This is a genomic window from Actinomadura sp. 1N219, assembly GCF_044326405.1.
Taxonomy (GTDB): domain Bacteria; phylum Actinomycetota; class Actinomycetes; order Streptosporangiales; family Streptosporangiaceae; genus Spirillospora.
On the sequence record NZ_JBIRAY010000021.1, the window covers coordinates 1 to 56,869 of the forward strand.

The 56,869-nt window shown below is 72.7% G+C and carries 52 protein-coding genes (1 of these 52 cut by a window edge); 17 read left to right on the forward strand and 35 right to left on the reverse strand.

Going from position 1 to position 56,869, the window contains the following annotated elements; all coding sequences use genetic code 11:
- Positions 1-518: 518 nt before the first annotated feature.
- The 10 genes from tyrS to argC all read right to left on the reverse strand — a co-directional run bounded on the left by tyrS (position 519) and on the right by argC (position 11,272).
- The gene (gene tyrS, locus ACH35V_RS38550) at positions 519-1,796 is read right to left on the reverse strand and encodes a tyrosine--tRNA ligase (protein WP_395979831.1); all 1,278 of its coding nucleotides are present in this window, start codon (positions 1,794-1,796) and stop codon (positions 519-521) included.
- 237 nt (positions 1,797-2,033) lie between these two features.
- Complete coding sequence (locus ACH35V_RS38555) at positions 2,034-2,669, reverse strand: DNA-3-methyladenine glycosylase (RefSeq protein ID WP_395979832.1); 636 nt, start codon at positions 2,667-2,669, stop codon at positions 2,034-2,036.
- A gap of 52 nt (positions 2,670-2,721) precedes the next feature.
- Complete coding sequence (gene argH, locus ACH35V_RS38560) at positions 2,722-4,140, reverse strand: argininosuccinate lyase (RefSeq protein WP_395979833.1); 1,419 nt, start codon at positions 4,138-4,140, stop codon at positions 2,722-2,724.
- A gap of 119 nt (positions 4,141-4,259) precedes the next feature.
- Positions 4,260-5,456 (reverse strand): argininosuccinate synthase, encoded by a 1,197-nt coding sequence (locus tag ACH35V_RS38565; protein ID WP_395979834.1) that lies wholly within the window; start codon positions 5,454-5,456, stop codon positions 4,260-4,262.
- Between the two features lie 73 nt (positions 5,457-5,529).
- Positions 5,530-6,033, reverse strand: a complete 504-nt coding sequence (locus ACH35V_RS38570; protein WP_395979835.1) for an arginine repressor — start codon at positions 6,031-6,033, stop codon at positions 5,530-5,532.
- An 11-nt stretch (positions 6,034-6,044) separates the two neighbouring features.
- The gene (gene argF, locus ACH35V_RS38575; protein ID WP_395979836.1) at positions 6,045-6,962 is read right to left on the reverse strand and encodes an ornithine carbamoyltransferase; all 918 of its coding nucleotides are present in this window, start codon (positions 6,960-6,962) and stop codon (positions 6,045-6,047) included.
- 2 nt (positions 6,963-6,964) lie between these two features.
- The gene (locus ACH35V_RS38580; protein ID WP_395979837.1) at positions 6,965-8,158 is read right to left on the reverse strand and encodes an acetylornithine transaminase; all 1,194 of its coding nucleotides are present in this window, start codon (positions 8,156-8,158) and stop codon (positions 6,965-6,967) included.
- A complete protein-coding gene (argB, locus tag ACH35V_RS38585; protein WP_395979930.1) occupies positions 8,155-9,066 on the reverse strand; it encodes an acetylglutamate kinase in 912 nt (303 codons plus the stop codon). The genes ACH35V_RS38580 and argB overlap by 4 nt, the downstream gene beginning before the upstream one ends.
- 23 nt (positions 9,067-9,089) lie before the next feature.
- Positions 9,090-10,247: a bifunctional glutamate N-acetyltransferase/amino-acid acetyltransferase ArgJ gene (gene argJ / locus ACH35V_RS38590; RefSeq protein WP_395979838.1), complete on the reverse strand. Its 1,158-nt coding sequence runs from the start codon at positions 10,245-10,247 to the stop codon at positions 9,090-9,092.
- Entirely contained in the window at positions 10,244-11,272 is a 1,029-nt protein-coding gene (gene argC, locus ACH35V_RS38595; protein ID WP_395979839.1) for an N-acetyl-gamma-glutamyl-phosphate reductase, read from the reverse strand. Before argC ends, argJ begins: the two co-directional genes overlap by 4 nt.
- 170 nt (positions 11,273-11,442) lie before the next feature.
- On the opposite strand from argC, the gene ACH35V_RS38600 reads away from it, so the two are divergent.
- From ACH35V_RS38600 to ACH35V_RS38610, 3 genes are read left to right on the forward strand one after another with little or no spacing between them, the layout of a single operon-like run.
- The gene (locus tag ACH35V_RS38600; protein WP_395979840.1) at positions 11,443-11,955 is read left to right on the forward strand and encodes a MarR family winged helix-turn-helix transcriptional regulator; all 513 of its coding nucleotides are present in this window, start codon (positions 11,443-11,445) and stop codon (positions 11,953-11,955) included.
- A complete protein-coding gene (locus ACH35V_RS38605) occupies positions 11,952-12,920 on the forward strand; it encodes an ATP-binding cassette domain-containing protein (RefSeq protein WP_395979841.1) in 969 nt (322 codons plus the stop codon). The genes ACH35V_RS38600 and ACH35V_RS38605 overlap by 4 nt, the downstream gene beginning before the upstream one ends.
- Positions 12,917-13,792, forward strand: coding sequence for an ABC transporter permease (locus ACH35V_RS38610; protein ID WP_395979842.1), 876 nt, complete (start codon positions 12,917-12,919; stop codon positions 13,790-13,792). Before ACH35V_RS38605 ends, ACH35V_RS38610 begins: the two co-directional genes overlap by 4 nt.
- 9 nt (positions 13,793-13,801) lie before the next feature.
- Here ACH35V_RS38610 and ACH35V_RS38615 read toward each other — a convergent pair whose 3' ends face one another.
- Positions 13,802-15,418, reverse strand: coding sequence for an ABC-F family ATP-binding cassette domain-containing protein (locus tag ACH35V_RS38615; protein ID WP_395979843.1), 1,617 nt, complete (start codon positions 15,416-15,418; stop codon positions 13,802-13,804).
- Positions 15,419-15,679: 261 nt separating this feature from the next.
- Between ACH35V_RS38615 and ACH35V_RS38620 the strand changes: the two genes are divergently transcribed.
- From ACH35V_RS38620 to ACH35V_RS38635, 4 genes are all read left to right on the forward strand, one after another.
- Complete coding sequence (locus ACH35V_RS38620; RefSeq protein ID WP_395979844.1) at positions 15,680-18,412, forward strand: ATP-binding protein; 2,733 nt, start codon at positions 15,680-15,682, stop codon at positions 18,410-18,412.
- Positions 18,413-18,483: 71 nt separating this feature from the next.
- A complete protein-coding gene (locus ACH35V_RS38625; protein WP_395979845.1) occupies positions 18,484-19,437 on the forward strand; it encodes an ABC transporter ATP-binding protein in 954 nt (317 codons plus the stop codon).
- Entirely contained in the window at positions 19,434-20,219 is a 786-nt protein-coding gene (locus ACH35V_RS38630) for an ABC transporter permease (protein WP_395979846.1), read from the forward strand. Before ACH35V_RS38625 ends, ACH35V_RS38630 begins: the two co-directional genes overlap by 4 nt.
- Entirely contained in the window at positions 20,216-21,010 is a 795-nt protein-coding gene (locus ACH35V_RS38635; RefSeq protein ID WP_395979847.1) for an ABC transporter permease, read from the forward strand. Before ACH35V_RS38630 ends, ACH35V_RS38635 begins: the two co-directional genes overlap by 4 nt.
- Before the next feature lie 55 nt (positions 21,011-21,065).
- Here ACH35V_RS38635 and pheT read toward each other — a convergent pair whose 3' ends face one another.
- The 8 genes from pheT to infC all read right to left on the reverse strand — a co-directional run bounded on the left by pheT (position 21,066) and on the right by infC (position 29,178).
- Positions 21,066-23,543: a phenylalanine--tRNA ligase subunit beta gene (pheT, locus tag ACH35V_RS38640; protein ID WP_395979848.1), complete on the reverse strand. Its 2,478-nt coding sequence runs from the start codon at positions 23,541-23,543 to the stop codon at positions 21,066-21,068.
- Positions 23,543-24,652 carry a phenylalanine--tRNA ligase subunit alpha gene (gene pheS / locus ACH35V_RS38645; RefSeq protein WP_395979849.1) on the reverse strand — a complete coding sequence of 370 codons (1,110 nt, stop codon included), beginning with the start codon at positions 24,650-24,652 and terminating at the stop codon, positions 23,543-23,545. Before pheS ends, pheT begins: the two co-directional genes overlap by 1 nt.
- Before the next feature lie 139 nt (positions 24,653-24,791).
- Positions 24,792-25,883 carry an ATP-binding protein gene (locus ACH35V_RS38650; protein ID WP_395979850.1) on the reverse strand — a complete coding sequence of 364 codons (1,092 nt, stop codon included), beginning with the start codon at positions 25,881-25,883 and terminating at the stop codon, positions 24,792-24,794.
- Positions 25,884-26,086: 203 nt separating this feature from the next.
- Positions 26,087-26,581 carry an STAS domain-containing protein gene (locus ACH35V_RS38655; RefSeq protein ID WP_395979851.1) on the reverse strand — a complete coding sequence of 165 codons (495 nt, stop codon included), beginning with the start codon at positions 26,579-26,581 and terminating at the stop codon, positions 26,087-26,089.
- A 319-nt stretch (positions 26,582-26,900) separates the two neighbouring features.
- Positions 26,901-27,716 (reverse strand): TrmH family RNA methyltransferase, encoded by an 816-nt coding sequence (locus ACH35V_RS38660; protein ID WP_395979852.1) that lies wholly within the window; start codon positions 27,714-27,716, stop codon positions 26,901-26,903.
- 34 nt (positions 27,717-27,750) lie between these two features.
- Entirely contained in the window at positions 27,751-28,131 is a 381-nt protein-coding gene (rplT, locus tag ACH35V_RS38665) for a 50S ribosomal protein L20 (RefSeq protein WP_131967131.1), read from the reverse strand.
- A gap of 70 nt (positions 28,132-28,201) precedes the next feature.
- A complete protein-coding gene (rpmI, locus tag ACH35V_RS38670) occupies positions 28,202-28,396 on the reverse strand; it encodes a 50S ribosomal protein L35 (RefSeq protein ID WP_395979853.1) in 195 nt (64 codons plus the stop codon).
- A gap of 230 nt (positions 28,397-28,626) precedes the next feature.
- Positions 28,627-29,178: a translation initiation factor IF-3 gene (infC, locus tag ACH35V_RS38675; protein ID WP_205717825.1), complete on the reverse strand. Its 552-nt coding sequence runs from the start codon at positions 29,176-29,178 to the stop codon at positions 28,627-28,629.
- 534 nt (positions 29,179-29,712) lie between these two features.
- Here infC and ACH35V_RS38680 point away from each other — a divergent pair.
- Together ACH35V_RS38680 and ACH35V_RS38685 are read left to right on the forward strand one after the other, a co-directional pair.
- Positions 29,713-30,222 carry an NUDIX domain-containing protein gene (locus tag ACH35V_RS38680; protein ID WP_395979854.1) on the forward strand — a complete coding sequence of 170 codons (510 nt, stop codon included), beginning with the start codon at positions 29,713-29,715 and terminating at the stop codon, positions 30,220-30,222.
- A gap of 10 nt (positions 30,223-30,232) precedes the next feature.
- A complete protein-coding gene (locus tag ACH35V_RS38685; protein WP_395979855.1) occupies positions 30,233-31,231 on the forward strand; it encodes a carbohydrate kinase family protein in 999 nt (332 codons plus the stop codon).
- Here the strand turns inward: ACH35V_RS38685 and ACH35V_RS38690 are convergent.
- A complete protein-coding gene (locus ACH35V_RS38690; RefSeq protein WP_395979856.1) occupies positions 31,165-31,869 on the reverse strand; it encodes an HIT family protein in 705 nt (234 codons plus the stop codon). The genes ACH35V_RS38685 and ACH35V_RS38690 overlap by 67 nt on opposite strands.
- A 170-nt stretch (positions 31,870-32,039) precedes the next feature.
- On the opposite strand from ACH35V_RS38690, the gene ACH35V_RS38695 reads away from it, so the two are divergent.
- Positions 32,040-33,449 carry a prenyltransferase/squalene oxidase repeat-containing protein gene (locus ACH35V_RS38695; RefSeq protein ID WP_395979857.1) on the forward strand — a complete coding sequence of 470 codons (1,410 nt, stop codon included), beginning with the start codon at positions 32,040-32,042 and terminating at the stop codon, positions 33,447-33,449.
- A gap of 29 nt (positions 33,450-33,478) precedes the next feature.
- On the opposite strand, the gene ACH35V_RS38700 is transcribed toward ACH35V_RS38695, so the two are convergent.
- From ACH35V_RS38700 to ACH35V_RS38730, 7 genes are all read right to left on the reverse strand, one after another.
- The gene (locus tag ACH35V_RS38700) at positions 33,479-34,309 is read right to left on the reverse strand and encodes a shikimate dehydrogenase (RefSeq protein ID WP_395979858.1); all 831 of its coding nucleotides are present in this window, start codon (positions 34,307-34,309) and stop codon (positions 33,479-33,481) included.
- Positions 34,306-35,466 carry an endolytic transglycosylase MltG gene (gene mltG, locus ACH35V_RS38705; RefSeq protein WP_395979859.1) on the reverse strand — a complete coding sequence of 387 codons (1,161 nt, stop codon included), beginning with the start codon at positions 35,464-35,466 and terminating at the stop codon, positions 34,306-34,308. Before mltG ends, ACH35V_RS38700 begins: the two co-directional genes overlap by 4 nt.
- Positions 35,463-35,921, reverse strand: coding sequence for a Holliday junction resolvase RuvX (ruvX, locus tag ACH35V_RS38710; protein ID WP_395979860.1), 459 nt, complete (start codon positions 35,919-35,921; stop codon positions 35,463-35,465). Before ruvX ends, mltG begins: the two co-directional genes overlap by 4 nt.
- Before the next feature lie 56 nt (positions 35,922-35,977).
- Positions 35,978-38,647 (reverse strand): alanine--tRNA ligase, encoded by a 2,670-nt coding sequence (alaS, locus tag ACH35V_RS38715; RefSeq protein ID WP_395979861.1) that lies wholly within the window; start codon positions 38,645-38,647, stop codon positions 35,978-35,980.
- Positions 38,648-38,649: 2 nt separating this feature from the next.
- Entirely contained in the window at positions 38,650-39,000 is a 351-nt protein-coding gene (locus ACH35V_RS38720; protein ID WP_395979862.1) for a hypothetical protein, read from the reverse strand.
- Entirely contained in the window at positions 38,997-39,494 is a 498-nt protein-coding gene (locus tag ACH35V_RS38725) for a DUF948 domain-containing protein (RefSeq protein ID WP_395979863.1), read from the reverse strand. Before ACH35V_RS38725 ends, ACH35V_RS38720 begins: the two co-directional genes overlap by 4 nt.
- 105 nt (positions 39,495-39,599) lie before the next feature.
- A complete protein-coding gene (locus tag ACH35V_RS38730; protein WP_395979931.1) occupies positions 39,600-40,874 on the reverse strand; it encodes a replication-associated recombination protein A in 1,275 nt (424 codons plus the stop codon).
- Between the two features lie 289 nt (positions 40,875-41,163).
- On the opposite strand from ACH35V_RS38730, the gene ACH35V_RS38735 reads away from it, so the two are divergent.
- The 4 genes from ACH35V_RS38735 (at position 41,164) to ACH35V_RS38750 (ending at position 43,592) form a co-directional block, all read left to right on the forward strand.
- Positions 41,164-41,613, forward strand: coding sequence for a hypothetical protein (locus tag ACH35V_RS38735; RefSeq protein WP_395979864.1), 450 nt, complete (start codon positions 41,164-41,166; stop codon positions 41,611-41,613).
- Positions 41,614-41,719: 106 nt separating this feature from the next.
- Positions 41,720-42,328, forward strand: coding sequence for a DUF3105 domain-containing protein (locus ACH35V_RS38740; RefSeq protein WP_395979865.1), 609 nt, complete (start codon positions 41,720-41,722; stop codon positions 42,326-42,328).
- Positions 42,325-42,948 carry a DUF305 domain-containing protein gene (locus ACH35V_RS38745; protein ID WP_395979866.1) on the forward strand — a complete coding sequence of 208 codons (624 nt, stop codon included), beginning with the start codon at positions 42,325-42,327 and terminating at the stop codon, positions 42,946-42,948. Before ACH35V_RS38740 ends, ACH35V_RS38745 begins: the two co-directional genes overlap by 4 nt.
- Positions 42,949-43,025: 77 nt before the next feature.
- Positions 43,026-43,592 (forward strand): TIGR03086 family metal-binding protein, encoded by a 567-nt coding sequence (locus tag ACH35V_RS38750; protein WP_395979867.1) that lies wholly within the window; start codon positions 43,026-43,028, stop codon positions 43,590-43,592.
- 181 nt (positions 43,593-43,773) lie between these two features.
- Here the strand turns inward: ACH35V_RS38750 and ACH35V_RS38755 are convergent, their stop codons facing one another.
- Together ACH35V_RS38755 and ACH35V_RS38760 are read right to left on the reverse strand one after the other, a co-directional pair.
- Entirely contained in the window at positions 43,774-45,009 is a 1,236-nt protein-coding gene (locus ACH35V_RS38755; protein ID WP_395979868.1) for a DUF349 domain-containing protein, read from the reverse strand.
- A gap of 73 nt (positions 45,010-45,082) precedes the next feature.
- Positions 45,083-45,823, reverse strand: a complete 741-nt coding sequence (locus tag ACH35V_RS38760; RefSeq protein WP_395979869.1) for a peptidylprolyl isomerase — start codon at positions 45,821-45,823, stop codon at positions 45,083-45,085.
- 231 nt (positions 45,824-46,054) lie between these two features.
- On the opposite strand from ACH35V_RS38760, the gene ACH35V_RS38765 reads away from it, so the two are divergent.
- Genes ACH35V_RS38765 through aspS form a run of 3 tightly spaced genes read left to right on the forward strand, consistent with a single transcriptional unit; the run spans position 46,055 to position 49,800 of the window.
- Positions 46,055-46,750: an MBL fold metallo-hydrolase gene (locus ACH35V_RS38765; RefSeq protein ID WP_395979870.1), complete on the forward strand. Its 696-nt coding sequence runs from the start codon at positions 46,055-46,057 to the stop codon at positions 46,748-46,750.
- A 12-nt stretch (positions 46,751-46,762) separates the two neighbouring features.
- Positions 46,763-48,043, forward strand: a complete 1,281-nt coding sequence (gene hisS, locus ACH35V_RS38770; RefSeq protein ID WP_395979871.1) for a histidine--tRNA ligase — start codon at positions 46,763-46,765, stop codon at positions 48,041-48,043.
- Positions 48,040-49,800 carry an aspartate--tRNA ligase gene (aspS, locus tag ACH35V_RS38775; RefSeq protein ID WP_395979872.1) on the forward strand — a complete coding sequence of 587 codons (1,761 nt, stop codon included), beginning with the start codon at positions 48,040-48,042 and terminating at the stop codon, positions 49,798-49,800. Before hisS ends, aspS begins: the two co-directional genes overlap by 4 nt.
- Before the next feature lie 39 nt (positions 49,801-49,839).
- Here the strand turns inward: aspS and ACH35V_RS38780 are convergent, their stop codons facing one another.
- The 6 genes from ACH35V_RS38780 to ruvB all read right to left on the reverse strand — a co-directional run.
- Positions 49,840-52,014: a RelA/SpoT family protein gene (locus ACH35V_RS38780; RefSeq protein WP_395979932.1), complete on the reverse strand. Its 2,175-nt coding sequence runs from the start codon at positions 52,012-52,014 to the stop codon at positions 49,840-49,842.
- Positions 52,015-52,412: 398 nt separating this feature from the next.
- Positions 52,413-52,937: an adenine phosphoribosyltransferase gene (locus ACH35V_RS38785; RefSeq protein ID WP_395979873.1), complete on the reverse strand. Its 525-nt coding sequence runs from the start codon at positions 52,935-52,937 to the stop codon at positions 52,413-52,415.
- Between the two features lie 55 nt (positions 52,938-52,992).
- A complete protein-coding gene (gene secF / locus ACH35V_RS38790) occupies positions 52,993-54,183 on the reverse strand; it encodes a protein translocase subunit SecF (RefSeq protein ID WP_395979874.1) in 1,191 nt (396 codons plus the stop codon).
- A gap of 3 nt (positions 54,184-54,186) precedes the next feature.
- Positions 54,187-56,025, reverse strand: coding sequence for a protein translocase subunit SecD (gene secD / locus ACH35V_RS38795; protein WP_395979875.1), 1,839 nt, complete (start codon positions 56,023-56,025; stop codon positions 54,187-54,189).
- 43 nt (positions 56,026-56,068) lie between these two features.
- Complete coding sequence (gene yajC, locus ACH35V_RS38800) at positions 56,069-56,563, reverse strand: preprotein translocase subunit YajC (RefSeq protein ID WP_395979876.1); 495 nt, start codon at positions 56,561-56,563, stop codon at positions 56,069-56,071.
- Positions 56,564-56,757: 194 nt separating this feature from the next.
- Positions 56,758-56,869, reverse strand: the 3' end of a protein-coding gene (gene ruvB, locus ACH35V_RS38805; protein ID WP_395979877.1) for a Holliday junction branch migration DNA helicase RuvB. Its footprint extends 965 nt past the window's final position; the window shows 112 of its 1,077 coding nt (coding positions 966-1,077); its start codon lies beyond the right edge, outside the window; it ends in the stop codon at positions 56,758-56,760.

Here is a 56,869-nt window from a genome sequence, read left to right on the forward strand (position 1 = left end):
ATCCCCGACCACCCCAAAGAGGGACAGTCGCGGGGACGGGCCGGCCAACAATCGACCGGACCGTATAAAGGCACTGGCTTTTAACACGCTGTTGAGTTCTCAAGAAACGGACACCCACCGCGCCAGAACCGCTTCCGCGTTTCCAGCTCCGGGGCAACCCTTCAATACTACCCGATCCGCCCTGTTTGTCAAAGTCTGGGTGGTTCGGCCTCGTACGTCCGTTTCCGGGCAGAACAGAGTTCAACCCGGTTGGTTCGCTGAGGGTTTCCCCCGAGGCCGGGCCGCTTGCCGCGTCCCGCTCCCCCCGTGGGGCTCGTAGAACATTAGGTCCCGCCGCGAGGGCCGTCAAATCGACGTTGCGCGGCGAGAAACCCCAGTTCAGGTACGGTTTTCGAGACTTCCATCATGCCCGCCGACGGATCCTTGTAACCGCACTGTGACGTGTATCTACCGAAGTTTGCCCGCGACATGGTGATCGCCTGCCCGGAGAGGCTCCGGGCAGGCGGTCACGGACGGCTTCAGGACGCGGTCACCTCGACGCCGCCCACGTTGCGCTTGCCGCGTCGCAGGACGAGGAAGCGCCCATGGAGCAGGTCCGACGCGGACGGCGCGACGTCCTCCGACTCGACCTTGGCGTTGTTGAGGTAGGCGCCGCCCTGGGCGATCGCCCGCCGCGCCTCGGACTTGCTCCTGCACAGCCCGGAGGCGGCCAGCAGGTCGACGACGGTCGGCAGTTCGCCCGGGGCCACCTCGGTGCGGGGGACCTCGGCGAGCGCGGCCTTCAGTGTGCGTTCGTCCAGCTCCTCCAGGGCGCCCTGGCCGAACAGGGCGCGGGACGCGGCGATGACGCGGGCGGTCTCGTCCGCGCCGTGGACGAGTGTGGTCATCTCCTCCGCGAGCGCCCGCTGCGGGGCTCGGGCGGCGGGACGGTCGGCTCCCTGTTTGACCAGGTCGTCGATCTCCTCATGAGGGCGGAAGCTGAAGACCTTCAGGAAGTTCTCCACGTCCCGGTCGTCGGCGTTGACCCAGAACTGGTAGAACGCGTACGGCGAGGTCAGCTCGGGGTCGAGCCAGTACGTCTCGCCGCCGGCCGTCTTGCCGAACTTGGTCCCGTCCGCCTTGGTGAGCAGCGGTGTGGTCAGCGCGTGGGCACTGCCGCCCTCGACGCGGCGGATGAGGTCGACGCCGGCGGTGAGGTTGCCCCACTGGTCGCTGCCGCCCGTCTGAAGCCGGCACCCGTGGCGCCGGTACAGCTCCAGGAAGTCCATCGACTGGAGCAGGACGTAGCTGAACTCGGTGTAGCTCATGCCGGTGGTGTCGAGCCGGGCCTTGACGGTCTCGCGGGCCAGCATCCGGTTGACCGGGAAGTGCTTGCCGATGTCGCGGAGGAACTCGATGGCCGACATGGGGCCCGTCCAGTCGAGGTTGCTCACCATCGTCGCGCCGGTGGGGCCGTCGCCGAAGTCGAGGAACTTCGACACCTGGCCGCGGATGCGCTCGACCCAGCCCGCGACGGTCTCCTCGGAGTTCAGGACGCGTTCGGCGCTCTTGCCGCTCGGGTCGCCGATCAGGCCGGTGGCGCCGCCGACCAGGCCGATGGGCCGGTGCCCGGCGAGCTGGAAGCGGCGCAGCGTGAGGATCTGGATCAGGTTGCCGAGGTGCAGCGAGGGCGCCGTCGGGTCGAACCCGCAATAGAGCGTGACCGGTCCCGCGGCGAGCAGGGCCCGCAGTTCGTCCAGGTCGGTGGACTGCGCGATCAGGTCGCGCCACGCGAGATCGTCCAGGATGTCGGTCACGGTCTCCCTCGTTCCGGCTTGCTTCCGTGTGCCCACCAGGGTGCCCGGGCGGGCGGGTGTCACGCTAACGATATTCAGCGGGCGGCTACGTGGCGGCAGGCGGCGCGAACGCCTCGTGTCCCGAGTCGGACGTCGCGTGGGCGCCTTTCAGAGCGGCTCGCGGGCTTGATGACGGCGGCTCTCCGTGGCTTCTGGTGGCGGAGTCCACGTGGATGAGATTGTTATGGCGGGGCGGGGTCAGTCATCGGCGGGGACCTTCTTGCGCTGTCTCGGGACGTGTGCGCGGTACGGGGAGACGGTCGGGTCGCCGTCGATCCAGAACCGCCACGGCACCTCCTTGGCACCGTTGACGCCGGTGCGCGGCCCCTGGCGGATGAGCGCAGGGTCGGCGGGTTCGCCCGTGTGGACGGTGAGGGGCCCGCCGGGGGTGCAGACGTCCAGGCCGTTCTGCTCGCGGGCGATGCCCAGCGCCTGGCAGAGCCGGGCCGGGCCGCGGGCCAGGTCGCGGACGGACGAGCGCGGCCGGCGGGCGCGCGCCGTGTCCTCCCCCGCGACGACCTCGCCGGCGCGGAGCAGGACCGCCATGGACGTCCCGTCCGGGCCGCAGACGAGGTTCACGCAGAAGTGCATGCCGTAGGTGAAGTAGACGTAGGCGTGGCCGGGCGGCCCGAACATGACGGCGTTGCGCTGCGTCCGGCCTCGGTAGGCGTGGGAGGCGGGGTCGAGCGGGCCGGCGTACGCCTCGACCTCGGTGAGCCTGACCGCGACCTCGCCATCGGGTGTGCGGTGGCTGAGCACGTGCCCGAGCAGGGACGGCGCGACCTCGTCGACGGGACGGTCGAAGAAGTCCCGTGGCAGCAGCGCTCCAGTCATCGCATCACCCTATGGCGGCGGAACGCCCGATCGGTCCGGGGTCCGCGGGCGGTCAGGCGTCGGAGTCGGCGGCCCACGCGGCGTGCTCGTTGACGAGGGCGCGGAGCGCGCCGAGCTGCTCGCGGACGCGGTCGGGCGCGGTGCCCCCGTACGCCTTCCGGGACGCCAGCGCCCCCTGGACGTTCAGGACCTCGCGGACGTCCGGCGTCAGGTGCGGCGACACCTTGGCGAGCTCCTCGTCGGTGAGGTCGTCGAAGTCCTTGTCGTTGACCTGGCACCAGACGACGAGGTGCCCGACGACCTCGTGCGCGTCGCGGAACGCGGTGCCGCGCCGGACGAGGAGTTCGGCGAGGTCGGTGGCGAGGGCGAAGCCGTCCGGGGCGAGGGCCTCCAGGCGCTCGGTGTTGACCCGCATGGTCGCGATCAGCCCGGACATGGCGGGCAGGACGAGCAGCAGCGTCTCGACGGCGTCGAACGCGCCCTCCTTGTCCTCCTGGAGGTCGCGGTTGTAGGTGAGCGGGAGGCCCTTGAGGGTGGTGAGCAGGGCGACGAGGTGGCCGATGAGGCGGCCTGCCTTGCCGCGCGCCAGCTCGGCGACGTCGGGGTTCTTCTTCTGCGGCATGATCGACGACCCGGTGGCATAGGTGTCGTCCATCTCGATCCAGCGGAACTCCTGCGACGCCCAGAGGCAGATCTCCTCGCCGAGGCGGGACAGGTGGACGCCGACGAGCGCGGCGGCGAAGAGGAACTCGGCGACGAAGTCGCGGTCGGCGACGGCGTCCATGGAGTTGGCGGCGGCGGCGTCGAAGCCGAGCTCGGCGGCGGTGGCCTGCGGGTCGAGCGGCAGGGACGAGCCGGCGAGGGCGCCGGAGCCGAGCGGGGAGATCGCGGCGCGCTTGTCCCAGTCGCGGAGCCGGGCGACGTCGCGGGTGAGCGGCTGGACGTGCGCGAGGAGCTGGTGGGAGAACAGCACGGGCTGGGCGTGCTGCAGGTGGGTCATGCCGGGGGCGGCGACGCCGAGGTTGTGCTCGGCCTGCGCGATCAGCGCGGTCTCCAGCTCGACGAGGCGGGACACGATCTGGCGGGCGTGGTCGCGGAGGTAGAGCCGCAGGTCGGTGGCGACCTGGTCGTTGCGGCTGCGGCCCGCGCGGAGCTTGCCGCCGAGGGCGCCGAGCCGTTCGAGGAGGCCGCGTTCGAGGGCGGTGTGGACGTCCTCGTCGGCGACCGTGGGGCGAAACTCGCCGGTGCGGCAGGCCTCCTCCAGGTCGTCCAGGGCACCGATCATGCGGTCGAGCTCGTCGCCGGTGAGCAGCCCCGCCCGGTTGAGGACGCGGGCGTGCGCGCGCGAGCCCATCAGGTCGTAGGGGGCGAGCCGCCAGTCGAACTGGACGCTCACCGAGAGCCGCGCGAGCGCGTCCGACGGGCCGCCTTCGAACCGGCCGCCCCACAGGCGCGTCGGTGCCTTCGTCACGAAAATCCTCTTCTTCCGCCGCTGGACGAACGTTGCCGTCTCATCTCACCACGTCCGGGCATGGCTGCACGACGTGGGGACGCCGTGGTCGCGGCGCCCCCACGCGTCGCTCTTCCCGGTCAGATGCCCCGGTCGCGCTTGGCGGCGATCTTGCTGGGCAGGCTCCACAGCTCGACGAAGCCCTTGGCGAGGCTCTGGTCGAAGGTGTCGCCGGTGTCGTAGGTGGCGAGGTCGTAGCTGTAGAGGGACGCGTCGCTGCGCCGCCCGGTGACGACGGCGCGGCCGCCGTGCAGGGTCAGCCGGACGTCGCCGGACACGTGCTTCTGCGCGTCGGCGATGAACGCGTCCAGGGAGTCCTTCAGCGGCGAGAACCACAGGCCGTCGTAGACGAGCTCGCCCCACCGCTGGTCGACGGACCGCTTGAACCGGGCCAGGTCGCGCTCGACGGTGACGCTCTCCAGCTCCATGTGCGCTGTGATCAGCGCGATCGCGGCCGGGGCCTCGTAGACCTCGCGGCTCTTGATGCCGACGAGCCGGTCCTCGACCATGTCGATCCGCCCGACGCCCTGCGCGCCGGCGCGGCGGTTCAGCTCGGCGACGATCTGGTACGGGGTGAGCGGGCGGCCGTCCAGCGCGACGGGCACGCCGGACGCGAAGGTGATGACGACCTCGTCGGCCTCGCGCGGCTCGGCGGGGTCGGCGGTGTAGTCGTAGACGTCCTCGATGGGCCCGTTCCAGATGTCCTCCAGGAACCCGGTCTCGACGGCGCGTCCCCACAGGTTCTGGTCGATGGAGTACGGCGACTTGGCCGACACGTCGATCGGCAGGCCCTTCTCCTCGGCGAACGCGATCGCCTTGTCGCGCGTCCAGGCGAAGTCGCGGGCGGGCGCGATGACCTTCAGGTCGGGGTTGAGCGCCGACAGGCCCGCCTCGAACCGGACCTGGTCGTTGCCCTTGCCGGTGCAGCCGTGCGACACGGTCGTCCCGCCGAACGCCTCGGCGGCCGACACGAGGTGCTTGACGATCAGCGGCCGGGACAGCGCGGACAGCAGCGGGTAGCGGTCCATGTAGAGGGCGTTGGCCTGCATGGCGGGGACGCAGAAGTCCGCGGCGAACTCCTCCCTGGCGTCCACGACGACGGCCTCCGCCGCGCCGCAGGCCAGGGCCCGCTTGCGGATGGCGTCGAGGTCCTCGCCGCCCTGGCCGACGTCGACGGCCACCGCGATGACCTCCCCGCCGGTCTGCTCGGCGAGGTACGGGATGGCGACGGAGGTGTCCAGTCCCCCGGAGTATGCGAGGACGACGCGCTCGCTCATGATCTTTATCTCCTGTGCGAAGTGTGTGCGAGGTTTCGGGTCTTGCGGGCTGGGACGGGGCCGCGGGGCGGCCCTAGCTTCGTCGCTCGCGCCCGTCGGTCAGCCGCAGCAGCGCCTGCGCGACGTCGTCCCCGCCGGTCGGGTCGCGGGCGATGACGAGGATCGAGTCGTCGCCCGCGACGGTGCCGAGGATGGACGGCCATTCGGCGTGGTCGATCGCCGAGGCCAGGTACTGCGCGGCCCCGGGCGGGGTCCGCACCATGACCAGGTTGGCCGACGCCTCGGCGGACACCAGCAGCTCCGCGGCGAGCCGGGAGAGCCGTCCGGTGAAGGACTCGGCGGAGCCCGTGCGGGCCCGCCGGATCCGCTCGCCGCCCTCCCCGGGGACGGCGTAGATCAGGCTGCCGTCGTCGGCGCGCAGCCGCACCGCGCCGATCTCCACCAGGTCGCGCGACAGCGTGGCCTGGGTGACGTCGACGCCCTCGTCGCCGAGGAGCTTCGCGAGCTCGCCCTGCGAGTGGACGGGATGCCGGGTCAGCAGCTCGATCACCCGGGCGTGCCGGGCGGTCTTGGTCATGGGGGCCGTCGTCACCGCGAGCGCTCCAGCAGCCAGATCAGCAGCGCCTTCTGGGCGTGCAGGCGGTTCTCGGCCTCGTCCCAGACGCGGCTCCGCGGGCCGTCCAGGACCGATGCGGCGATCTCCCTGCCGCGGTAGGCGGGCAGGCAGTGCAGGACGATCGCGTCCGCGTCGGCGAGGTCCAGCAGTTCTTCGGTGACGGCGTACGGCTCGTAGCGGGAGGTGTCCTTGCCGTCCTGGCCCATGGAGACCCAGGTGTCGGTGGCGAGGACGTCGGCTCCGGCGGCGGCCTTCGCGGCGTCGTCGGTGACGGTCACGGACCCGCCGGTCGCGGCGGCGATCTCGGTCGCGCGATCGACGACGGCGGGGGCAGGGGGCTGGGACGCGGGGGCCGCGACGCGGACGTGCATCCCTGCGGTGGCGCAGCCGAGCAGGTAGGAGTGGGCCATGTTGTTGGCGCCGTCGCCGAAGTAGGCGAGGGTGAGGCCGGGCAGGTCGCCCTTCGCCTCCCGGACGGTCTGCAGGTCGGCGAGGACCTGGCACGGGTGGAACTCGTCGGTGAGGGCATTGACGACCGGGACGGTGGTTCCGGCGGCCATCTCGTCGATGCGCTCCTGGCCCGCCGTCCGCCACACGATGGCGCTGACCTGGCGTTCCAGGACGCGGGCGGTGTCGGCGATGGTCTCGCCGCGGCCGAGCTGGCTGGTGCCGGCGTCCATGACGAGGGGGTTGCCGCCGAGTTCGGCGATGCCGGCGGTGAACGACAGCCGGGTCCGGGTGGACGGCTTGTCGAACAGCACGGCGACCGACTGTGGGCCGTCGAGGGGCCGGAACCGGAAGCGGTCCTTCTTCACCTCGGCTGCGAGGTCGAGAACCTCGGCCTGCTCGGCGGGGGTCAGGTCGTCGTCGCGGAGGAAGTGCCTGGTCATGCTCAGTTCTCCGGTTCGGGGGCGGCGGAGTCGAGGATCGCGGGGAAGGCGGCGGTGAACGACCGGGCCTCCTCGGCGGTGAGGACGAGCGGCGGCGCGATCCGCAGCGCGTCCGGCGCGAGCGCGTTGATCAGGAACCCGGCGTCGCGGGCGGCGGCCTCGGCGGCGGGCGCGTGCGGCCCGGTGAGGACGGCCGCGCGCCACAGCCCGCGGCCCCGGACGCCGTCGAGCAGGGGGTGGTCGATGGCGCGGAGGCCGCCGGCGAGGATCTCCCCCACGGAGGCGGCGTTGGCGAGCAGGCCGTCCTTCTCGATCGTGCTGAGGACGGCGAGCGCGGCGGCGGCGCTGACGGGGTTGCCGCCGAAGGTGCTGCCGTGGTCGCCCTTCGCGAACAGGTCGCCGTGCGGGCCGAACGCGACGCACGCCCCGATCGGCAGGCCGCCGCCGAGTCCCTTGGCCAGGGTGATGATGTCGGGCTTGGCGTTCTCGTGCTGGAACGCGAACCAGGTGCCCGTCCGGCCGATCGCGGACTGGATCTCGTCGGCGACGAACAGCGCGCCCGTGGCGTCGCAGATGGCGCGGGCTGCGGCGAAGTACCCGTCCGGCGGGGGGACGACTCCGGCCTCGCCCTGCGTCGGCTCCAGGAAGACGGCGGCGCAGTTCTCGTCCACGGCGGGCTTGAGCGCGTCGGCGTCGCCGTAGGGGACGAACCGGACGTCGATGCCGAACGGCCCGAACGGCTCCCGGATCGCCGCCTTCCCGGTCAGCGACAGCGCGCCCATGCTCCGTCCGTGGAAGCCGTTCTCCGCGGCGACGAAGTAGGTGCGGCCGTTGGACTTGCCGTATTTGATGGCGAGTTTCAGCGCGCACTCGTTCGCTTCGGTGCCGCTGTTGCTGAGGAACACCTTCCCGTCCCCGCCGAGCAGGCCGAGGAGGCGTTCGGCGAGCAGGACCTCGGGCTCGTGCAGGAACAGGTTGGACGTGTGCGCCAGCGTCGCGACCTGCGAGGACACCGCCTCGACGAGGGCCGGGTGGGCGTGGCCGAGGGAGCTGACCGCGATCCCGGCGATCAGGTCGAGGTACTCCCGGCCGCCGGTGTCCCACACGCGGCAGCCCTCGCCGCGCGCCAGCGCGACCGGCGGGACGCCGTAGTTCGGCATGAACGCGGCCTCGAACCGTGCCCTCAAGTCGCTCATGCCGATACCTCCTGCGCCGGACCCGGGGGGCTGGGGAGCACCATCGTTCCGATCCCTTCGTCGGTGAAGATCTCCAGGAGGAGGGAGTGCAGGACGCGTCCGTCCAGCACGTGCGCCTGCGGGACGCCGCCGCGCACCGCCGTCAGGCAGGCCTCCATCTTCGGGACCATCCCGGCCGACAGGTCCGGCAGCAGGACGGCCAGCTCGTCGGTGGTGAGCCTGTCGATCACGTCGTCGCTGTCGGGCCAGTCGGCGTACAGGCCCTCGACGTCGGTGAGGACGACGAGCTTCGCGGCGTCCAGCGCGACGGCGAGCGCGGCGGCGGCCGTGTCGGCGTTGACGTTGTAGACCTCGCCGTCGTCGCCGCGCGCGATGCTGGAGATGACCGGGATGCGGCCGTCGTCCAGCAGCGCCCGCAGCGCCCCGACCTGCACCTCGACGATCTCGCCGACCTGGCCGATGTCGACGGCCTCGCCGTCCACGACCGCGTGCTTGCGCTCGGCGGTGAACAGGTGGGCGTCCTCGCCGGACATGCCGAGCGCGAACGGGCCGTGCCGGTTGATCAGCCCGACGACGTCGCGCTGCACCTGCCCGGTCAGCACCATCCGGACGACCTCCATGGCCTCCGGCGTGGTCACGCGCAGCCCGGCGGTGAACGTCGAGTCGATGCCGTTGCGGGCGAGCGCCGCGTTGATCTGCGGGCCGCCGCCGTGGACGATCACCGGCCGCAGCCCGGCGTAGCGCAGGAACACGACGTCCTCGGCGAAGGAGTGGCGCAGCTCCTCGTCCGTCATCGCGTGCCCGCCGTACTTGATCACGACGGTGGTGCCGTGGAACCGCTCCAGCCACGGCAGCGCCTTGATCAGCGTCTCGGCCTTGGCCATGACGCCCATCCGGTTCTTGCGCATGTCCGCGCCCGAGGTGATCGCGGTCATGTGGAGTAGGCCGAGTTCTCGTGGACGTAGTCGGCCGTGAGGTCGGTCGTCCAGACGGTCGCGCTGTGCGGGCCCGCCGACAGGTCGACGGTGATCGTCACGTCGCGGGGGCGCAGGTCGACCTTGTCGCGGTCGTCGCCGAACGAGCCGTTCCGGCACACCCACACGCCGTTGATCGCGACGTTCAGCTCGTCGGGCTCGAACACCGCGTCGGTGGTGCCGACCGCCGAGAGCACCCGTCCCCAGTTGGGGTCCTCGCCGTGGATGGCGCACTTGAGGAGGTTGTTGCGGGCGATGGAGCGTCCGACGGTGACCGCGTCGTAGCCGGACGCGGCGCCGACGACCTCGATCGCGATGGCCTTGGACGCGCCTTCGGCGTCCACGAGCAGTTGCCGGGTCAGGTCGGCGCAGACCTCGGTGAGCAGCGCGGTGAACTCGTCCTCGGCGGGGACGACGCCGGAGGCGCCGGACGCCAGCAGCAGCACGGTGTCGTTGGTGGACATGCAGCCGTCGGAGTCGAGCCGGTCGAGGGTGACGCCGGTGGCCGCGCGCAGCGCCCGGTCCAGGACGGCGGCGGGCAGGTCGGCGTCGGTGGTGATCACGCTGAGCATGGTCGCCAGGGACGGGGCGAGCATGCCCGCGCCCTTCGCCATCGCGCCGATCATGTAGCCGCCCGCGCCCTGCCGGAAGGAGATCTTCGCGACGGTGTCGGTGGTGCGGATCGCGTCGGCGGCGGCGAGCCCGCCGTCGCCGCGCGACAGCTCGGCGGCGGCCTTGTCGACGCCGGGGAGCAGCAGGTCCATCGCGAGCCGCTCGCCGATCAGGCCGGTGGAGCAGACCGCGACCTCGCCGGCCGAGTCCTCCAGGACGTCGGCGACCTTCTCGGCGGTGGCGTGCGTGTCCTGGAAGCCGGGCGCGCCGGTGCAGGCGTTGGCGCCGCCGGCGTTCAGCACGACGGCGCGGACGCGTCCGCCCTTGAGGACCTGCTCCGACCACAGGACGGGCGCCGCCTTCACGCGGTTGCGGGTGAAGACGCCGGCGGCCGCGCGGGACGGCCCGTCGTTGACGACGAGGGCCAGGTCGCGGTTGCCGCTGGCCTTCAGCCCCGCGACGACGCCGGCGGCGCGGAAGCCCCGGGGGGCGGTGACGCTCAAGGGGACACTCCGATCGTGGTCAGGCCGAGTTCTTCCGGGAGGCCGAGGGCGAGGTTGGCGCTCTGCACCGCACCGCCCGCGGTTCCCTTGGTGAGGTTGTCGATGGCGACGACGGCGACGACGCGTCCGGCGGACTCGTCCAGCGTGACCTGGACGAGCGCGGTGTTGGCGCCGAGCGTCATGGACGTGGCGGGCCACTGCCCGTCCGGGAGCAGGCCCAGGAACGGCTCGCCGGCGTAGGCGCCGGCGTAGGCGGCGCGCAGCGTGGCGGCGGTGACGCCGGGACGGGCCTTGGCCGTGCAGGTGGCGAGGATGCCGCGGCTCATCGGCGCGAGCGTCGGCGTGAACGAGACCGTGACCGGTTCGTCCGCGACGGCGCTGAGGTTCTGGACCATCTCCGGTGTATGCCTATGCGTCCCGCCGACGGCGTAGGCGGAGACGGAGCCCATGACCTCGCTGCCCAGCAGGTGCGGTTTGAGGGCCCGTCCCGCGCCGGAGGTACCGGACGCGGCGACCACGACGACGTCGGGTTCGGCGAGCCCGGCGGCGAACGCCGGGAACAGCGCGAGCGTGACGGCGGTCGGGTAGCAGCCGGGGACGGCGACGCGCTTCGCCGAGCGCAGCGCGTCCCGGTGTCCGGGCAGTTCGGGCAGGCCGTAGGGCCAGGCGCCGGCGTGGGGCGTCCCGTAGAACCGCTCCCAGTCGCCCGGGTCGGTGAGCCTGTGGTCGGCGCCGCAGTCGATGACCAGGACGTCCTCGCCGAGTTCCGCGGCGATCGGCCCGGACTGGCCGTGCGGCAGCGCCAGGAACACGACGTCGTGGCCGGACAGCGTCTCCGGGGTCGTCTCGGCGAGGACGCGTCCGGCCAGGGATCGCAGCTGGGGCTGGTGCGCGCCCAGCTCGGCGCCCGCGTTGGAGCCCGCGGTCAGCGCGCCGATCTCGAACTCCGGATGTCCCGCCAGGATGCGCAGCAGCTCGCCGCCCGCGTACCCGCTGGCGCCGGCGACCGCCGTCCGGATTCCCATGTCCACCCTGCCCTTCAGAATCGATAAGCAAGAGTATGCATGAAGCTGGATGTCTATTCAAAGCCGGGAGGGCCCCTTCCGGCCGGTTGAGACGAGCGCCACATGATAGAGGAGATATTTAGGCAGCTAAAGATTTGCCTTCTAACCATCAGGGCCCTAACATCACGGCCATGGAGAACCTCGGCTTCGCCGACCTGCGGGTCGAGCCCATGGAGGAATGGCCGATCGGCAGGCTCTTCGGCCTGGCGTCGCGGCTGGCGCAGCCGGTGGTCTCGCGGATCATCGAGCGGCACGGCATCAGCCCGGCCGGTTTCTTCGTGCTCCGCATGCTGATCGTCGAGGACGGCATGCGCCCGGGCGAGGTCGCCAAGCGGCTGATCGTCACCCCGGCGACCGTCACCTCGGTGGTCGACACGCTGGAGCGCAACGGGCACGTCCGGCGCGAGCGCTCGTTCCGCGACCGGCGCGGCGTGATGCTGCGCATCACCGACTCGGGCCGGCGGCTGGTCGCGGCGAAGTCACAGGCCATCGGACGCGACCTCTCGCATGTCTACGACGTCGTGGACGAGGGCGACGAGGCCGCCGTCCGGCGGTTCCTCCTCAACCTCATAAAACGGTTCGAGGATTTCCCGGCCGAAGAGGACGATTCACAAAGCGATGAAGCGAAGGGAGACGGCGCGTGACCGAACCCCCAGAAGCCGCCGTGAGAACGGTCGACCTCAAGAAGACCTATCCGGCGTCCGGGCAGCGTCCCGCGGTGCCCGCCGTCCAGGGCATCGACCTGGACGTCCCGCGCGGCGAGTTCTTCGGGCTGCTCGGCCCGAACGGCGCGGGCAAGTCGACGACCATCGGCATGCTCACCACCCTCGTCGTGCCGACCGGCGGCGGCGCCCGGGTCTGCGGCCTGGACGTGGTGAGGGACGCCGTCGAGATCAAGCGCCGCATCGGCGTGGTGTCGCAGAACAACACCCTCGACAGCGACCTCACCGTCGCCGAGAACCTGGAGTTCCGGGGCCGCTACTTCGGGCTCGGCGCCCGCGACGCCCGCCGCCGGACGGGCGAGCTGCTGGAGCTGTTCGGGCTGACCGAGCAGCGCGGCGGCAACCCGTTCGAGATCTCCGGCGGGCAGGCCAAGCGGGTCATGATCTGCCGGGCCCTCATGCACGGGCCCGAGGTGCTGTTCCTGGACGAGCCGACCGCCGGGCTCGACCCGCAGACCCGCACCAACCTGTGGGAGGTGCTGCGCGGACTCCAGGCGGCGGGGCAGACCATCCTGCTCACCACGCACTACATGGAGGAGGCCGAGGCGCTCTGCGACCGGGTCGCCGTCGTCGACCACGGCAAGATCCTCGCGAGCGGGACGGTGGACGAGCTGAAGTCCAACGCCGGCGCCGACACCGTCATCACCGTCACCTACGACGCCGCGGCGCCGGACGGCATCCACGCCCTCGCCGACCGGGACGGCATCAGCAAGGTCGAGGTCAACGACGGCCAGGTCCGCGTGTTCGCCGCCGACTCCGACGGCCTGCTCGGCGAACTGGTCACGATCGGCTCCCGCGCCGGGGTCGGCGTCACCGACGCCACCCAGCTCCGTCCCAGCCTGGAGACCGTCTTCCTCACCCTCACCGGAAGGGACTACCGCGAATGACCGCGTCCGCCGCCCCGGCGGCCCCCGGCCCCGCCGCGCCCGCCGTCCTCGCCCCGCCGCCGCCCGCGCGGGCGACGCTGCCCCGCACGTTCGCCGCGATGATGGCGCGCGAGGGGCGCGTCATGCGCAAGAACTTCGTGTCCACGTTCACGCGGGTGCTGGTGCAGCCGGTGATGTTCGTGTTCGTGTTCGCCTACGTCCTGCCGAAGCTCGGCGGCGGCGCGATGGCGGGCGGGCCCGGCGGGCCGACGTTCTCCACGATCCTCGTGCCGGGCCTGGTCGGCTCGTCCATCATCATGCAGGCGATGATGGCGGTGATCTTCCCGCTGATGATGGAGCTGAACTGGCAGAAGTCGATCACCGACCGGGCGCTGGCCCCGGTGCCGATCCCGCTGCTGGCCGCGCAGAAGATCATCGCCGCGGCGGTGCAGGGCCTGCTCGGCGGGCTGCTGGTGTTCCCGGCGGTGCTGCTCATCCACGCCGAGGGCCAGGCGCCGAAGGTGCACGTGGACAACTGGCCCGTCCTGATCCTGGTGATGGTGGCGGGGTCGCTGCTGTCGGCCGCGGGCGGGCTGCTGCTGGGCACGCTGATGAACCCGCAGAAGGTCCAGGTGCTGTTCGCGATGGTGCTGCTCCCGATGACCATGCTCGGCTGCGTGTACTACCCGTGGTCGGCGCTGGACGACATCCGCTGGCTGCAGATCGTCAGCCTGTTCAACCCGCTGGTGTACGTCAGCGAGGGCCTGCGCAGCACGCTGACGCCGGACGTCCCGCACATGCCGGCCTGGGCGTTCCTCCTGGCCGTCCTGGGCGGGACGATCCTGCTGACCTGGGCCGCGACGCGCACGTTCACCAAGCGCGTCCTGACCTGATCCGCCGGTCTACATCGGCTCGATCTCGGTCAGGCCCGCCGCGCGGTCCATGCGGAGCCAGCGGGTGACGCCGAGGGTCCGCAGGAACGGGACGTCGTGGCTCACCACGATCAGCGCCCCCTGGTAGGCGGCGAGGGCCTGGCCGAGCTGGGCGGCGCTCGCCATGTCGAGGTTGTTCGTCGGCTCGTCCAGCAGGAGCAGCTGCGGGGCGGGCTCGGCGAGCAGCAGCGACGCCAGGACGGCGCGGAACCGTTCGCCGCCTGAGAGGGTCCCGGCGGGCTGCTCGGCGCGCGCGCCGCGGAACAGGAACCGCGCCAGCCCGGCCCTGATCTCGGACGGCTTCGCCGACGGCGCCCGCACGCGGACGTTGTCGACGAGGCTGAGCTCCTCGTCGAGGACGTCGAGCCGCTGCGGCAGGTACCGGACGCCGTCCACGCCGATCCTGACGGCCATTCCTTCGGGGACGCGGTCGCCGGTGAGCGCCCGCAGGAACGTGGTCTTGCCCGAGCCGTTCGGGCCGGTCAGCGCGATCCGCTCCGGGCCCTGGAGGATCAGCTCGGCCAGGGTGCCGATCTCCGGCTCGGGCGCGGCGAGGCCCGTCACGGTCGCGACCGTCCGCCCGGCCGGGACGCGGGTGGCGGGCAGCTTGACGCGGATCTCGGCGTCCTCGCGGACCGCGCCCTCCGCCTCGCTGAGCCGGTCGCGGGCGCCGGCGAGGCGCTCCTCGTGCATGATGCGGTGCTTGCCCGCCGAGACCTGCGCCTGCCGCTTGCGCTCCCCCATCACGATCTTCGGTTCGCGCTTGCTCTCCTCCATCTTCGCGCCGTAGCGCTTGCGGCGGGCGAGCTTGACCTGCGCCTCCCGCAGGTCGCGTTGCTGGCGGCGCAGGTCGGTCTCGGCCGCGCGGACCGTCCGCTCGGCGGCCTCCCGCTCGACCGCGAGCAGCTCCTCGTAGGCGGACAGGTTCCCGCCGAACGTCCGGACGCCGCCGGCGCGCAGGTCGGCGATCTCGTCGACCCGGTCGAGCAGCTCCCGGTCGTGGCTGACGACGACGAGCACGCCCGTCCAGGACGCGACCGCGTCGTACAGGCGGCGGCGCGCGTCCAGGTCGAGGTTGTTGGTCGGCTCGTCCAGCAGCAGCACGCCGGGGCGGGCGAGGAACCGGGCGGCGAGGCCGACCATCACGGCCTCCCCGCCGGACAGGGTCGGGACGGTCCGGTCCAGGCCCAGGTGGTCGAGCCCGAGCCGGTCGAGTTCGGCGCGGGCGCGCTCCTCGACGTCCCAGCCGTCGCCGACGGCGGTGAAGTTCTCCTCGGTGGCCTCGCCGCGCTCGATGGCGCGCAGCGCGTCGCGGGTCCCGGCGATGCCGAGCAGGTCGGCGACGGTGGCGGCGCCGTCCAGGGCGAGGTTCTGCGGCAGGTAGCCGATCTCCCCGTCGACGCTCACGGTGCCCGCGGCGGGCGGCAGCTCACCGGCGATGATCTTCAGCAGGGTGGACTTGCCGGAGCCGTTGACGCCGATCAGGCCCGTCCGGCCGGTGCCGAACGTGACGTCCAGGCCGTCGAGGACCTGGGTGCCGTCCGCCCAGGCGAAGGACAGGTCCGAGCACACGATGGCGAATGACATGAGGCGGCCTCCATGGTGATGAGCGGATGCGGGACGCATGGAGACACCGCGGGTCGCGCGACGCGCCGGCGGGCATGGAAAAGCCCGGCGAGACGGGAGTCCGTACTGAGGTCACGTGCGCGGGCCGATGGGCGGCCGGTGCGCGGTGTCGGACCTCAGATCCTCAATGGACTCCCCTGCCGGGCGGCGATGTGACGGCACCGAGGCTACCCGATCCCTTATCGCAACACAAGTAGCGATAGGAGGCGGCATGCTAGGCCGATGGACCCTGTCAGCCCGGTGTTCGCCGGGCGCGCCGCCGAGCTGGCCGAGTTACGCGCCGCGCACGCGCGGGCATGCGCGGGCGAGGCGGCCGCCGTCCTGGTCGGCGGCGAGGCGGGCGGCGGGAAGACGCGCCTGGTCACCGAGTTCGCGCGGGACGTCCGCACGCTGACCGGGGCCTGCCTCGACCTCGGCGCCGCGACCCTGCCGTACGCCCCGTTCACCGCGATCCTGCGGCGCCTCGGCCGGGACGCCGTCGTCTCGCTCATGCCCGCGGCGGCGCTGCCGGAGCTGGCGCGGCTGATGCCGGGCCTCACCGCGGCCGGGCCCCCGCCGGACGACGGCACCGGGCAGATGCGGCTGTTCGAGCACGTCCTGGCGCTGGCCGAACGGCTCGGCGCGCAGGACCCGGTGACCTTGGTGGTGGAGGACGCGCACTGGGCCGACCGCTCCACCCGGGACCTGCTGACGTTCCTGTTCCGGAACCCGCCGCGCACGGGCGTGCTGCTGGTGGTGACCTTCCGTCCCGAGGAGCCGGACACCCGCCCGCTGTTCGCCGATCTCGCCCGGCTCCCCCACGCGACCCGGCTGGACCTGCCGCCGCTCACCCGCGCCGAGGTCGCCGACCAGGTGCGCGGCATCCTCGGGGCCGCCGACCCGGCCGTGGCGCGGGACGTGCACGCGCGCGGCGGCGGCAACCCGCTGTTCGTCGAGGCGCTCGTCGGGAGCGCGGGCGCGGCGGTGCCCGGGTCCTTGCGGGAGTTGCTGCTCGCCCGCGTCCGGCGGCTTCCCGAGCCCGCCCGTGCGGCGCTGCGCGCGGCGAGCGCCGCCGGCGACCGGGTCGGGCACGGCCTGCTCGCGGCCGTCACCGGCCTGTCCGATCCCGGTCTGAGCGAGGCGCTGCGCCCGGCCGCCGACCACGGGCTCCTGGCCGCGGACGGCGACGGCTACGCGTTCCGGCACGCGCTCATCCGCGAGGCCGTCCACGAGGACCTGCTGCCCGGCGAACGCTCCGCCCTGCATCGCCGGTTCGCCGAGACCATCGAGCGGGAACCGGAACTCAGCGATGCGCCGGAGAGCGCGCTGGCCGTCCATTGGCAGGGGTGCGGCGACCATGCCCAGGCCCTGGCCGCCGCGTGGCGGGCCGCCTGGGAGCGCTACGCGGCCGCCGCTTACGCCGAGCAGTTGTCGCTGCTGGAACGCGTCCTCGACCTGTGGGACCGGGTGCCCGATGCCGAATCCCTCACCGGCCGCACGCGCCACGACGTGCTGGACGCCGCGACGGCGGCGGCGGGCGCGATCGGCGAACCCGGACGCGGGCTGCCGCTCGTCCAGCGGGCCCTGGACGAGACCGACCGCCGCCGCGAACCCGCTCAAGCCGCCAGGCGGCTGACCCTCCGGGCGCAGATGCGCGGCTTCCAGGGCGACGAGGACGAGCTGGACGATCTGCGGGAGGCCGAACGGCTCGCCGCCGGCCCGGTCCGCGTCGAGGTCCTCACCCGGCTGAGCTCCCGGCTGCTCGTCTACGGGGAGATGGACGAGGGGGAACGGCTCGGCCGGGAGGGGCTGGCGCTGGCCCGCGCGTCCCGCGACCGCCGGGCGGCCGCCCACCTGGAGATCACCGTCGCGGAGGCCGCCGCGCGCGACGGCGACGGCGACCCGGCGGCGCTGGAACGGCTCCGCCATCGCGGGCTCGGGCCGTGGGAACGCGCCCGGGTGCTGAACACGCTGGCGCACTGCCGCCTGAACACGGGCCGTCCGGCGGACGCGCTGGCCCTGACGGCCGAGGGGCTCGCCGTCGCGGAGGACGCCGGGCTGGTGCACAGCGCGGGGCTCGCGCCGGCCGTCAACCAGGTCGAGGCGCTGTACCGGCTCGGCCGCTGGGACGAGGCCGCCGGCGCACTCCAGGAGCGCCTGGACCGGCACCACGCGCCCGCGTTCCGCGTGCAGATGATGATCTGGCGGATCGCGCTGCTGGCCGCCCGGGGAACCGGGCCCGGGCCCGACCCGGAGGCGCTCGCCGTCCCGCTGGACGCCGGGTTCCCGCAGACGGCGCTGCCCCTCGCCCAGATGATCGTCGAGTGGAGGCTGGCGGAGGACGACCGTCCGGGCGCGAGTGACGCGGTGGACGCCGTCCTGCGCCATCCGCGCCTGACCGTGCAGCCCTGCCACCTGTGGCCGCTGCTGGAGACCGCGGCGCACGCGGGCGGCCCGCGCCTCCCCGAGATCGCGGCGCTGGCCGCGCGGCTGCCCGTCGCGACTCCCGTGGCCGAGGCGCACGCGGCGGCCGTGTCCGCGCTGACCGGAGGCCCGTTGGCATGGGACGCCGTGATCTCCGCTTGGGAGCGGATGGAGCAGCCGTATCCGCTCGCGCGGGCGCTGTTCCACGCCGCGTGCGCCGACCTATCGGCCGGAGATCGCGCCGCCGCCGCCCCGCGCCTCGACCGGGCCGCCGGGATCGCCGGGCGGCTCGGCGCCGCGCCGCTGGCCCGGCGGATCTCCGAGCGCGCACGCCGCGCGGGGCTGCCCGGCTCGTCCGGCGGGCTGCTCACCGCCCGCGAGTCGGAGGTGCTGCGGCTGCTCGCGCGCGGGCGCTCCAACCGGGAGATCGCCGACGAGCTGTTCATCTCGCCCAAGACCGCGAGCGTCCACGTCTCGCGCATCATCGCCAAGCTCGGCGTCACCTCGCGCGGCGAGGCCGTCGCCGCCGCCCGCGACCGCGGCCTGGCTTAGCGCGCCGTCGGCCCTCATCTAAGCCGCCGCCTTATGGCCGCGGGCCGCGCCTTAGCCGGACGGTGTTCAGCATGGAAGCCGCCGTCCACACCTCCGGCCTGCGCCGCGTCTACTCGCGCAGGCGCCGGGACGACGTCGTCGCGCTGGACGACCTGTCCCTGACCATCGGCCAGAACGAGATCCACGGGCTGCTCGGGCCGAACGGCGCGGGCAAGACCACCCTCGTCAAGATCCTCTCCACGGTGCTGCTGCCGTCCGGCGGTACGGCGCGGGTGCTCGGCCATGACGTCGTGACCGCGACGCGGGACGTCCGGTCGCTGGTCGGGCTCGTCCTCGGCGGCGACCGGGGCCTCTACGACCGGCTGACCGCGCGCCGCAACCTGCTGTTCTGGGGCGCCCTCTACAAGCTCGACACCCGGACGATCCGGGACCGGTCCGGCGCGCTGCTGGAACGCGTCGGCCTCGCCGACCGGGCGGACGAGCCCGTCGAGGGGTTCTCGCGCGGGATGCGGCAGCGGCTCCACCTGGCGCGCGGGCTGCTGCACGAGCCGCGCCTGCTGTTCCTCGACGAGCCGACGTCCGGGCTCGACCCGGTCGCGGCCGCGGCCTTCCGGCGGCTCGTCCTCGAACTGCGCGACGAGGGACGCACGTTCCTGCTCGCCACCCACGACATGGACGAGGCGACCGCGCTCTGCGACCGGGTCACGCTGATCGACCGCGGCCGGATGCTGCTCACCGGCGAGCCCGCGCAGGCCGGGCGGTTCCTCGGCGACCGCGAGTGCGTCGACTACACCGACCCGGACCCGGCGCTCGCCGCGGCCGTGGCCGTGCTGCCCGGCGTGACCGACGTCGAGCGGCGCGACGGCGCGCCCGGCCGGTGGCGCGTCCACACCGCCGACCGGGACGGCACCCGCCGCGTCCTCGCCTGGCTCCTGGACCGCGACGTGCTCACCGCCGCGCGCGGCCGCCCGACCCTCGAAGAGGTCTACCTGCGCGCGGTCGGCGACCGGGGGATGCGGGTATGAGCGGCGCGCGGGCGATGCCGCGCGTGCTGTGGCAGGCGGTGCTGCTGCAGGTCGCGCTGTCCCGGCGGCGCCCGGAGCACGCCCTCATCCTGCTGATCGCCCCCATGCAGACGACGACGCTGCTCGCGCTGGCGGTGACGGCGGACCGCCCGGACGTCGTCGCGAACGCCGTCCTCGCGCCGGGCCTGATCGGGCTGTGGGTGGCCGCGCTCGACTACGCCGGACGCGTCGTCACCGAGGACCGCTGGGCCGGGCGGTTCTCCCCGATGATCGCCTCGCCCGTCCCGCTGGGCCTGGTGGTGGCCGGACGCGTCGCGACGGTCGTGCTGGTGGGCGCGGCGGCGTTCGCCGAGTCGTGGCTGGTCGCGGCGCTCGGATTCGGGAGGGTGGTGACGGTCGCCGAACCGGTGCCGTTCGCGTTCGCGGTCGCGGCGACCTGCCTAGCGACGGTCGGGACGGCGACCCTCATCTCGGCGGTGTTCGTCATGTCGCGGGCCCGCGAGGTGCTCCAGAACTCGCTCGGCTACCCGTTCTACATCCTCGGCGGGATCGTCGTCCCGGTGGCCGCGCTGCCCGGATGGCTGGACCCGTTCAGCCGCGTGGTGTTCCTGTCGTGGAGCGCGGAGCTGCTGCGCGACGCCGTCCGCGGCGACGCCCGCGGCTGGGCGTGGTCGGTCGCGGCGATCCTCGGGCTGGGCGCGGCGGCGATGGCGGCCGGGCTGTGGCTGACGCGCCGCTACGTCGACCAGGCCCGCCGCAAAGGGACGGTGGAGTTCGCATGAGGCCGGTGCTGCGGATCGTCCGGGAATCGCTGATCCTGGGGTTCGCCGAGCTGGGCGCCGTCTACACGTGGCGGACGTGGACGTTCGGGTGGCTCGTCCGCCTGCTGTGCCAGGCGACGTTCTACGCCCTGCTGGGCGGCTACGTCGGCGACGAGCAGACCATGCGGTACGTGCTCGTCGGCAACATCGTGGTGCTGGCGTGCATGGAGTCCACCATCGTCGTGATCTCGCTGGCCGGGGAACGGGCGATGGGGACGCTGCCGCTGCTCGCCGTCGCGCCGTCCGGGCACCTGCCGGTTTACCTGGGCCGCGGGCTGCAGTGGACGGCGACCGGGCTGACCAGCTCGCTCGCGGCGTGGTTCGTCCTGCCGCCGCTGCTGGGCGTCCCGCTGCCGTGGCCGCGCGCCGCGTACGCGATCCCGGTCATCGTGCTCATCATCGTCAGCAGCTACGGGTACGGGTGCGCGCTGGCGGGCCTGGCGCTGCGGCTGCGCGGCGTCGAATGGCTCGTGCTGAACTTCGCGTACGGGATCGTCATGACGTTCGGGGGCGTGAACGTCCCTGTCGGCGTGTGGCCCGACCCGCTGCGGATCGCGGTGAACGCGCTGCCCGTCGTGCACGGCCTGGAGGCGGTCCGCGCCATCCTGGACGGCGCTCCCGTCGGCCACATCATGGGCCTGATCGGGCTGGAGGCGCTGGTCGGGGCGGGCTGGTACGCGGTCGCGGCGCTGTCGATGGAGCGGCTGGTCTCCGTCGGCCGCCGCGACGGAAGCCTCGACTACGCCGGATGAGACGCGAACGCGCGCCCCGGGACGAGAGCCCGGGACGCGCGTCCGGTGTCGCCTGTCAGCCGCCGCGCAGGACGGCGCCGGTCCGCTCGGACGCCGACGCGACGGCCTCGGCACGGGCCCGCGACGTCTCCTCCGCGGTGAGCGTCCGGTCGGGGGCGCGGAACCGCAGCGCGTACGCCAGCGACTTGCGCCCCTCCCCCACCTGCTCGCCGGTGTAGACGTCGAACAGCCGGATCGCCTCAAGCAGCTCCCCGGCGCCCTCGCGCAGCGCGTCCTCCACCTCGGCGGCGGGCACCGCGTCGTCGACGATCAGCGCGACGTCCTGCGTGGCGACCGGGTAGCTCGACACGTGCGGCGCGCGGACCGTCACCGGGTCGCCGAGACGGCGCAGCTCCAGCTCCATCGCGCACGACCGCGCCGGAACCCCGTACGCCTTCGTGACGCGCGGGTGCAGCTCGCCCGCGTGCCCGACGAGCGTGTCGCCCGCGTAGAGGGCGGCGCAGCGGCCCGGATGCCACGGCGCGTGCTGGTCGGCCTTCACCGTCAGCTCGACGCCGACCTCGCGGGCCACCGTGCGGGCGGCCTCGATCGCGTCCGCCCAGAGCGCCGGACGTCCCCCGCCCCACCAGCCGGACGGCTCCCGGTCGCCGGACAGCACCACCGCGACCCGGTGCGGCTGGTCGGGCAGCGCCGCCTGCAGCGCGGCCAGCTCGTCGGCCGTCGGGCCCCGGTCGACCGCCAGGCGCGGCGCCCGCTCCGGAGCGCCCGGACGCGGCCGGAACACCACGCCCATCTCGTACAGGGCGGTGTCGCCGAAGCCGCGTCCCACGTTCAGCGCCAGGACCTTCAGCAGGCCGGGCAGCAGCGTGGTCCGCAGCAGCGGCTCCTCCTCCGACATCGGGTTCGCCAGCCGCAGCGTCCGGCGCCGGACGTCGTCGGCGGGAAGGTGCAGGGCGTCCCAGTCCTTCTCGGCGACGAACGGGAACGCCAGCACCTCGACGTACCCGGAACCGGCGAGCGCGCGGCCGACCCGGCGGCGCAGCCGCTGCCGGACGGTCAGCCCCTTGCCCTTGACCGGGCGCGGCGCCCTGGCCGGGATGTCCTCGTACCCCTCCAGCCTGATGACCTCCTCGGCGAGGTCGTTCGGGTCGGTGAGGTCGGGACGCCACGACGGCGGCGTCACAGTCAGCTCGTCAGCACCCTCGACCGTGCAGCCGACCTGCTCCAGGCGCCGCACGACCACGTCCCGCCCGTAGGTCACGCCCGCGACCTTGTCAGGGTGCCCGGCGTCGATCGTGATCGTGACCGGCTCGACCGGCGCCTCGGCGTGCGTGACGCCGGGCATGACCTCCGCGCCGCCCAGCTCGGCGAGCATCCGCACCGCCCGGTACGAGGCGTACAGCGGCAGCTCGCGGTCGACGCCGCGCTCGAACCGGTAGGACGCCTCGCTGTGCAGCCGGTGGCGGCGGCTCATCCGCGCGGTGCCGATGTCGTCGAAGTGCGCGGCCTCGATGACCATGTCGGACGACCGCTCGTCGATCTCGGTGGCGAGACCGCCCATCGTGCCCGCCATCGAGATCGGGCCCGACTCGTCGGTGATGAGGATGTCCTCGGGGTCGAGGGCCCGCTTGACATGGTCGAGCGTCTCCAACTGCTCGCCCGGGGCGGCCCGGCGGACCACGATCGGGCCGGTGAGCTTGCCCCGGTCGAACGCGTGCAGCGGCTGCCCGAGCTCCAGCATCAGGTAGTTGGTGATGTCGACGGCCAGCGACACCGGGCGCATCCCGGCGCGGTGCAGGCGGACCCGCATCCACAGCGGGGTCTGCGCGTCCGGGTCGAAGCCGCGCACCTCGCGCAGCACGAACCGGTCGCACGCGGTCGCGTCCGCGATGCTCGCCGGGTACGCCTCGCCGTTCTTCGGAGGCAGATCCACGCGGGCTGGGTCCTTGAACGGGACGCCGTACGCGGTGGCGGCCTCGCGGGCGATGCCGCGGATCGACAGGGCGTAGCCGCGGTCGGGCGTGACGGCTATGTCGAGGACGTCGTCGCGCAGCCCGAGCAGCTCGACCGCGTCCGCGCCGACGGGCGCGTCCGGCGGCAGGACGAGGATGCCGCCCTGGTCGTCGCCGATGCCCAGCTCGGCGACCGAGCAGATCATGCCCTCCGACACCCGGCCGTAGGTCTTGCGGGCGCCGATCTCGAACCCGCCGGGCAGGACGCCGCCCGGCAGGATCACGACCACGCGGTCGCCGACCGCGAAGTTCGTCGCGCCGCAGACGATGTTCTGCGGCTCGCCGGTGCCGTTGGCCCTGCCGACGTCCACCTGGCAGTAGCGGATCGGCTTCTTGAACTCGGTCAGCTCCTCGATCGCGAGGACCTGGCCGACGACGAGCGGGCCGGTGATATCGGCGCCGGCGTGCTCGACGGTCTCGACCTCCAGGCCGGCCGCGATCAGCTCGGCGGCCAGCGCGCGGCCCGTGACGCCGGCGGGAAGCTCGGCGTACTCGCGCACCCAGGAAAGCGGGGCCCGCATCAGATCTCCATCCCGAACGGGAGGGTGAACCGGACGTCGCCCTCCACCATGTCGTACATGTCCTCCACGCCGTGCCGGAACATCAGCGCCCGCTCGACGCCCAGCCCGAACGCCCAGCCGCTGTAGCGGTCCGGGTCGACGCCACACGCGACCAGCACGCGCGGGTTGACCATGCCGCAGCCGCCGAGCTCGATCCAGCCCTCCGAGCCGCACGTCCGGCACGGGGCTCCGCCCGGCTCCGCGGACGCGCCGCGGCACACGAAGCACTGCATGTCGACCTCGCCGGACGGCTCGGTGAACGGGAAGTAGTACGGCCGGAACCGCGTCTTCAGCCCCTCGCCGAACATGCCGGACACGAACGCGTCGATGCCGCCGCGCAGGTCGGCCATCGTCAGGCCCTCGTCGACGGCGAGCCCCTCCAGCTGGTGGAAGACGGGGCTGTGCGTGGCGTCCAGCTCGTCGGTGCGGAACGTGCGCCCCGGCGCGACCACGTACACCGGCAGCTCGCGCGACAGCAGCGACCTGATCTGCATCGGCGAGGTGTGCGTGCGCATCACCAGGCCGGACTCCTCCGACTCGACGAAGAAGGTGTCCTGCATCGTCCGGGCGGGATGGTCGGGCAGGAAGTTGAGCGCGTCGAAGTTGAACCACTCCGCCTCGACCTCGGGGCCCTCGGAGACCTCGAAGCCGAGCGAGACGAAGACGTCCGCCATCCGCTCCTGCATGGTGGTCAGCGGGTGCCGGGCGCCGCGCGGGGCGCGGTCCCACGGCAGGGTGACGTCGACGGTCTCCTCGACGAGGACGCGCTGGTCGCGCTCGTCCTCCAGCTCGCCCTGGCGCTTCTTGACCGCCTGGGCGACGGCGCCGCGGGCGGCGCCGATGCGCTTGCCGGCGTCGGCGCGGGCCGCGGGCGGCAGCGCGCCGATCTCGCGGTTGGCGAGGGCCAGCGGCGAGCGGTCGCCGGCGTGCGCCAGGCGGACCTGCTTGAGGTCGTCGAGGTCGGCCGCCGCGGCGACGGCGGCGAGGGCCGCGTCGCGGGCCCGTTCGAGCTCTTCCGGCTGCAACGCGGACACCTCGACGGGATCGTAGGACTTGTTGGGTGCAGACATGGCTGTGTGATCGACTCCGGTCGGCGTGGGACGCCCGCAGTCTAGTGCGCGGGCGGTGAAGATCCGGAAAGCGTGCGCGAAACGCGCTGGCCCTGTCGGGAACCCCGGGCGGCCGTCCGTCCCGGCGGATGCGCCGGGCTCAGGTCGCGTAGTCGGGGGCCCCTGCGGGCACGGTAAATCGGAACTCGGCGCCGCCGCCGGGCGCCCGCCGCACGGTGATCACGCCGCCGTGCGCCTCGACAAGCCCCTTGACGATGTAGAGCCCGAGGCCGGTGCCGCGGCGGCGGTTGCCGCCGGGGCCGCGCCAGAACTGCCGGAAGACGCGCTGGACGGCCTCGGGCGGTATGCCCTCGCCCTCGTCGCGCACCGACACGGCGGCTCCCTCCTTGTGCGCGTCCGGCTCCACCACGATGGTGACAGTCCCCGCACCGTGGCGCACCGCGTTTTCGACCAGGTTACCGAGGATCTGATCCATCTTGTCGGGGTCGAGCCACATCTCGGGCAGGACGCCGCGGGACTCGAACCTGAACCGGTCCTCCGCCTCCCCGGCCGCGACCCGGCCCGCGATGACCTTGCGGACCTCCTCGGGGAGGTCGACGACCTGGCGGTGCATCTCCAGCCGCCCGGCCTCGATGCGGGACACGTCCAGCAGCTCGGTGATCAGCCGGGTGACGCGGTCGGCGTCGGCGTTGACGGTCTCCAGCATCACGCGCTTCTGGTCGTCGTTGAAGCGGTGCCACTTGGCCAGCAGCGTCGCGGTGAACCCCTTGACACTGGTCAGCGGGGACCGCAGCTCGTGGGCGACGGTGGAGACGAGGTCGGCGCGGTCGCGTTCGCGGCGGGCGCGCTGCAGGGCGTCGCGCAGGCACACCGTGAAGCGCTCCACCCGGCCGTCGCCGTCCCGCCGGTACGCGGCCGTCACCAGCACCTCGGCGCCGCCGGGCAGGAACAGCACGCGCTCGGGGTGGCGGGTGCGGGTGGACAGGCCGTCGTAGGGGGCCAGGCACTTCCACCAGTCGCGGCCCTCGGCGTCGTGCAGCGGCAGGACGTCGCGGAAGTCGCGGCCCATCGCGGACGCGGCGGCGACCCCGGTCATCCGCGCGGCGGCGGCGTTGAACACCAGCACGCGGGCGTCGCGGCCGGCGACGATCAGGCCGTCGGGCAGATCGTCCGGCGACACGCCGGGAACCGGCGCGTCCGCGGAACCCTCTGCGGGCGCGCGCGCGGCCACGCGAGGGGGTTCCTCTCCGCCCACAGCGGCCTCCAGAGCACCGAAGAGAACGCGGCCTGTCGAGAAGAGACTCTAGCCGCAGTCGGGCGCCTTGCGGGACCCGCAAAGCGCGCCGCGGCAAGGCATCTGTAGCCCCCGGGCAGGGTTCGGACGGCCCCGGAACGCCCTCTCACCAGGGACCCGGCCGGCGGGAGCGGCGGACCTCACCTGGACGTGGTGGACGAGTCGTGCTCGGCGAGCGCGGAGGCCGCGTCCGGGTGGACGGCGAACAGGCGGTCGAGCCCGGTGACGCGCAGCAGCCGCAGCTGGGCCGGACGGACCCCGGCGAGCGAGATCTCACCGCCCGACACCGCGATCCTGTTGCGCGCGCCGACCAGCGCGCCGAGCCCGGCCGCGTCGCAGAACGCGACGGCGGAGAAGTCGACGACCAGCCGGCGCGGGCCCTCGCCGCGCGCCTCGACGAGCCGCGCGCACAGCGTGTCGGCCGTGCGCAGGTCGATCTCGCCGGTGACGACGACGACGGCGGACTCGCCGCGCACCATCGCGACCTCGACCCCCAGCTCGCCCGCGGCGTCCGGGGCCGGGACGGCGGGGAGCCGCAGGACCGCGGGCGGCGGGGCCGGGGTCCGGGCCGTCCGGCACCGCACCTCCGGCCCGCGGCGGCCCGTCCTCCTGGCCGGCCTGATGTCCTCGCTCATCACTTCGCCCCCAACTCTGCACGGCATCGTCGCCGAGCCTGGTCAACGCACTGATCAACACCGTAAGCACCGGGACTACCTGGGCGGATCCGTCGCCCGGCCTGTTTCCGGCTCCTACCTGCGGACGAGTCCGGCGCGGCCGCCGGCCCCCCGGCCCGCCGTCCGCGCGCAGCCCATCTTCGCAGCTCACCCGCTGGAAGGCGGCCCTGTAGGCGACCGATTGCGGCCATCCGATCACGGATCGCACAGAACCGCCGGGACCGGCGGCACGTGCCGTCCGTCACGTCCCCTCGCCGGCGGCCGCGTACTGCGCTTTTCGTCACGTACCTCGCTGGGCGCGGGCCGAGGCATAGAGGCATACGGCCGCGGCCGTCGCCAGGTTCAGGCTCTCGGCGCGCCCGTGGATCGGCACCCGCACGACCTCGTCCACGTGTCGGAGGATCTCGTCGGGCAGTCCCCACGCCTCGTTCCCGAACACCCAGGCCGTCGGCCGGGCGAGGCTCCCGTCGTCGATCGCGTCGTCCAGGGTGCGGTCGCCGGCGCCGTCCGCGGCGAGAACGGCGAGCCCCGCGCCGCGCAGCTCGGGGATGAGCTCGTCGAACCGCGGGCCGACGACGACCGGCAGGTGGAACAGGCTGCCCGCGGAGGCGCGCACGCACTTGCCGTTGTAGGGGTCGACGGACGCGTCGGTGAACACGACGGTCTCCGACCCGGCGGCGTCGGCGGTGCGCAGCACCGTCCCGGCGTTGCCGGGGTCGCGGACGTGCGCGAGGACGGTCACCAGCCGCGGGCCCGCCTCCAGCGCCTTGGCCAGCGGCACGTCCACGAACCCGCAGACCGCCAGCAGCCCCTGCGGGGTGACGGTCTGCGCGAGCTCGGCCATGATCTCGCCGCTGACGCGCAGCACCGGCGCGCCGGCCCGCTCGGCGGCGAGGACCAGGTCGGGGTGGCGGGTCTCGGCCTCGGCCGTGGTGAACAGCTCGGCGAGGCCGCCGGGGATCTCCAGCGCCTCCCGCACCGCCTGCGGCCCCTCGGCGAGGAACCGGTTCTCGCGGCGGCGGAAGGCGCGTTTGGCGAGCCGGCGAGCGGCCTTCACCCTCGGTGATCGCAGGGAGGTCAGCTCGCGGCCCGCCATATCGCTCCGCCCGCCCGTGTCCGGGAGACCCGGATCAGGCGGCCTCCGTGCTTCCCTCGGCGGGGAGCGCGTCCTTGGCGACCTTGACCAGGGCGGCGAACGCGGGCGCGTCGTTGACGGCGAGCTCGGCGAGCATGCGCCGGTCGACCTCGACGTCCGCGGCCTTCAGGCCCTGGATGAACCGGTTGTAGGTGATGCCGTTGGCGCGGGCCGCGGCGTTGATCCGCTGGATCCACAGCCGGCGGAACTGGCCCTTGCGGTCCTTGCGGTCCCGGAACGCGTAGGTCATCGAGTGGAGCTGCTGCTCCTTGGCCTTGCGGTACAGGCGCGAACGCTGACCGCGGTAGCCGCTCGACCGCTCCAGGACGACCCGACGCTTCTTGGCGGCGTTGACCGCCCGCTTCACGCGTGCCACGTGCTGTGCTCCTTCGTGGGGGCCGGGGCCGTCCGGGCCTCGGCCGGTCGCTGATGTTCCTGGTCGAGTGCTACTTGCGCAGCAGCTTCTTGATGTTCTTGGCGTCGGCGTCGGCCACCACGGCCGGGCCGCTGAGCCGCCGGGTCCGCTTGGACGGCTTGTGCTCGAGCAGGTGGTTCTTGTTGGCGCGGCGACGCATCACCTTGCCGGTGCCGGTCACCTTGAAGCGCTTCTTGGCACCGCTGTGGGTCTTGGTCTTCGGCATGGTCGCCGTCGTCTCCCTCTGTCCCGGCCCCCGCGCGGACGGCACGGGAGCGCACCTGATCGGCGCATCGCACGGGTCCGTCCGCTCCGGGACCGTGGACGCGCCAGGTCAGGCTTCAATGTACGTGCGCCGCGACCCCGCTCTGCGCGAGGGCGCGGAGGTGGGACCGCCGCGAGGCCGCGGAGCCGGGTGTGGCTCCTCGCAGGCCGCGTTCCGGTCCCGGACGGCCGTCAGGCGGTACCCGCTTCGGTCTCCTGCCCGCGGGCCGTCTTCTTCTTGTGCGGACCGATCACCATGATCATGTTCCGGCCGTCTTGCTTGGGCCGCGACTCGACGAAGCCGAGCTCCTCGACGTCGTCGGCGAGCCGCTGCAGCAGCCGGTAACCGAGCTCGGGACGGGACTGCTCACGACCGCGGAACATGATCGTGACCTTCACCTTGTCCCCGGCCTTCAGGAACCGCACCACGTGACCCTTCTTGGTCTCGTAGTCGTGCGGGTCGATCTTCGGGCGGAGCTTGATCTCCTTGATGACCGTGTGCGCCTGGTTCTTCCGCGCTTCGCGTGCCTTCATCGCAGACTCGTACTTGAACTTGCCGTAGTCCATGAGCCGTGCGACGGGCGGACGCGCGGTGGGCGCCACCTCGACGAGGTCGAGGTCCGACTCGCGCGCGATTTCAAGGGCCTTGGCGATGGGCACGATGCCCACCTGTTCGCCGTTCGGGCCGACGAGACGGACCTCGGGCACGCGAATGCGGTCGTTGATACGCGGTTCGGCGCTGATGGGACCTCCTTGGGGCCGTTCTCACGTTCGTTGGACCGGTCGTACCCCGAGGCTCCCACGAGAAAAGCCCCGTACGACTCACGTACGGGGCCACCTTCGGTCTCCCCGGACGGCGGAGCCGTTCGAGGACGACGGCGCGACGGGCGAAGTGCGCCCGCTCGCCGGACCGAGACCCACCGGCCTTCCGGCCGGTCAGGTGGGAGGTGGCCTCCGCTTGTGCGCCCGGCGCACGCTTCCCATTCTGGTCACGCGCGCAGGGACGGTCGGCCACAAAGACTACCACCTGCGGGGGGCTTTCGCGCCATGCCGGGGGCCGCCCTCGTGGGGCCTGCGTGAAGTACGCCACCTTCGTCAACGGCGGTGGTCCCCGGCCCATTCCCGGGCCCGGTGGGCCAGACCTCTCGGCATGACGGCCGCGGCTTGTTACGGTGAAGCGAGGACGGACCGTCCTCCAGCCCCCGCCCGCCGCCGATCAGCGGACGAGCTCCGCTCGACGGCCCGGCGGGGCCGGCGCCAAGGGAGGTTGTTCCCGCGATGCCCTCGGTCGAGGCCGGCACGGCCGGCCCCCTCACCGCTTTGCCGCCGATCGGCCTGGCCTTCGCCCAGAAGGCGTTCATCGTCTCCGGCGGTCGGCTGCTGCTCGTCCGCAAGTCGGCGTCCGACCCGTTCCATCCCGGCCGCTGGGAGGTGCCCGGCGGGCGGCTGGAGGTGGAGGACGACCTCGACCTGGACGACCACATCCGCCGGGAGGTGTGGGAGGAGGTCGGCCTCAAGGTCGACCCGGGGCCGCCGTTCCATCTGTGGCAGTGGTTCATGCCCGACCGTTCGCCGCCCGGCGGCGGGCAGGCGCGGGGCGGGCAGATACGCGTGGTGGCGGCGGCGCGGCGATGCAGGCCGGTGACGCTCGACGCCACCCTGGAGAACCAGGAGACCGGCGACCATCTGGACGGCTGCGCCTGGGTGCCGCTGCCCGAGGTGAGCGCCTACGACCTGATCCCGAGCCTGCGTCCGGTGATGCGGGCCTTCCTGCTCGCGCCCGGCTGACCGCCACGGCATGGTCTCGTCCCGATCTCCGGCGGAGTGGCCCGGCCTGGACGGCGTGGACGGCGCCGACGAGCGCCGCTTCGACATGTTCGTCATCGGGGACGTGGGGATCGAGGTCCGCGCGACGCTGCCGGACGTCCGGTTCGCCGACGTCCACGCCGACCGGCTCACCTACGCGCCCGCGCGGGCGATCGTCGCCGGGACGGCGGTCAACCTGGCCCGGTGCGCGACGCGCTGCTTCCGCCGGGTGGGCGTGCTGGGCAAGGTCGGCGACGACGACTTCACGCCGGTGATCCGCCGGGAGCTGCGGCGGATCGGGGCCGACGACCATCTGCGCGTCGAGCCCGGAGTTCCGAACGGGGTCTCGGTGATGCTGCGCGGCCGTCCGGACGACGGCGGCCCTCTGGACGGCGGGCCCGGCGTGCGGCTGCTGGTCGTCCAGGACGAGCCGCCGGGGCGCCGCCTCACCGCGCCCGAGGTCCGCTCGGCGGCGTCCGGGATCGAGGGCGCGGACGTGCTGGTCACCGACGGGTACTCGCTGCTGTCCCCGGTGTCGGGGGCGGCGCTGCACACGGCGGCGCGCATCGCCCGGGACGCGGGGACGAGGGTGGCGTTCGACCTCGTCCCGCACGACGTCGACGCGCGGCTCCCGGCGGAGGACATCGTGCCGATGCTGGCGCTGGCGGACCTCGTCATCTCCGAGGCGCCCACGCTGGCGCGGCTGCTCGGGAGCGCGGCCGCGACGCGCGACGTGCGGGAGCTGCTTCCGGCGCTGGACCGGGCGGTGCCGGGGCGTCCGCTGTGGCTGCTGCGCTTCGGCGACACGTCGCTGGAGCACGCGCTCGCCTATCAGCGGGACGGCCTGCTGATGGAGTACCCGACCGGATATGGCGACGGCGTCGAGCGCGCTGGGTTCGGCGATCGGCTGGCCGCGTCGGAGCTCTACTGGTGGCTGTCGGGAGGGTCGTCCGCGTCGGGAAGCGCGGCCGTCGCTCCGCGCAGCGCCTGAAGGGTGCGCAGGAATCGGCGCCTGCTGGCCGGGAGCCCGAACGACTCCTGCCAGCGCCATGTCCCGTTCTGCCCGGCGGCCGTGACAGCCCAGCGCAGGAACTGGCTCCGGACCCCGTCGCCGGGATGGACGGTCGCGGCGCCGTCCTCCTCGATGAGCAGGTAGGAGCGGCCGGTGCGCAGATACGCGCGCAGCGCCGCGTGGTCGGCGGGGGCGCCGGGGAGGCCGCGTTCCTCCACGACCGTCCGCACGCCGGGTGTCCCGGGGAGGAAGTGCCAGTGGGCGTGGTCGATGCACGCGCCGCCGCCTTGGGAGATCGCCGGTCCGTGCTCGAAGAGCAGCAGTTCGCGCGTCCCGTAGGCGCGGCCGTAGAGGCGGGCGACGCGGTCGCGCCAGCGCAGCGCGCGCTCCCACAGCGCGGGGCCGAACGCGGCGGCGCACTGGTGGTGCTCGCGGGTCACCAGCAGGACGTGCCCCTCCGCGAGCGGCGCCACGTCCGGGATCAGGAGGAAGTCGGCGTCGCGGGCGAGGACGCCGGACTCCCCCGGCAGGTCGGCCATGCCGTTGAAGCGGAATCGCAGCGGCGGGCACAGGACGCATTCGTGACCGGGCGCGGGCAGCGCCGTCGGCTCGGCCAAGCCTCCTCCAGCTCCACGGGTCGCGGGGAATCGCTCGCCTCTCCAGCCTGCCCGGCGCCCGCGCGGGCGATCCTCGTCGCCAGCGTTGTGTACGGCCGCGGATAGCGACATAGAGCGCACGGGGTACAGAGTTTGACTTTGCGGGCACAAAAGGAGCAGAAGGCAAAATCGTGAACCAGACACCCCAGCTCCCCGCACCGGCGCCCCGCGCCGACCCTCCCGCCGCCATGCCCCGGCCCCGGCTGCGGCGCGGCGCGTCCCGTCCGGGCGAGGACGCGGCCGTCATCGACATGGCGGTGCTCGACACCCGGCTGAACGAGTCGCTGGACGTCCTGCGCGACACCTACGCGCCCGCGCTCGGCACCGGCGGCGGCTGGTACCACGAGCTGACCAGGCCCGAGCCCGGCACGACCGCGACGGCCCTCGGGCTGCTGGCGTTCGTGGAGGCGGGCCGTCCGTTCGAGTACTTCGACGACGGCCTGGCGTTCCTCGCCGACCGGCAGGCCAGCTCCCCCGACGCGCTCCGGGACGGCGGCTGGGCCACCAAGACCAGCCTCGGCATGCCGGTGGTGGAGGCGACCGGCTGGATCGCGCGGTTCCTGGCCCGCGCCCGCTGCGACCTCCGCGACGACGCGCCCGACCTGCGCCGCGCCTACCAGTGGCTGCTGCACAACCAGAACCCGGACGGCGGCTGGGGCTCGCTGCTCGGCTGCCGGTCCCGGGTGTGGCTGACGTGCCTGGCGCTCCGCGCGCTCAGCCAGCTCAACCCGTACGACGCGGCCGTCGACCGGGGCGTGGAGTGGCTGACGGCGGACCGGACCGCGCACCGTCCCGGCTGGGGGCCGACGCAGGCGTCCAGGCCGACGATCACCCACACCGCGTTCGCGCTGGTGACGCTGGCGGAGGCGCGTCCGGACCTGCGTTCCGAGCGGCTGCTGGACGCCTACGACTGGCTGCTGGCCAACCTCGACCCGGACGACGAGCACACCTGGATCGAGACCTACGACGTCTCGCCCCACGGTGTCACTTCACCGGGGGCCGGGTCGAAGCCGGTGTGGCGGCTGGCGCTCTGGCACTACGGGCTGCCGATCGCGCTCGCCGCGCTGCTGCGGGACCCGCGCGGCCCGCACGGCCCGGCCGTCGCCCGCGCGTTCCGGACGCTGACCCGCGGCGAGGTCGCCGGCCCGCGCTGGAACGGCTACCCGGGCAGCGGGCGGACGTCCCTGTGGACGCTGTGGTGGCGGCTGGAGACGCTGATCGCGCTCGCCCGGCTCCCGCTCGCGGGGAGCGCCGACGTCCTGCACTGGCTGCCGGACGCGGCCGTCGTGCAGCGCGCCCACGCGCGGGAGCGCCCGCTGGCGGACCTGCTGCCGAACCGCCGGCTGATCGACCCGGTGACGCTCGTCCGGCGGCACTGGGCGGCGGCGCTGCTGGTCCTGGTGTGCCTGTGCAGCGCGTTCGGCGTCGCGGCCGGCGTCTGGGGCTGGAAGGACTTCTGGCTGAGCGTGATCCTGCCGGTCATCCTCACCGGTTTCAGCGAGTCGATGCGGCGGCGCCGCACCCAGCGCGGCCCGCCCTGACCGTCCGCCTTCGTCCCGACCTGGCCCCGTCAGGACCGGCGGGCCAGCTCCGCCTCACCGGCGGCGCGCATCGCCTCCACGGGGACGTCGTTGCGGCCGGTCATCAGCGTCACCTGCCGGACGGCCTGGTGCAGGAGCATCGGGAACCCGCCGACGACCGTCCCGCCGGCCCGCTCGACCGCCGCCGCGAGCGCCGTCGGCCACGGCGCGTACACGACGTCGAACAGGGCCGCGCCGTACGCGGCGACCGGCCCGGCGAACGCGTCGGCGGCCCGTCCGGGCAGCGTCGACACCACCAATTCGGCGGGCAGGTGGGCGGTCGCCTCGTCGAGCGGGACGACCCGGACTGCGAGCCCGAACCGCTCCCCCACCTGGGCGGCTTCGGCGGCGCGCGCGGGCGTCCGGGCGGCGAGGACGGCCTCGTCCGTCCCCAGCCCGGCGAGCGCGGCCAGCGCGGACGCGGCCGTCGCGCCGCCGCCGAGCACCAGCGCGGACGCGGGCGCCTTCACGCCCGCCTCGGTGAGCGCCGTCACGATGCCGTGCACGTCGGTGTTGTCGCCGTGCCGCCGCCCGTCCCGCAGGACGATCGTGTTGGCGCCGCCGACCTTCACCGCCAGGTCCGACACCGTGTCGACCAGGCCGAGCGCGACCCGTTTGAGCGGCATCGTCAGCGACAGGCCGGCCCATTCGGGGCCGAGGCCGTCCAGGAGACCGGGGAGGCCGTCCTCGCCGCACTCGACGGCGTCGTAGGTCCAGGCGTCCAGGCCCATCGCCGCGTACGCCGCGCGGTGCAGCACCGGCGACAGCGAATGCGCGATCGGCGACCCCAGCACCGCGGCGCGGCGCGTCTCTCCTGTCACTGGCCCGGATGCGCCTTCTGCCAGGCCCGGAACTTCTTCTCCAGCCGGACCCGCTCCGCCTCCGTCGTGGCGAACTCGGTGATCTTGTTGGTCGGGTCGGTGGCGATGAAGAACAGCCACGACCCCTTCTCCGGGGTGAGCGCCGCCTCGATCGCCTCCGGGCCGGGGCTGGCGATCGGGCCCGGCGGCAGGCCCTTGTGCTTGTAGGTGTTGTACGGCGAGTCGACCTGGAGGTCCTGGTTCGTGACCGTCAGCGTCCGCTTGTTGAGCGCGTACAGCACCGTGGTGTCGAACTGGAGCGGCATGCCCTTCTCCACCCGGTTGTAGATCACCTGGGAGATCCTCGGCAGGTCGCTGGGCTTGCCGCCCTCCGCCTGGACGAGGCTGGCCAGCGTGATGACCTTCGCCGGGTTCATGCCCGCCTCGCGCGCCTTCCCGACCAGGTCGACGCTCTCGGCCTCCTCGTTGAAGCGGGCGACCATCTGCTTGAGGATCTGCTCCGCCGAGCCGTTCGGGTCGAGGTCGTAGCGTCCCGGGTACAGGTATCCCTCGACCTTGCCCTTCGCGTACGGGGGCAGCCCGAGCGCTTCGGGCTTCTTCGCGGCCGTCTGGAACTCCTTGACCGAGATGCCGGTCTTCTTCGCCAGCAGCTCGTAGGTCTCGACGGCCCGGCGGCCCTCCGGGATCGTGATCTGGTTGCCGGCGCGGGACTTCGGGTCCAGCAGCAGCGCCATCGCCGCGGCCGACGACATCCTCAGCCGCATCTGGTAGAAGCCGGGCTGGATGCTGGAGGCGCGCGTCTCCTTCGTGTACGCCTGCACGAACGCGCGGGAGCTCTTCACCACCCGGTGCTCCTGCAGCGTCGCGCCGATCACCGAGCCGCTCGCGCCGTCCTTGATCTGGACGGTGACCTTCCCCGAGCCCTGGCCGTCGTAGTCCGGCGGGTGGCGCTTGTCGTCCAGCCACGCGTACCCGAGGACGCCGCCGGTGCCGAACACCGCGACCAGGAACGCCAGGGCGAACAGCCCGGCGGCGCGGCCGTTGCGCTTGCGCCGCTTCTGCCGCTTGCGGACGCGGCGCTGGTCGCGCCTGCCGTACCGCTCGTCGTACGGGCGTCCGTCGCCGTACGGGTCTGAGAAAAGGTCCAAGTCGTTCATGAGCTTCCCCGGACGATCTCGCCTGGGGGACGCCCAGTCAACCGTTCCGCGTCAAGGGCCGCCTGGAGCAGGACCGTCGCGGCCGCCTGGTCGACGACCGCCCGCCGCGCCCTGCCGTGCACGCCCCCGGCGCGCAGGCCGCTCTCCGCCGTCACGGTGGTGAGCCGCTCGTCGTGCAGCCGGACCGCGTCCGGCGGCAGCCGATCGGCCAGCCTCGTCGCGAACCTGCGGGCCGCCTCCGCCGCCGGGCCCTCGCGGCCCGACAGCGACGTCGGCAGGCCCACGACCACCTCGACCGCCTCGTGCTCGGCGACGAGCGCCACGATCCGGTCGACGTCGCCCTTGCCGCTCTTCACGGTCTCCAGCGGCGACGCGAGGATCCCGCCGGGGTCGCACCGCGCGACCCCGATCCGAACACTCCCTACGTCTATCCCCAGCCGGATGCCCTGCCTCATCGCCTCGCCCCCGCTCGGCGGGCCGGTCCCGGTGTCCTTGCCCCGAAAACCCGGGCTCACGCGGCCCCTACGGCCTGTTCGACCGCGGCGAGGGCGTCGCCGATGGCGGACGGATCGGCGCCGCCGCCCTGGGCGAGGTCGTCCTTGCCTCCGCCGCCCCCGCCGAGCGCCTTCGCGGCGAGCCCGACCAGCGCGCCCGCCTTGAGCCCCCGGTCGCGGGCGCCCTCGGTGACGGCGACGACCACGACGGGACGGTCCTTCGGCGCCCCGGCGACCATCACGACGGCGGGCCGGGACGTGAGCCGGCCGCGGACGTCGACGGCGAGCTTGCGCAGGTCGTCGGCGCCGGTGCCGTCCGGGGCGCGGTGCCCGACGAACGCGGTGCCGTTGACGTCCTTGGCGCCGTCGGCGAGCGATCCCGCGATGGCGAGGACCTGCTGGGAGCGGAGCTTCTCCAGCTCCCGCTCCGCGTCCCTCAGCCGCGTGACGACGCCCGAGATCCGCTCGGGCAGCTCCTCCTTGCGGGCCTTCATCTGCTCGGCGAGCTGCGCCACGAGGACGCTCTCGCGGGCCAGGAACCGGAACGCGTCGATCCCGACGAGGGCCTCGACGCGGCGGACCCCGGCGCCGATGGACGACTCGCCCAGCACCTTCACCAGCCCGAGCTGCCCGGACCGCGCGACGTGCGTGCCGCCGCACAGCTCGCGGGAGTAGTCGCCGACCTCGACGACGCGGACCTCGTCGCCGTACTTCTCGCCGAACAGCGCGAGCGCGCCCATCGCGCGGGCCTCGTCGATCGAGGTGTGGAACGCGCGGACGTCCAGATCGCCGACCAGGACCTCGTTGACCTCGTCCTCGACGTCGCGGAGCACGCTCGGCGGCACGGCGCCGGACGCGGTGAAGTCGAACCGGAACCGGCCCGGCGAGTTCTCCGACCCGGCCTGCGCCGCGGACTCGCCGAGCGCGCGGCGGAACCCGGCGTGCACCAGGTGGGTCGCGGTGTGCGAGCGGGAGATCGCCCGGCGGCGCTCCACGTCCACCTCGGCGTGCGCGGAGTCGCCGGCCTGCGCCTCGCCGCTGACGACCCGGCCGCGGTGCACGACCAGCCCGGCGAGGGGCGCCTGCACGTCCGTGACCTCGATGACGGCGCCGTTGCCGAGCCTGATCAGGCCGTGGTCGGCGAGCTGCCCGCCGCCCTCGGCGTAGAACGGGGTACGGTCGAGGACGACCTCGACGTCCGTGCCCTCCCCGGCCGCGGGCGCGTTCGCGCCGTTGACCAGCAGCCCGACCAGGCGGGCGTCGCCGAGCAGGTGGCGGTAGCCGATGAAGTCGACCTTGCCGCCGGCGCCGGTGAGCAGCTCGTCGAGGACGGACACGTCCAGGTTGCCGGTCCGCTTGTCGCGGGCGTCCTTCTTGGCGCGATCGCGCTGCTCGCGCATGAGGCGGCGGAAGCCGTCCTCGTCCACCCGGAGGCCCTGCTCGGACGCCATCTCCAGGGTCAGGTCGATCGGGAAGCCGTAGGTGTCGTGGAGCTTGAACGCCTGCTCGCCCGCCAGGGTCGCGCCGCCCGACCGCCGGGTCTCCTCGACGGCGGTGTCGAAGATCGCGGTGCCGGTGCGGAGCGTCTGGAGGAAGGAGTCCTCCTCGGCGTCGATGACCGTGTGGATGTTCGCGGCGGTGCGGACCAGCTCGGGGTACTGCTCGCCCATCGCGGCGATCGCGACGGCGGTCAGCTCGTGCATGAGGCCCGCGTCCTCGCCGCCGAGCAGGCGGAGGTTGCGGATGGAGCGGCGCAGGATGCGGCGCAGCACGTAGCCGCGGCCCTCGTTGCCGGGACGGATGCCGTCCGCGACCATCATCGTCCCGCTGCGGACGTGGTCGGAGATGACGCGCAGCGACACGTCCGCGCGGTCGTCGCGGCCGTACCGGGTGGTGGTCAGCTCCGCGGCGCGGTCGAGGACGCGCCACAGGGTGTCGGTCTCGTAGATGTTGTCGACGCCCTGCAGGATCGCCGCCATGCGCTCCAGGCCCATGCCGGTGTCGATGTTCTTGGCGGGCAGGTCGCCGAGGATCGGGAAGTCGGTCTTGCTCTCCCCCGGGCCCCGCTCGTACTGCATGAAGACGAGGTTCCACACTTCGAGGTAGCGGTCCTCGTCGGCGACCGGGCCGCCCTCGCGGCCGTACTCGGGGCCGCGGTCGTAGTAGATCTCCGAGCAGGGTCCGCACGGGCCGGGGACGCCCATCGACCAGAAGTTGTCCTCCATGCCGCGCCGCTGGATGCGGTCGGTGGGGACGCCGACCTTGTCGTGCCAGAGGTCGGCGGCCTCGTCGTCGTCGGTGAAGACCGTCACCCAGAGCTTCTCCTCGGGGAACCCGAAGCCGCCGTCGTCCCGGGACGCGGTCAGCAGCTCCCAGGCGAACGGGATCGCCTGCTCCTTGAAGTAGTCGCCGATGGAGAAGTTGCCCAGCATCTGGAAGAACGTGGCGTGCCGGGTGGTCTTCCCGACCTCCTCGATGTCGGGCGTCCGCACGCACTTCTGGGCGCTGGTCATCCGCGGGGACGGAGGGGTGCGCTGGCCGAGGAAGTACGGCTTGAACGGGACCATGCCGGCGTTGACCAGCAGGAGGGTCGGGTCCTCGGCGACCAGGCTGGCCGAGGGCACCACCGTGTGCCCGCGCTCCTCGAAGAACGTGAGGAAGCGGCGAGCCACCTCTGCCGACTCCATGATCAGTGGCCATCCTTGTCGTGGTCGGTCGTGTCGTGGTCGTGGTCGTCGTGGTCGATGATCGTGTAGCGGGCCCGGAGGACGCGGCGGGCCGGGGCGTGCCCGGCGTCCGGCGGGGCCTGGTCCATGCGGACGGCCTCGCGCAGCTCCTCCTCGCGGGCCCTCATCTCCGTACGGACGTCGGAGGCGAAATGCCTCAGCCGTTCGCCCGCGCCCTGCCCGGTCGACACCGCGCGGGCCGCGACGCCCTCCGGGGACCAGGCTTGCGTGAACCGCACGACGCGGCGCTTGACGCGGTGCGAGACGTAGACGCCGGCGCCCGCGCCGACGGTGAGCCAGAACAGCCGCCTCATCCGCGTCCCCTGCCCGAGGACCTGGCCTGAAGCTCCGGCCGCGCGCTCCGGGACCGGCCGTTGCGGGAGCGGCCCCGCCGGGAACGGTCCTGCCTGGAGGCGTCCTGCCTGGAGGGGGCGTCGCCGGGGTGGGCGGCGTCGTCGCCGTCGCGGCTCCCGAGGGCCTTGCGGACGCCGTAGGAGAAGGCGGCCGCCTTCACCAGCGGCCCGCCCACCACCGAGGTCATGACGGTGGTGACGGCGGACACGTTCTGGGTGACGCCGGCGACCTGCTTGGTGATGACGTCGGTCCGGCCGAGCTGCTCGTTGGCGCGCTGCACCGTGCGGGTCATGTCGTCCATCAGCGGGCCCGCCTGGTCGCCGATGTCGCGGACGACCTCGCCCGCCTCGCGGAGGAGCCGGGCGAGCCTCAGCAGGGTCAGCGCGATGAACGTGACGAGCACCGCCCAGAACACGGCCACGATGAGACCTGCGAGCTGTCCACCAGTGAGCATCAGGGCTTTCCGTTCGTGCGGTTCCGGCTCCGCGCCGGGCATGGCCTGATCGACCTTACCGGTCCCCCGCGCCGGGTGGCGGGAGCACCGGCCGGACAAGATCGATCAGCGGCGGTCGCGTCCCTCGCCGGGCGAGCCGCGCAGGACGGACCGTATCCGCGCGAGGACCTCGGTGAACCGGGCCTCGGCGCCGTGCCGGGTCGGCCGATAGTACTCCCGCCCGTCGACCGAATCGGGCGCGTACTGCTGTTTCACCACCCCACCAGGGTGGTTGTGGGCATATTTGTAGCCTTCGCCATGCCCGATCTTCGCGGCGCCCTTGTAGTGCGCGTCGCGCAGATGCCCGGGGACGGGCCCGACCAGGCCCTTGCGCACGTCGCCGAGCGCCTCGTCCACGGCCGTGATGACCGCGTTCGACTTGGGGGCCAGGGCGAGGTGGATCACTGCCTGGGCGAGGTTGATGCGGGCCTCGGGCAGGCCGACGAACTCCACCGCCTGCGCCGCGGCGACCGCCGTCTGGAGGGCGGTCGGGTCGGCCATGCCGACGTCCTCGCTGGCGTGGACGATCAGCCGCCGGGCGATGAACCGAGGGTCTTCCCCCGCCTCGATCATGCGGGCGAGGTAGTGCAGGGCGGCGTCGGGGTCGCTGCCGCGGATGCTCTTGATGAACGCGCTGATGACGTCGTAGTGCTGGTCGCCCTCGCGGTCGTAGCGGACGGCGGCCCGGTCGACGGCCTTCTCCAGCACATCGACGTCGATGGCGCCGCCGTCCTCGACGACGAGGGAGGCGGCCTCCAGGTAGGTGAGGGCGCGGCGGGCGTCCCCGCCGGCCAGCCGGACGAGATGGTCTTCGGCGGCGGCGTCGAGGGTGACGGCTCCGTCGAGGCCGCGCTCGTCGGCGAGCGCCCGGTGGAGCACCTCGCGCAGATCGTCCTCGCCGAGGGGCTCCAGGGTCAGCAGCAGCGACCGCGACAGCAGCGGGCTGATGACGGAGAAGAACGGGTTCTCGGTCGTGGCGCCGATGAACGACACCCAGCGGTTCTCGACGGCGGGGAGCAGCGCGTCCTGCTGGGCCTTGTTGAACCGGTGGACCTCGTCGACGAACAGAACGGTCTGCCGCCCGGCCATGCCGAGCTCGCGCCGCGCCAGGTCGATCTCGGCGCGGACGCGCTTGACGCCGTCGCTGACCGCGGAGATCTCCACGAACCGGCGGGACGTGACGTGGCTGACGACCGTGGCGAGGGTCGTCTTGCCGGTGCCGGGCGGGCCCCACAGGACGAGCGACATCGGCACGTCCCGGTCGACGAGCTGGCGGATCGGGGTGCCGGGGCCGAGCAGATGGGCCTGGCCGACGACCTCGTCCAGCGCGCGGGGCCGCATCCGCACGGCGAGCGGCTGCCGCACGTCTCCCCCGGCCGCCGGGCCCGGCGCGGGCGCCGCCGCCCCGGCCGGCCCGCGCTCCTGGACCGGCGCGTCGAAAAGGCCCTCCGGCTCGCCCGATTCCGCCCTGCTGGTCACGCTCCGACACTATCTCGCGGCACCGACATCACCGGACGCGCCGACTCCCGTCCCAAGGTCGGGGCGGGCGGGACAAGGTCGTGGGGCGCGGGAACCTGGGGCCGGGCTCCCGCGTTGGAACGGCGCGAAAGTCGCATTCAGGAGCGTGACGGTGTCCGGTACGACCCGGCGTCGGCGCCACGGGCCCGCAGGGCTGCTCGTGGCGCTCTTCGTCGTGGGCGGGCTGATCTTCAGCTACGGGCTGCGGCACGGCCCGGTGGACCGCCTGTGCACCGAGCACGCCGTGAGCGTGCCCGTGGCCGCCGCGTCCGCCGCGACCGGCCACCACTCCCTCGGCCCGGGAGATTCGGCGCTCCACGGCCTTCACAGGCTCGCTGACACGGCATTGACAACGCCCCTCAAGGACCAGCCCGCCCAGACGCCGATGGACGCGTGCCTGTGCCTGGCGGCGCTGTTCACCCTCGTCCTGCTCGGCCTGGCGCTCGCCCTGCGCCGTGCGGCCGCGCGGCTGCCCGCCCGCATCGGCTGGACGGTCGTCGCGCTCGTCGCGGGCACGTCCAGACCCGCGTTCCGGCCCGCCCTCCAGGTGCTCCGGCTGTGACAGACCGGCCGTAAGGCCACCGCACCCGCCGTATCGACCCCTTCCGCGATACGGCGCTGCCCTTCTGTCCCGACAGCCAGACTCAGCATCGAGAGGACCGCTCGTCATGTCCAAGAGCGCCCGCAACAAGAACGCCCGCAAGACGAAGAACGTGCTCACGCAGCGCCAGACACCCTGGGGCGCCATCGCCTTCTTCACCCTGATCGGCCTGGTCGCGGTCGTCGCCGTCGGCTACGCGTTCATGCAGTCCAGGCCGTCTTCCGCTGACTCCGCGTCCATCGCCGGACTGGTGACCAAGGACGGCCTAGGCCGCGACCACACCACGAGCCCGGTCGACTACGCCACCGACCCGCCCATGGGCGGCGACCACGACGCCGCCTGGCAGAACTGCAACGGACGCGTGTACGACACGCCGCTGCGCAACGAGAACGCCGTCCACTCCCTGGAGCACGGCGCCGTCTGGATCACCTACCGCCCCGGCCTGGCAGCCGCTCAGCTCGACGCCCTCAAGGCCAAGGTCACCGGCACGGACTACACGTTCCTGAGCCCGTACCCGTCGCAGGACGCCCCGATCGCGCTCAGCGCCTGGGGCAACCAGGTCAAGCTCCAGGACGCCTCCGACAAGCGCGTCGACGAGTTCCTGCGCGCCTTCGTGAAGGGCCCGCAGACGCCCGAGCCCGGCGCGGCGTGCGACGGCGCGAAGGACACGCCGTGATCCCAGACGCGGGGCGGGGACGGCGGGTCACCGTCGTCCTCGCGGCCCTCGTCCTCCTCGCCGGCGCGGCGCTGGTGGCGCTCACCGCCTCCCGCTCGGACGAGCCGGGCAGGGACGACCCGGAGGCGGGGTTCGCCCGCGACATGAGCGCCCACCACGCCCAGGCGGTGCGGATGTCGTTCATCGTCCGGGACCGGACGGACGACCGCGACGTCCGGCTGCTGGCCTACGACATCATCAACACCCAGTCGGCGCAGATCGGCATGATGACCGCCTGGCTGGACGAGTGGGGCCTCCCCAAGACCGACCCCGCGGGCCCCATGCGGTGGATGTCGGGGCACGGCGGCCACCGGGGAGCGGGCGCGGCGGCGATGCCGGGCATGGCGACGCGGGAGCAGCTCGCCGACCTGGAGAAGGCGTCCGGCCGCGCCGCCGAGGTCCGGTACCTGCGCCTGATGGCCGCCCACCACCGCGGCGGCGTCGCCATGGCCGAGGCCGTCCTGGCCCGCACCGACCACGACCGGGTCCGCCGCCTCGCCCGCACGATGGTGGACGGCCAGCGCTCGGAGATCGCCCTGATGAACGAGATGCTCCGGAATCGGGACGCCGCCGCGGCCTGACCCGCCCCGCCGGACGAGTGAGGCGACCTTCGCAATAGCGCTTGACAGGCCGGTCGGATCGCGCGTCACTGACCAGCATGGCTCAGAACCTCAGCGGCTACCACCGGGCCCTCGACCTGTTCGAGGGCCTGGTCGCCGGCGTCTCCCGGGACGGCTGGGACGCGTCGTCGCCCTGCGCGGGGTGGACCGCCCGGGACGTCGCCGGGCACGTCACCGGCGGGCAGCACCTGGTCCGGGCCCTGGCCGCCGGGGAGCCCGTGCCGGACGTGAGCCGCGACCCGTCCCGGTTCGTCCCGGGGGACGTCCTGATGAGCTGGCGGACGGCCCGCAAGGAGTGCGCCGAAGCGCTGACCCAGGACGCCCTGGACGGCCTCATCCCCTTCGGCGCCCTCGGCCTCCTGCCGCTGGCCGACTACCTGGAGGCCTACATCCTGGAGCCGCTCGTCCACGCCTGGGACCTGGCCCAGGCGACGGGCCAGCCCTCACGCCTCGACCCGGACCTCGTCCACCACGCCTTCGCCACCGCCCAGGTCGTCTCGGCCCCCCTCCGAGCCAAGGGCCACCTGGCCCCACCCCTCCCACCCCCAAGAGGCGCCACCGAACAAACCCGCCTCCTTGCCTTCCTAGGACGCGCCGGAGCCTAACCCCGGCCAAGGGTGTTTGAACCTCAGCCGACGGTTACGGGCAGGCACGCGGAGCGAGCCCTGCGAGCGCAGCGGGCATGCCCGGCGCGGCGCGTCCCCGCAGCGGCGGGAGCGCCAGCGACCAGAGCGAGGAGACCCGTGCCGCGCAGCCGGGGGCTCGGGGGGTCGCCCCCCCGATGGACTAAGAGAACTCTGCGAGGGTGCGTTCGGCCTCTTCTAGCCAGGCGCGGCGGGCGTTGAGGGCCTCTTCGGCTTCCTTGACGTCCTTTTCGCGGCCGGCGTCGCGGGCCTTGCCGAGGCGCTTTTCGAGCTGGTCGATGGAGCTGCGCAGCTGGGTGACGGTGGCCTCGGCGCGGGCGCGGGCCTCGGGGTTGGTGCGGCGCCACTCGTTCTCCTCGGCGGCGCGGACGGTCTCCTCGATCTTGCGGAGCCGGCCTTCGAGGCGGTCGCGGTGCTCGCGGGGGACCATGCCGGCGGCCTCCCAGCGCTCCTGGATGGCGCGGAGCGCCTGCCTGGCCTGCCGGACGTCCCTGACCGGCAGCAGCCGCTCGGCCTCGGCGAGGATCTTCTCCTTCTCCTCGGCGTGCTCGCGGAACTCGGCGTCGCGCTCGGCGAACGCGGCGCTGCGGGCCTGGAAGAAGGTGTCCTGGGCGCCCTTGAAGCGGGTCCAGAGGTCCTCTTCGGCGTCGCGGGAGGCGCGGCCCGCCGTCTTCCAGCGGCGCATCAGGTCGCGGTAGGCGGAGGCCGTCTCGCCCCAGTCGGTCGAGTCGGACATCGCCTCGGCCTCGGCGACGAGGCGCTCCTTCTCCCTGCGGGACTCCTCGCGCTGGTCGTCCAGGGTGGCGAAGTAGGCCTTGCGGCGCTTGGTGAAGGCGTTGCGGGCCGACGACAGCCGCTTCCACAGGGCGGTCTCGGTGGGCCGGTCGATGCGGTCGGCGGCCTTCCACTCCTCGACGAGCTGGCGCAGCCGCTCCCCGCCGTTCTTCCAGTGGGTCTCCTCGACCGCGATCCGCTCGGCCTCGGCGACGATCCGCTCCTTGACCTCGCGGGCCTCGTGGCGGTGCTGCTCGCGCTGGGCCTTGACCTCCTCGCGGCGCCGCCCGACCTGCTCGCTCAGGCCGTCCAGGCGGCGGCCGAGCGCGTCCAGGTCGCCGACGGCGTGCGCCTCGGAGACCGCTTCGCGGAGCCGGTCGATGCTCTGCTGCGCCTGGGCGGGCTGCAGGTCGGTGGTGCGGACGCGCTGTTCGAGCAGGCCGATCTCGGTGACGAGCGAGTCGTACTTGCGCTTGAAGTAGGCCAGGGCCTCTTCGGGCGCGCCGGCCTGCCAGGAGCCGACGACCCGCTCGCCGTCGGACGTCTTGACATAGACGGTGCCGTCCTCGTCCACCCGGCCCCAGGGATCGGTCGCGCTGGACACCCTTGCCTCCTGAATCGCGGGTCCGGACGGGCGCACGCCCTCCGGACCCTCCACACCTTAGTATCCCGTTCGCCTATTTCCCGGCGATCGCGACGTCCTGGATCTCTACCTTCTTTTTGGGCTTGCCATCGCCTTTCGGGTCAGACCCGTCGGAGGCGACCTTCTTCAGCACGTCCAGCCCCTTGGTTATCTTCCCGAACACGGTGTAGTCGGGCTGAAGCTGCGAGTCCTTGTACACCAGGAAGAACTGGCTGCCGTTGGTGTCCGGCCCGCCGTTCGCCATGGCGAGCGTGCCCTCGGTGTAGGTGGCGCCCTTGGTGTTCTCGTTGGCGAACTCGTAGCCCGGCCCGCCCGTTCCCTTGCCGGTGGGGTCGCCGCATTGGAGGACGTTAAGGCCGCCGCTCGTCAGCCGGTGGCACGGCGTCTTGTCGAAGTAGTTCTTCTGCGCCAGGTGGGCGAAGGAGTTGACGGCGCAGGGCGCCTTGGCGCCGTACAGCTGCATCTCCACGTCGCCCTGATTGGTCTTGACGGTCGCCTGCACGGTGCCCGTGTAGGCGGGCTTCGCCGGCGGCTTGCCGACGTCCTTGGACGCGGCCTGCGCGGACTTGTAGTCGCACTTCGGCCCGGCGGCCGTGGACTCGTCGTCCCGGCTGACGACCACGAACACCGCGCCGCCGACGGCGATGACCGCCACCGCCGCGGCGGAGCTGATGATCTTGAGGCGGCGGGCCTTCGCCGCCTCCTGCGCCTGTCGCTGCTGCTGGCGCTCGTAGCGTTGCCGCGCGAGCTCCTTCTTGCGGTCCTTCCCCGCCACGTGCTGCCCCTCCGGTGTGATCAGTTGAACGTGCAGCGCATAGTAGCGGCACCCGCGAGTAAAAGCGCCTCCGCTTTCAGGGAGCGGTTTCCGGCCGGGCCTTTCGCACCGGACTGCGCTCTCCGGGCGGCACTCGCGACACGGCGACGGGGCTATCTCGTTCGCGGAGGCAATGGCCGCGCCGGTACCCTCGGACACGCCCACCCGAGATGGTTCCAAGGAAGGACGACCGTGCTCGTCGCCGGGTTCCCCGCCGGATCTTTCGCCGCGAACTGCTATGTCGTGGCGCCCGCAGCGGGTGAGGAGTGCGTCATCATCGATCCCGGCCAGGACGCCGAGGCGGGGATCGACGCCATTCTGCGCGAGCACCGGCTGAAGCCGGTCGCGGTGCTGCTGACGCACGGCCACATCGACCACGTCTGGTCGGTGGCGCCGGTCTGCGGCGCCAGGGACGTCCCCGCCTACATTCATCCCGACGACCGCGATCTGCTCACCGATCCGGCGAAGGGCCTCTCGCTCGGCGCGGGGCAGCAGCTGTTCGGCGGCTTGGAGCTGACGGAGCCGGACGATGTGAAGGAGCTGGCTGACGGGTCGGCGCTGGAGCTGGCTGGGCTGCGCTTCACCGTCGACCACGCGCCGGGCCATACGCCCGGGTCGGTGACGTTCCGGACCCCGAAGGCGCAGGAGATCCCGGACGTGATGTTCACCGGCGACCTGCTGTTCGCCGGGTCCATCGGGCGCACCGACCTGCCGGGCGGATCGTACGAGGAGATCCTCGCGAGCCTGTCCCGGGTGTGCCTCACCATGCCCGACGAGACGGCCGTCCTTCCCGGCCACGGCGAGCAGACCACAATCGGCCGCGAACGCGCGACCAATCCGTTCTTGTCGGAACTGATTCCGGCGGACGGGCCCAACAAGGGATTCTGAGTCAGAGAGACCATGAGTTCGAGCTTCCGGGCCCCCAAGGGGGTCAGTGAATACGTTCCGCCGCGCGCGGACCTCTTCTACGCCGTCCGCGAGGCGTTCGCCGAGCAGGCGCGGCTGGCCGGGTACGGCTATATGGAACTGGCCGTGTTCGAGGACACCAATCTGTTCAAGCGCGGCGTCGGAGAGTCGACGGACGTGGTGTCCAAGGAGATGTACACGTTCGAGGACAGGGGCGGCCGGTCGCTGACGCTGCGTCCGGAGTTCACCGCGACGGTGCTGCGGTCCGTCCTGGAGAACAACCTGCACAAGGGCGCGCTGCCGGTGAAGGTGTGGACGTCCGGCCCGGCGTTCCGCGCGGAACGGCCGCAGCAGGGCCGCTACCGGCAGTTCTACCAGCTCGACCTGGAGGCGATCGGCAGCGAGGACCCGCGGGTCGACGCCGAGACGATCGCGATCGCGTGGAACTGGTACCGGTCGCTCGGCCTGACGCGGGTGCGGCTGCTGCTGAACTCGCTCGGCTGCCGGGAGTGCCGTCCGGCCTACCGGGCGCTGCTGCAGGACTTCCTGCGCGGCCTCGATCTGGACGAGGACACCCGCGCCCGCGTCGAGATCAACCCGCTGCGGGTGCTGGACGACAAGCGCCCCCAGGTCCGGGCCCAGATCGCGGACGCCCCGCTGATGGCCGACCACCTGTGCCCGGCCTGCAAGGCCCACCACGACCGGGTCCGCGAGCTGCTCGCCGACCTCGGCATCGCGTGGGAGGACACCCCGACCCTCGTACGCGGCCTCGACTACTACACCCGCACGACCTACGAGTTCGACCACCCGCTGCTCGGCGCGCAGTCCGGCATCGGCGGCGGCGGGCGCTACGACGGGCTGTCGGAGGACATCGGCGGCCCGCCGCTGCCCGGCATCGGGTTCGCCGTCGGCCTGGACCGCACGCTCCTCGCGGTCGACGCCGAGCGGCAGGAGGACGGGGGCGCCGCGCTCCCCGTCAGGCCGCGCTGCGAGGCGTTCGGGGTCCCGCTCGGCGAGGCCGCGGAACGCCGGCTGTTCACGCTGGTCGACGAGCTGCGCCGGGCCGGGATCGCCGCCGACATGGCGTTCGGCGGGAAGCGCCTGAAGGGCGCCATGAAGGACGCCGACCGCTCCGGCGCCCGGTACGCCGTGATCCTCGGGGAGCGAGATATCGCGGACGGCGTCGCCCAGGTCAAGGATCTGGCCGCGGGCGAGCAGACCGCCGTCCCGCTCGCCGACATCACCACGACGTTGAAGGAAAGGCTCGCACCATGATCCGCTCGCACGAGGCGGGGACGCTCCGCAAGGAGCACGCCGGACAGCAGGTCACGCTGGCCGGCTGGGTCGGCCGCCGCCGCGACCACGGCGGCGTCACGTTCATCGACCTGCGCGACGCGTCCGGCACCGCGCAGGTCGTCTTCCGCGAGGAGGACGCGGCGCACGACCTGCGCTCGGAGTTCTGCGTCAAGGTCGTCGGGGAGGTCCGCGTCCGGCCGGAGGGCAACGAGAACCCCGAACTGCCGACCGGGGACGTGGAGGTCGCCGCCGCCGACATCGAGGTGCTGTCGGACGCGGCGCCGCTCCCGTTCCCCATCGAGGGCGACGTCAACGTCAACGAGGAGATCCGCCTCAAGTACCGGTACCTCGACCTGCGCCGCGACGCCGTCGCGCGGGCCATGAAGATCCGGTCCGAGGCGTCGTTCCTGACGCACGAGGTGATGCGCGAGCACGGCTTCGTCAACGTCGAGACCCCGACGCTGACGCGGTCGACGCCGGAGGGCGCCCGCGACTTCCTCGTCCCCGTCCGGCTGCAGCCGGGCCACTGGTACGCGCTGCCGCAGTCGCCGCAGCTGTTCAAGCAGCTGCTCATGGTCGGCGGGCTGGAGCGCTACTACCAGATCGCGCGCTGCTACCGCGACGAGGACTTCCGCGCCGACCGGCAGCCGGAGTTCACCCAGATCGACATCGAGATGTCGTTCTGCGACCAGGACGACGTCCTGACCGTCGGCGAGGACCTCGTCGCGCGGCTGTGGAGGGAGATCGCCGGGCACGAGATCCCCCGCCCGATCCCGCACATCACCTACGCCGACGCGATGTCCCGGTTCGGGTCCGACAAGCCCGACCTGCGGTTCGGCCTAGAGCTGACCGACATGACCGAGTACTTCGCCGGGACGTCGTTCCGCGTGTTCCAGGCCCCGTACGTCGGCGCGGTCGTCATGCCGGGCGGCGCGGCGCAGACCCGCAAGGAGCTGGACGCCTGGCAGGACTGGGCGAAGGCCCGCGGCGCCCGCGGGCTGGCGTACGTGCTCGTCCAGGAGGACGGGACGCTCGGCGGGCCCGTCGCCAAGAACCTGTCCGACGCGGAGAAGTCGGGCCTCGCCGCGAAGGTCGGCGCCGAGACCGGCGACGCGATCTTCTTCGGCGCGGGCAAGCGGCACGCCACGCAGGAGCTGCTCGGCGCGGCCCGGCTGGAGATCGGCCGCCGCCGCGGCCTGATCGACGAGTCGGCCTGGGAGTTCGTGTGGGTCGTCGACGCGCCGATCTTCGAGCCGGTGGAGGACGGCAAGGGCGAGCAGATCGGCTGGACGTCCGTGCACCACCCCTTCACCGCGCCGAAGCCGGAATACGCCGCGACGTTCCAGGACGACCCGGGCGGCGCGCTCGCGAACGCGTACGACCTCGTCCTGAACGGCACGGAGATCGGCGGCGGGTCGATCCGTGTCCACCGGGCGGAGATGCAGCAGCGGGTGTTCGACGTGCTGGGCCTGTCGAAGGAGGAGGCCGAGTCGAAGTTCGGGTTCCTGCTGGAGGCGTTCAAGTTCGGGCCGCCGCCGCACGGCGGCATCGCGTTCGGCTGGGACCGCGTCGTCATGCTCCTCGCCCGCCAGGAGTCGATCCGCGACGTGATCGCGTTCCCGAAGGCGGCGTCCGGCTACGACCCGCTGACGGCCGCGCCGACGCCGATCACCCCGCAGCAGCGCGCCGAGGCGGGCGTCGACGTGGACCCCGAGGACGAACCCGCCGAAGGCTGACCGGAAACGGGCTGAGGAAAGACAGAAGCGGCGCCGCCCCTATCGGGTGGCGCCGCTGGTCGTCCGGTAGACGTCGTAGACCCCGTCGATGGACCGGACGGCCTTCAGCACGTGCCCGAGGTGCTTCGGATCGCCCATCTCGAACGTGAACCGCGACACGGCGACGCGGTCGCGGGTCGTGGTGACCGACGCCGACAGGATGTTGACGTGCTGGTCGGACAGGACGCGCGTCACGTCCGACAGCAGCCGCGGCCGGTCGAGCGCCTCCACCTGGATCGCGACCAGGAAGACCGAGTCCTCGCCCGGGGACCATTTGACGTCGATCAGCCGGTCGGGCTGCGACTTCAGGCTGGCGACGTTGGAGCAGTCGGCGCGGTGCACCGACACGCCGTGCCCCCGCGTCACGAACCCGACGATGTCGTCGCCGGGCACCGGGGTGCAGCAGCGCGACAGCCGGACCCACACGTCCGGGTCGTCGGCGACGACGACGCCCGGGTCGCCGACGGGACGTCCCCGCTTGCGGCGGGTCGGCAGCGCGATCTCAGCGAGGTCCTCGTCGGCGCTCTCCACGCCGCCGAGCGCGTCCACGAGCTTCTGGACGACGCTCTGCGCCGACACCTGGCTCTCGCCGACCGCCGCGTACAGCGACGACACGTCCGGGTAGCGCATGTCGCGGGCGAGGGCGAGCAGCGCCTCCCCGGACATCATCCGCTGCAGCGGCATGTTCTGCTTGCGCATCGCGCGAGCGATGGCGTCCTTGCCGGACTCGATCGCGGTGTCGCGGCGCTCCTTGGAGAACCAATGCTTGATCTTGTTGCGGGCGCGGGCGCTCTTGACGAAGCCGAGCCAGTCGCGGCTCGGGCCGGCGTCCTGCGACTTGGAGGTGAACACCTCGACGGTGTCGCCGTTGTCGAGGGTCGACTCGAGCGGGACGAGCCGGCCGTTGACGCGGGCGCCGATACATCGGTGCCCGACCTCGGTGTGGATCGCGTACGCGAAGTCGACCGGCGTCGCGCCCTGCGGCAGCGCGATCACGTCGCCCTTCGGGGTGAACACGAACACCTCGGACACCGACAGGTCGAACCGCAGCGACTCCAGGAACTCCGCCGGGTCGGCGGTCTCCTTCTGCCAGTCGAGGAGCTGGCGCAGCCACTGCATGTCACCGGCCTTGCGGCCGCCGACCGTCTCCTCCTTGTACTTCCAGTGCGCGGCGACGCCGTACTCGGCGCGGCGATGCATGCCCCACGTCCGGATCTGCAGCTCGACGGGCTTGCCCTCCGGGCCGATCACCGTCGTGTGCAGCGACTGGTACATGTTGAACTTCGGCATCGCGATGTAGTCCTTGAACCGGCCGGGGACCGGGTTCCATCGCGCGTGGATCGAGCCGAGCGCGGCGTAGCAGTCGCGGACGCTGTCGACCAGGACCCGGATGCCGACCAGGTCGTAGATGTCGTCGAAGCTGACGTCCCGCGCGATCATCTTCTGGTAGATCGAGTAGTAGTGCTTCGGCCGTCCGGTCACGGTGGCCTTGATCCGGGCCTCGCGCAGGTCGGTGGAGACGTTCTCGATCACTTCCTGCAGGTAGACGTCGCGGCGCGGGGCGCGTTCGGACACCAGCCGGGCGATCTCGTCGAACCGCTTCGGGTACATGGTGGCGAACGCGAGGTCCTCCAGCTCCCACTTCAGCGTGTTCATGCCGAGGCGGTGCGCGAGCGGAGCGAACACCTCCAGCGTCTCGCGGGCCTTCTTCTCCTGCTTGTGCCGCGGCATGTAGCGCAGCGTCCGCATGTTGTGCAGCCGGTCGCCGAGCTTGATCACCAGGACGCGGATGTCGCGGGACATCGCCACGACCATCTTGCGGACGGTCTCGGCCTCCGCGGCCTCCCCGTACTTGACCTTGTCGAGCTTGGTGACGCCGTCGACGAGCGCACCGATCTCGTCGCCGAAGTCGGCGGTCAGCTGCTCCAGCGTGTACGGGGTGTCCTCGACGGTGTCGTGCAGGAGCGCCGCGCAGAGCGTCTCGGTGTTCATGCCGAGCTCGGCGAGGATGGTCGCGACGGCGAGCGGATGCGTGATGTACGGGTCGCCGCTCTTGCGCTTCTGGTTGCGGTGGTAGTGCGCGGCCACGTCGTAGGCGCGCTCGATGAGCCGCAGGTCCGCCTTCGGGTGGGTGTTGCGGACCGTCTTGATCAGTGGTTCGAGTACCGGGTTCATAGTGGGGCCGCGCTGGGCGCCCAACCTGGCGAGCCTACGGCGCACCCGGGCGGCAGACGGTGGAATCGCGGCCGGCGTGGGCCTGGGCGGATCTGCGGGCTCGGACGCGGCTGCGTCCGCTGAAGGGCCGGGGGCCTGAGGAGGCGTGGGCGCATCGGGGGGCGTTGACGCTTCGGCGGATTTCCGGGCGGGCGGGCGCGGCGGCTCCCCCGCGGCCGGCGGCGCCGGGCGGGCCCCCGCCTCGGGGGGCTCGGCGTCGTTCACCGCGTCGGTCGATACCACCTCACCTGGCACCCAGCCTCCTAGTCCGTGCGGGCGCTGCTCTCTCCGTGCCCCGCGGGATGCGCCCGTCCCCACCGGGCCCTGATGGCGCCAGTGTATCCGGCGCCCATTTCGTACTAGACCGTAACCAGGGAATGAACGTCGAGATTCCGCAGCTTGTCGCGTCCGTGAAGGAAGGACAGCTCCAGGAGGACCGACAGCCCGGCGACCTCTCCCCCGCCCCGGCGGACGAGTTCGGCGGCGGCCGCGGCCGTCCCGCCGGTGGCGAGGACGTCGTCGACGATCAGCACCCGCTCGCCGGGCCGGAGCGCGTCGAGATGGATCTCGATCGTCTCCGTCCCGTACTCGAGATCGTAGGTCTCCTCGTGCGTCCGCGCCGGCAGCTTCCCCTTCTTGCGCACCGGGACGAAGCCCGCGCCGAAGTGGTAGGCGACGGGCGCGGCGAGGATGAACCCGCGCGCCTCGATGCCGACGATCTTGTCGATGGTGCCGCGGCCGTAGTGGTTGACGATCGCGTCCACGACGCCGGCGAACGCGACGTGGTCGGCCAGCAGCGGCGTGATGTCCTTGAAGACCACCCCTGGCTTCGGGTAGTCGTCCACGTCGCGGATCCGGTCCTGGATCAGCTTGCCGAGATCCACGTTGCTCCCCCGCCCTACTCCTCGCCGTCGCTACCGGCTACTTGGCGCCGCCTGCCTACTTGGCGCCGCCACCGCCGCGGCGCTGCTGCCGGGTGCCGCGCCTGGGCTGCTGCCGCGGCCCCGTCTGCACGACCTTCTTGACGGTGACGGTGCTCCGGAGGTCGGCGGCGTCGTCGTCCTGCTCGCCGCCGGACGACCCGCCGGACGGCTCGTCGTCGGCCGAGGGCGCGTCGCCGCCGGGACCGCCGGCCGCGGCCTTCACCTTGGCGGCCTTGGCCTGCCGCTTCGTGCTGTGCTCGCGGCGGGCGAGGTTCGCGCGGATCTGCTTGTACTTCGGCTCGCGCTCCTTGAACTGGACGAGCAGCGGCGTCGCCACGCAGATCGACGAGTACGTGCCGACGATCATGCCGACGAACAGGGCGAGCGACAGGTCCTTCAGCGTCCCGGCGCCGAACAGCGTGGTGCCGATGAACAGGATCGCGCCGACCGGCAGGATCGCCACCAGGGACGTGTTCAGCGAGCGGACCAGCGTGCTGCTGAGCGCCTGGTTCGCCGCCTGGCTGTAGGTCGTCTTGGAGGTCGCGGTGAGCGGTTTCGTGACCTCCTTGATCATGTCGAAGACGACGACCGCGTCGTACAGCGAGTAACCGAGGATCGTCAGGAAGCCCAGCAGCGTCGCCGGCGTGACCTCGAACCCGGACCAGGCGTAGATGCCCGCCGTGATGACCAGGTCGTGGATCAGCGCGACGACGGCGGCGACCGCCATCCGCCACTCGAACGCCAGCGACAGATACAGGATGATCAAGATCATGAAGACGATCAGCGCCTGCCACGCCTTCTCCTGGATCTCACCGCCCCAGGAGGCGCCCACGACCTGGGTGCTGATCTTCTCGGCGGGGATGTTCAGCTCCTGGCTGACGTGCGTCTTGACCTCGGTGACGTGCGTCGACGTCAGGCTCTCGGTCGTGACGCGCCAGTCGCCGCCGGCCTTCTGCACGATCACCTGGTGGACGCCGCCGCCGGAGACGGCGCCGCGGACGTCCTCGATGGAGGAGCCGGGGGCCTTGAACGTGAAGACGGACCCGCCCTTGAACTCGACGCCGAAGTTGAGGCCCTGGACGAGCAGCCCGGCGAGGGACAGCACCAGCAGCAGCCCGGAGATCGCCGCCCAGATCTTCGGGCGGCCCACGATGTCGGCGCTGATCTCGCCCCGGTAGATCCGCGAGGTGACGGCACGCAGTCCCATGGGTCAGGCCTCCTGGCTCGTGCCGGCGGTGGCGGCGGACGGCTTCTGCGGCGCGCGGTGCAGCTTGCGCGGGTCGACGCCGGACAGCGGATGGCCGCGGCCGAAGAACCTCGTCCGCGACAGCAGCGCGACCAGCGGCTTGGTGAAGAAGAACACCACGATGACGTCGATGAGCGTCGTCAGGCCCATCGCGAACGCGAACCCGGCGACGCCGCCGACCGCGAGGAAGTACAGCACCAGCGCGGCGATGAACGTCACGGCGTCGGCGACCAGGATGGTGCGCCGCGCCCGCTTCCAGGCCGTCTCCACCGACGGGCGGAGCTTGCGCCCGGCCCTCAGCTCGTCCCGCAGCCGCTCGAAGTACACGATGAACGAGTCGGCGGTGATGCCGATGGAGACGATCAGGCCGATGATGTGCGGCAGCGAGAGCCGGAAGCCCATCCCCTCACCGAGGATCACGACCGCCAGGTAGGTGATGGCCGACGCCACGATCAGGCTGGACACCGCGACCAGGCCGAGGCCCCGGTAGTAGAACATGCAGTACAGGACGACGAGTCCGAGCCCGATCGCGCCGGCGATGAGACCGCCGGTCAGCTGGTCGGAGCCGAGCGTGGACGACACCTCGTCGATGGAACTCTGCGTGAACTCAAGCGGCAGCGCCCCGTACTTGAGGACGTTCGCGAGGTCGGTCGCGTAGCTCTGGTTGAAGCTGTCGGGCGGGCCGTCGATGCTGGCGGTGCCGCCGGTGATCGCGCCCTCCCTGATGCTGGGCGCGGAGACGACCTGGCCGTCCAGGATGATCGCGACCTGCGCCCGCGGGGAGTTCGGGTCCTGCTGGTAGGCGCCGTAGGCCTCGGTGGTGACCTCGCCGAACTGGCGGGCGCCCTTGCCGTCGAAGTCCAGCGAGACCGACCAGCTGGCCTGGCCCTGCTGGGAGTTCGGCGGCATCGCGTTGGCGCCGTCCACGTTCTCGCCGAGCACCCGGACGGGACCGAGGATGTACTTGGCGATCTGGCCGCCCTCGTCGTCCTGGTCGCAGGCGGCGACGAACTTGCGGCTCGGGTCGTTGGAGCCGGGGGCGCGGCGGTCGCCGGCGTAGCAGTTGAGCGCCTCGTACTGCTTGATCACGGCCTGGTCGGTGATGCCGGCGTAGTCCTGCGCGGGCGGCTGCTGACCGGGCGCGGGCTGACCGGGCAGCGGCTGGCCGGTCGGCGGGATCAGCGGCGACGTCGGCGACGGCGCCGCCGGCTGGGTCGCCGCGCCGGACGGCGCCGGGGTCGGCTCCGTCAGGGCCCCGGACAGCGCCCTGCCGCGCGGCGTGGCCGACGCGGACGCCGACGGCTTGGCGCTGGCGGACGGTGAGGCGGACGGCGACGGGCTCTTGTCGTCCTTCTTCTTCCCGTCGTCCTTGGCCTTGCCGGTCGGGCTCGCGGACGGCGCCGGCGCGGCGCCCGTGGGCTTGCCGTCGGCGACGGCGAACACCTGGCGGAACTGCAGCTTCGCCGTCGTGCCGATCAGGCTGACGACGCGGCTCTGCCCCTCCCCTGGCACGTTCACCACGATGTTGTTGCTGCCCTGCTTGGCGACCTCCGCGTCGGACACACCGAGGCCGTTGACCCGCTGGGTCATGATCTTGACGGCCTGGTCCATCTGCTGCGCGGGCGGGTTCTTGCCGGACGACGTCTTGGCGGTGAGGGTCACCGTCGTGCCGCCGGCGAGGTCCAGCCCCAGCTTTGGCGTCGTCTGGCCCTGCCAGACGGCGACGCCGGAGAGGATCACCAGGATCGCGAAGAGCGCGAGAAGCGTGCGCCCGGGCTTGGGAGCGGTACTGGGCGGAGCCACTGGTCGTCTTACTTCCCGTCTAGTGTCGGCACCGGAGGAAGGATCAGGCGGACGGCTTGTCCGACGCCTTGACCTTGGCCCTCCCCTTGGGCTTGGACTCCTCGGCCTCGTCCGCCTCGTCCGCCCCGCCGGCCTCCGCGGCCTCGGCGTCGTCGTCCTTGGAGAGGTCGACGCGGTCGCCGTCCTCGTCCTCGTCCGCCTCGGCGGGCTCGTCCTGCTCGTCGTCGAGGTCCTCGGGCTCGTCGTCCTTGAGGACCTGCATGACGGCCGCCTTGACGAAGCGCACCTCGACCCCGTCGGCGATCTCCAGCAGGATGCCGTCGTCATCGACCTCGACGACGGTCGCGCGCATGCCGCTGGTGGTGAGCACGCGGGCGCCGGGCTCCATGGCGTTCTGCATCTCCATCTGCTGCTTGCGGCGCCGGCTCTGCGGGCGGATCAGCAGGAAGTAGAAGACCAGGGGAACGGCGAGGAGCAGAAGCAGGTTGAAGGCCCCGCTACCGCCGGAGTCCGCCGCGAGAATAAGTTCGCTGCCCATTACAGGGGCATCCTTCCGATGTCGTTTGCCCAGCCTTGTGACCGGAGCCTTGTGACCGGACCGGTCACGTCCACGGGACCGCCGGCTGGAGAACGGTCAACCAAGTCCCGGAGTCTAGAGAGTACGCCAGACCCCGGCAACGACGCGACGACCGACGAAGCCGGGAAGTTCCCAACCCGTTACCCGAATGATCACTATTCGGGCCGATCGGCCGTCTCGTCCCGGTCCTCGCCCATCTCAAACAGCGTCCCGGCCAGCGGCGCCGTCGGAGGCGGGGTCAACCCTAGATGCGCCCATGCGGCGCCC

Coding starts and splice junctions, on each gene's coding strand:
- ACH35V_RS38580 (WP_395979837.1), bottom strand. CDS start 8,158: ATGAGCGACTTGAGGGCACGGTTCGAGGCCGCGTTCATGCCGAACTAC.
- ACH35V_RS38660 (WP_395979852.1), bottom strand. CDS start 27,716: ATGGCGGGCCGCGAGCTGACCTCCCTGCGATCACCGAGGGTGAAGGCC.
- argC (WP_395979839.1), bottom strand. CDS start 11,272: ATGGGAATCCGGACGGCGGTCGCCGGCGCCAGCGGGTACGCGGGCGGC.
- ACH35V_RS38720 (WP_395979862.1), bottom strand. CDS start 39,000: ATGAGGCGGCTGTTCTGGCTCACCGTCGGCGCGGGCGCCGGCGTCTAC.
- ACH35V_RS38635 (WP_395979847.1), top strand. CDS start 20,216: ATGAGGCCGGTGCTGCGGATCGTCCGGGAATCGCTGATCCTGGGGTTC.
- ACH35V_RS38680 (WP_395979854.1), top strand. CDS start 29,713: ATGCCCTCGGTCGAGGCCGGCACGGCCGGCCCCCTCACCGCTTTGCCG.
- ACH35V_RS38750 (WP_395979867.1), top strand. CDS start 43,026: ATGGCTCAGAACCTCAGCGGCTACCACCGGGCCCTCGACCTGTTCGAG.
- ACH35V_RS38725 (WP_395979863.1), bottom strand. CDS start 39,494: ATGCTCACTGGTGGACAGCTCGCAGGTCTCATCGTGGCCGTGTTCTGG.
- pheS (WP_395979849.1), bottom strand. CDS start 24,652: ATGTCTGCACCCAACAAGTCCTACGATCCCGTCGAGGTGTCCGCGTTG.
- ACH35V_RS38610 (WP_395979842.1), top strand. CDS start 12,917: ATGACCGCGTCCGCCGCCCCGGCGGCCCCCGGCCCCGCCGCGCCCGCC.
- aspS (WP_395979872.1), top strand. CDS start 48,040: ATGATCCGCTCGCACGAGGCGGGGACGCTCCGCAAGGAGCACGCCGGA.
- ACH35V_RS38780 (WP_395979932.1), bottom strand. CDS start 52,014: ATGAACCCGGTACTCGAACCACTGATCAAGACGGTCCGCAACACCCAC.
- ruvX (WP_395979860.1), bottom strand. CDS start 35,921: ATGAGGCAGGGCATCCGGCTGGGGATAGACGTAGGGAGTGTTCGGATC.
- secF (WP_395979874.1), bottom strand. CDS start 54,183: ATGGGACTGCGTGCCGTCACCTCGCGGATCTACCGGGGCGAGATCAGC.
- ACH35V_RS38615 (WP_395979843.1), bottom strand. CDS start 15,418: ATGTCATTCGCCATCGTGTGCTCGGACCTGTCCTTCGCCTGGGCGGAC.
- ACH35V_RS38655 (WP_395979851.1), bottom strand. CDS start 26,581: ATGAGCGAGGACATCAGGCCGGCCAGGAGGACGGGCCGCCGCGGGCCG.
- ACH35V_RS38740 (WP_395979865.1), top strand. CDS start 41,720: ATGTCCAAGAGCGCCCGCAACAAGAACGCCCGCAAGACGAAGAACGTG.
- ACH35V_RS38620 (WP_395979844.1), top strand. CDS start 15,680: ATGGACCCTGTCAGCCCGGTGTTCGCCGGGCGCGCCGCCGAGCTGGCC.
- ACH35V_RS38625 (WP_395979845.1), top strand. CDS start 18,484: ATGGAAGCCGCCGTCCACACCTCCGGCCTGCGCCGCGTCTACTCGCGC.
- argF (WP_395979836.1), bottom strand. CDS start 6,962: ATGACCAGGCACTTCCTCCGCGACGACGACCTGACCCCCGCCGAGCAG.
- yajC (WP_395979876.1), bottom strand. CDS start 56,563: ATGGGCAGCGAACTTATTCTCGCGGCGGACTCCGGCGGTAGCGGGGCC.
- hisS (WP_395979871.1), top strand. CDS start 46,763: ATGAGTTCGAGCTTCCGGGCCCCCAAGGGGGTCAGTGAATACGTTCCG.
- mltG (WP_395979859.1), bottom strand. CDS start 35,466: ATGAACGACTTGGACCTTTTCTCAGACCCGTACGGCGACGGACGCCCG.
- ACH35V_RS38630 (WP_395979846.1), top strand. CDS start 19,434: ATGAGCGGCGCGCGGGCGATGCCGCGCGTGCTGTGGCAGGCGGTGCTG.
- ACH35V_RS38570 (WP_395979835.1), bottom strand. CDS start 6,033: ATGACCAAGACCGCCCGGCACGCCCGGGTGATCGAGCTGCTGACCCGG.
- ACH35V_RS38565 (WP_395979834.1), bottom strand. CDS start 5,456: ATGAGCGAGCGCGTCGTCCTCGCATACTCCGGGGGACTGGACACCTCC.
- pheT (WP_395979848.1), bottom strand. CDS start 23,543: ATGCGGGCCCCGCTTTCCTGGGTGCGCGAGTACGCCGAGCTTCCCGCC.
- ACH35V_RS38555 (WP_395979832.1), bottom strand. CDS start 2,669: ATGACTGGAGCGCTGCTGCCACGGGACTTCTTCGACCGTCCCGTCGAC.
- ACH35V_RS38685 (WP_395979855.1), top strand. CDS start 30,233: ATGGTCTCGTCCCGATCTCCGGCGGAGTGGCCCGGCCTGGACGGCGTG.
- ACH35V_RS38730 (WP_395979931.1), bottom strand. CDS start 40,874: ATGCGGCCCCGCGCGCTGGACGAGGTCGTCGGCCAGGCCCATCTGCTC.
- rpmI (WP_395979853.1), bottom strand. CDS start 28,396: ATGCCGAAGACCAAGACCCACAGCGGTGCCAAGAAGCGCTTCAAGGTG.
- alaS (WP_395979861.1), bottom strand. CDS start 38,647: ATGGAGTCGGCAGAGGTGGCTCGCCGCTTCCTCACGTTCTTCGAGGAG.
- ACH35V_RS38600 (WP_395979840.1), top strand. CDS start 11,443: ATGGAGAACCTCGGCTTCGCCGACCTGCGGGTCGAGCCCATGGAGGAA.
- argB (WP_395979930.1), bottom strand. CDS start 9,066: ATGCGCAAGAACCGGATGGGCGTCATGGCCAAGGCCGAGACGCTGATC.